Raw genomic sequence first — 56,930 nt, 5'->3', positions numbered from 1 at the left:
CGAGTGCGAACGCGCGATAGACCGGCGCCGCGTCGCGTCGACCGACGCCGTCAGCTCGGTGTCGAGGGCCAGTTCGCCCCCCGTGATCTCCCCGCGATGCACGAACAGGCCGGGCACGAGCTTCTGGACGTCGGTGATCGCGACCTCCACGCCGTGGCCCACCAGCACGCCGGTGTCGGCGATCTGACCACCGCTCTCACCGTAGAACGGGGTGCGGTCGAGGACGATCTCGACCTTGCTCCCCTCGCCGACGACGGACACGGGCTGGCCCTCCGAGAGCAGGCCGAGGACCGTGGCCGTGGCCTGCATGTCCGTGTACCCGAGGAACTGCGTCTCGCCGTGCTGTTCGAGCAGCCGCCGGTAGACCGACAGGTCACCGTGGCCGGTCTTGCGCGAGGCCGCGTCCGCCTTCGCCCGCTGGCGCTGCTCCTCCATGAGCGTGCGGAAGCCGTCCTCGTCGACCGACAGGCCCTGTTCGGCCGCCATCTCGAGGGTCAGGTCGATCGGGAAGCCGTAGGTGTCGTGCAGCTGGAACGCCTTGTCGCCGGCCAGGATCGACCCGCCGGAGCGCTTCGTCTCCTCGGCCGCCACATCGAAGATCCGCGAGCCGCTGGTCAGCGTCGCCAGGAACGTCTCCTCCTCCTGGCGCATGACGTCGCTGATGCGGTCGAAGTCGCGGGCGATCTCCGGGTACGAGGGCGACATCGCGTCCCGCACGACCGCCGCGAACTCCGGCAGCACCGGTTCGTGCACGCCGAGCAGCCGCACGGCACGGATGATGCGGCGCAGCAGCCGGCGCAGCACGTAGCCGCGGGCCTCGTTACCGGGTGTGACGCCGTCGCCGATGAGCATCACGCCGGAACGGGCGTGATCGGCGATGACCCGGAACCGCACGTCGTCGGTGTGGTCGGCACCGTAACGGCGGCCGGAGAACTCCTCGGCCCGCGCGATCACCGGCCGCACCAGGTCGGTCTCGTAGACGTTGTCGACACCCTGCAGCAGGAACGCGACCCGCTCGATGCCCAGGCCGGTGTCGATGTTCTTCTGCGGGAGCTCCCCGACCGGCGCGTGCCCCAGCTTCGGGCTCTGCTCACCGCGGATGTCCTGCATGAACACGAGGTTCCAGATCTCGAGGTACCGGTCCTCGTCGACCACGGGGCCACCGTCACGGCCGTACTCCGGACCGCGGTCGTAGTAGATCTCGGAGCAGGGCCCGCCGGGACCGGGCACGCCCATGTCCCAGTAGTTGTCCTTGCCGTCCCGCACCTGGATCCGCTCGGACGGGATGCCGGTGACCTCCCGCCACAGGCCCGCGGCCTCGGCGTCGTGCTCGTAGACGGTCACCCACAGCCGTTGCGGGTCGAACCCGAGGCCGCCTGCGTCCTGCGACGACGTCAGCAGCTCCCAGGCCCGCGCGATGGCGCCTTCCTTGAAGTAGTCACCGAACGAGAAGTTGCCCGCCATCTGGAAGAACGTGTTGTGGCGGGTGGTCTTGCCGACCTCGTCGATGTCGCCGGTGCGCACGCACTTCTGCACGCTGGTCGCACGGGGGTAGGGCGGAGGGACCTCGCCCAGGAAGTACGGCTTGAACTGGACCATGCCGGCGTTGACGAACAGCAACGTCGGATCGTCCAGGATCAGTGACGCGCTGGGAACGCGCGTGTGGCCGTAGTTCTCGAAGTGGTCGAGGAACCGTTTGCTGATTTCGTGTGTTTCCACTGGAGCTTCCTCGCAGAGTGTGGCGGCGGGTTCCGGGGCGGCGCAGACACCAGGGAGGGCTCGCCGGTTCCGGCTTGTCCAACCGTGGCGTCCGCATCGGGAACTGTCGCCGTCGGGGAACCGCACCGCCGGTGTCGGCGATCCGGTTCGGTGGACCGCCTACGACGTCGGACCGGGGGCGGCGGAAGGCGTGCACATACGGGCGGGATGCCCGACGGCTTCAGCCCTCCGCCCGCGGAGCTCGCGTCCGGCGCTGGGCCGTGGACCCGCCGCCCTGGCCCCGCCTCTGCTGGGCAGGACGGCCTTCGGGCCGCGGCGGCCGTCCGGATGCGCCCGGCTGCGGCTCCGGCTCCGGGTACGGGGCCGGATACGGCACCCGCGCCTGCTGTACCGGCCTACCGGGCTCCGGCGGCCGGACCCGCGTCACCGGACGGTCCACGACCTGATTCAGCTCCTGCTCCCGCTCACTCATGCCGGAGCGGACGTCGGCTCCGAATGCGCCGATGGCGCCGGCGAGTTCCCGCACGGCGTCACCCATATTCGAGGCTACTCCCACCGGAGTGGCTTGACGAGCGGTTTCACTGGCCTTGCGGGACAGCGTGACCCCCGCGGCCACGCCGACTCCGAGCCAGAACAGGCGTTTCATCGCTTGCTCTTCCTCCCACGCCGGAGCGAGTGTTTGCCGTTCTCGGCCTTCGCCGCGCGGCGTGCCTTGATCGCCTTGCTCATGCCGTACGACAACGCCGCGGTCTTCACCAGCGGACCGCCGAGCGTCGCGGTGAACACCGACGACAGCGCGGACGCGTTGCCCGACACGGTCTGCACATTGGATGTGATGCCGTCGACCCGTTCCAGCTGGGTATTGACGTGCGTGATCGTGTCGCTGGCTCCGTGCAACAGCGGGTCGGTGTTCTCGTGCGCCTTGCGGATCGCGACTGTGGCCTCGTCGAGCGTACGGCCGAGTTTGACCAGTGCGATCACCAAGAACAACACCAACAGCACGAAGGCGCCCGCGGCGACCAGTGCGGCGATCTGCCCTGCCGACACGTGCCCTCCCTATTCATGGATCGGTGAGACGGTCCCTTGGGTCGATGGGACTGTGAGGCTACCGTGCGCCCACCCGCCGGGACCGGCAGCCCTGCCTGTCGGTGACCCAGCGTGTCGCACCCGTGCGCCGGGCGGGGTCACGACGGTGCTGTCGTTCGCCGTCACGGCAGTGCTTTCGCCCGCCGTCACGGCAGTGCGCTTGTCCGCCGTCACGGCAGTGCGCTCGTCCGCCGTGACGGTGGGCGGGCCCCGGTCGTCACCGGCCGTCGCCGGGGTTCCCCCGTTCGCCGCGGACGGTACGCCGCAGGCGCGGTACGCGATCGGCCAGCGTGCGCTCGGTACCGTGCTGGGTGGGCGCGTAGTAGTCACGGCCCACGAGCTCGTCCGGTGGGTACTGCTGGGACAGCACGCCCTCGGGCACGTCGTGCGGGTAGCGGTACCCCTGCGCATGCCCGAGCGTCGCCGCACCGGCGTAGTGACCGTCCCGCAGGTGCGGCGGCACCGTGCCCGCGCCACCGGCGCGGACGTCGGCGAGCGCACCGTCGATGGCCGCGATGACGGCGTTGGACTTCGGCGCGGTCGCCAGGTGCACGGTCGCCTGCGCCAGCGCGAGCCTGCCCTCGGGCATCCCGATGAACTGCACCGCGTGGGCGGCCGAGACCGCGGACTGCAGCGCCGTCGGGTCGGCCATCCCGATGTCCTCGCTGGCGTGCACGACGAGGCGGCGGGCGATGAATCGCGGGTCCTCCCCCGCCTCGATCATGCGCGCCAGGTAGTGCACGGCGGCGTCGACGTCCGAACCTCGGATCGATTTGATGAACGCGCTGATGACATCGTAGTGCTGGTCGCCGTCACGGTCGTAGCGCACCGCGGCCTTGTCGACCGTGGCCTCGACCGTCTCGAGCTCGATGACGGCACTCTCGCCGGGGGCCGCCGCGACGCTCACCGCGTCGGCGGCGGCCTCGAGGGCGGTCAGCGCGCGCCGGGCATCACCCGAGGCGAGCCGCACGAGGTGGCCGTGGGCCTCGTCGGTGAGCTCGAACCGACCCGCCAGACCGCGTTCGTCGCTGAGCGCGCGGCCGAGGAGATCGCCGACGTCGTCGTCGGTCAACGGCCGCAACTGCAGGACCAGCGATCGCGACAGCAACGGCGAGACGACCGAGAACGACGGGTTCTCCGTGGTGGCCGCCACGAGCAGCACGGTGCGGTCCTCGACGGCGCCGAGCAGCGCATCCTGCTGGGTCTTGGAGAACCGGTGGACCTCGTCGATGAACAGCACGGTGTCCTCGGCGTTGTACTTGCGACGCCTGCGGGCCTCCTCGATGACCCCGCGGACCTCCTTCACACCCGCCGAGAGCGCCGACAGCGCCACGAACCGCCGCCCCGTCGCCGTGGACACGAGGTTGGCGAGTGTCGTCTTACCCGTCCCCGGCGGCCCGTAGAGCAGCGCCGACGCCGGCGCCGCACCTTCGACGAGCCTGCGCAGCGGAGCGCCTTCGCCGAGCAGGTGCTGTTGGCCGACGACTTCGTCCAGCGAGGCGGGCCGCATCCGGACGGCGAGCGGCGAACCGGGTGGCGGCGGAGCCGCCTGCGATGCGTCGGACACCGGTGGGGGCGCCACGTCCTCGTTCACCGTGAAGAGTTCGTCTTGCTGCACTCCCCGACCGTAATCGGCGGTACCGACAGCCCGGACGGGCAGGCGTCGTCGCCACCGGCCGGGTACGGCCCGATCAGCGGAATGCCGGGTACAGCGGCAGTTCGAGGTCCGGCCCGAAGCGCAGGTCGAGCGCGCGGGCGACGGCGTGCGCGTGCGCGGCGACCTCCGTCCCGTCGGCAGGGTCGCCTGCCCGGTCCGCATGCGCAGCGAGGTCACGCCACCAGGTGACCAGCGCCGCCGCGCGGGCAGCGGCACCGGCACCGAGGTCGCGCCGGTGGATCCGGTCCCGATCGGCGTTGTCGTCGGGGACCTCGCCGTCGCCGGACGCACCGGCGGGCGCGAGCAGCCACCGGCACGTCGCCTGCCACACGAGCAGCTGCGCGGCGTCGATCAGGTACCGATCGAGCGTCTCCTCCTCGGCCAGTGACGGCCACAGGTCGGTCACCTCGGCCCGCCACGACGTGATCATCGCCTCGCTGACGCCTGCCGGCAGGGCCAGCGGCTCCGGGCCCGACACGAACGGCACCAGCATGTGCGCCGCGTCGACCAGCGCGCTGCGCACGCGTCCCCGCTCGAAGTCGAGGAATCGGATCCCGTCGCTGGTCACGAGGTTGTTGTCCGGCCACAGATCCACCGGACTGAACGCGCGGAACGCCGCCGAACGGGCCTGCTCCGCGGCGCGCTCCGCGGCCGCGACGACCGCGGGTGGCGTCTCGATGCCGAGCTCCTCCTTCAGGAGCGCCGGCGCCTCGGCCGCCACCTCGGCCGGGTCGAACGCGGACGGCGCGGACTGCTCGGGCTGCCCCGCACCCGGTCCGGACTGGCCGAGCCTGCGCAGCAGGGCATTGAAGTCGGCCTCGCGATTGGCCGTGTTGAAGTGCATCCGCCCCAGCGACCGTGCCCACGACAGCAGGGCCGTTTCCGCCGCACGGGCGTCGGATCCGCCCAGCTTGTCCTGCAGGGTCGGCGCACGGCCGAGATCGTCGATCACGAGCAGCCGGTGGTCGGCACTGTGCGCGAGGATCTCCGGACACGTGCGGTCGTCGGCCGACAACGCGGTGAACAGCTGATAGCTGGCGGCCTCACGGGCGAACGCGTCGTCCTCGCCGTCGACGGGCTCGTCCGGATAGTGCTTGATGACGAGCGTGCGAGGCAGCGAGAACGGCGACGACGCCACTCTGGCACGCACCACGGTGGCGGGGCCGCTGCCGGCGAGGTCCTCGGCATCGACCAGCGAGATCGTGCTGCCGAAACGCTGCGCGAGAACCGCCTCGGCAGCGTCCACCGCGGCCACGGCGGCATCGCTGGAGGGAGAGTCCGCTCCCGCACCGACGGTCGAGTCGTCGGCAGGAGGGGTATCCACAGTCATTGGCTCCGACCCTACTAGTGCGACGGGAACAGTGACCACAATCCGGGAACCGCAATCCGCACCACACGGCGACATTCGGCCATGCGTGGTACGCGGCGCGGCGTCGCGAACGGCCGCGGAGTTCGCCCGCGTCGCCGCTGCCGGAGCACCCGGCTCCGGCAGCCGCTCGCGGTCCCGGGCTCTGCTACCGGGCGGACCGCTGGTCCCCGCCCTGTGCGGGTGAAGCGGGCTTCGCGTCGACGCCCGCCTCCTTCCGCTGCTGGGCCGTGATCGGCGCGGGCGCGCTGGTCAGCGGGTCGAACCCGCCGCCGGTCTTCGGGAACGCGATGACGTCGCGCAGCGAGTCGGCACCGGCCAGCAACATCACGATGCGGTCCCAGCCGAACGCGATACCGCCGTGCGGCGGCGGTCCGTACTGGAACGCGTCCAGCAGGAAGCCGAACTTCTCCTGCGCATCCTCCGCCGAGATGCCCATGACCTCGAACACGCGCTTCTGCACGTCCCCGCGGTGGATACGGATGGAGCCCCCGCCGATCTCGTTGCCGTTGCAGACGAGGTCGTAGGCGTAGGCCAGCGCATTGCCGGGGTCGCTGTCGAACGTGTCGACCCATTCGGGCTTCGGCGAGGTGAAGGCGTGGTGCAGGGCCGCCCACTGTCCGGTGCCGACCGTGACGTCGTCGGTCTCGTCGGCGGCCTCGAACATCGGGGCGTCGACGATCCACACGAACGACCAGGCGTTCTCGTCGATCAGGCCGAGGCTCTCGGCGACCTCGCCGCGCGCGGCGCCGAGCAGGGCCCGTGCGCTGTTCGGCGGGCCCGCGGCGAAGAAGATGCAGTCGCCGGGGTTCGCCCCGACGGCGTCGGCCAGACCGGCCTTCTCGTCCTCGGAGATGTTCTTCGCGACCGGACCGGACAGCGTTCCGTCGTCGCCGACCAGCACGTACGCGAGGCCCTTGTGCCCGCGCTGCTTGGCCCAGTCCTGCCAGGCGTCGAGCGTGCGCCGCGGCTGGTCGGCCCCACCGGGCATGACGACCGCGCCGACATAGGGCGCCTGGAACACCCGGAACGGGGTGTTCGCGAAGAACTCGGTCAGCTCGGTCAGCTCGAGGCCGAACCGCAGGTCGGGCTTGTCCGAGCCGTACTTGGCCATCGCTTCGGCATAGCTCATCCGGCGGAACGTCGCCGGCAGCTCGACGTCGATCAGCGTCCACAGCTGCCCGATGATCTTCTCGCCGAGCGCGATCACGTCGTCCTGCTCGACGAAGCTCATCTCGATGTCGAGCTGGGTGAACTCGGGCTGCCGGTCGGCGCGGAAGTCCTCGTCGCGGTAGCACCGTGCGATCTGGTAGTAGCGCTCGAGCCCGCCGACCATCAGGAGCTGCTTGAACAGCTGGGGCGACTGCGGCAGCGCGTACCAGGATCCCGGCCGCAACCGTGCGGGCACGAGGAAGTCGCGGGCGCCCTCGGGCGTGGACCGCGTCATCGTGGGCGTCTCGACCTCGACGAAGTCCTCGTCGTGCAGCACGTTCCGCGCGACGCGGTTGACGTCGCTGCGCAGGCGCATGTTGCGGGCCTGACCGTCACGGCGCAGGTCGAGGTACCGGTGCTTGAGCCGCACCTCCTCGCCGACCTCGAGCCGCTCGTCCACCGGGAACGGCAGCGGCGCGGCCTCCGACAGCACCTCGAGGTCGTTGACATAGACCTCGATGCCGCCCGTGGCGATCTCCGGGTTCTCGTTGCCCTCGGGGCGCGTCGACACCTCGCCGGTGACCTCGACGCAGTACTCGGACCGCAGGTTGTGCGCGCGGTCGGCCATCTCGCCCTCACGGAACACGACCTGGGCGACGCCGCTCGCGTCCCGCAGATCGACGAAGATCACCCCACCGTGATCGCGCCGCCTGGCCACCCAGCCGGTCAGGGTGACGGTCTGGCCAACGTGCTCGGCACGCAGGGTGCCGGCGTCGTGAGTGCGAAGCACTGCGCAGGGTCCTCTCGGAAGCGAAAACGCGGGTCGGGTCGATCGGCGGTACCGCCGACGGCCCAGGTTAACGAACCGCCCGCACCGGATCGGCACCAGGTTTCCGCCCGCACCCGGTTTTCCGCCCGCGTCCGGCCGGCCCCGCGCACCTCATCGACATCCGGGGCCGGACCGACCCGTACACCCGATCGGCATCGGCGCCCGATCGACACCGGCACCCGATCGGCACCGCGCCTTCCGGTGCGGACGTCGGCACTCACCGCGCGGCCGTCGACTGCCGCCGCACCACGCTTCCCGTCCGGTACACCGGGACATTCGTACGGAATTTCGGCACGGAGCCCTGGCGTCCGCCCGGCCACGCCCGCCCGCCAGGATGTCCCCGTGCCCCGCGACTTCTCGGACGACGACACCGGGCCGGTCCTGCCCGAACCGGTCCCGCCCCACGAAGAACCCGCGACCGGCCACCGTGCCCGGAGACCGCACCCCCGGGACGTGACCGCGGGTCCCGGCGAGCCACCACCGCAGCGGCATCGTCGCCGCGGGCAGACACCCGCACCCGCACCGGCGCACGGACACGGACACGGACACGGACACGGACACGGACACGGACACGAGCCTGCGGCACCGGCGTCGCGCCGGGTGCGGCTCCTGCTGGCGTCGCTGCTCGCCCCGTTCGCACTCGCCGCACTGGCCGCCGTCGTACTGCTGTATCCGTGGGGACAGCCGGAGGTCACCGGGCACTCGGTGGGCGATCCCGTCCGCGGCGACGTGGCCTCCTCGGAGCTCGGGCCGTGCCTGTCGGCGGGCCAGGTGCAGGTCGGTGACCCCGGTGACCCCGGTGACCCCGGCGACGGCGCGCGGTGCCAGACGGTCGAGATCGTGCTCACCGACGGGCCCGCCGAGGGCCGCACGATCACGCAGAACCTGCCCGCGGGCGAGGGCAACCCGCGGTTCGCCGCGGGCGATGCCGTCGTGCTGTCCTACACCGGCGCCGACCCGCAGGCCGGGTCCTCCTACCAGGTGCGGGACTTCCAACGTGGTCTGCCGCTCGTGCTGCTGGCAGGCCTGTTCGCACTCGCCGTCGTGGTGCTGGGCCGGTGGCGCGGCGCTGCGGCGCTCGGCGCGCTGGCCGCCACCGCCGCGATCATCGGGCTGTTCGTGCTGCCGTCGATCCTGCACGGGGCCGACCCACTGCTCGTCGCGATCGCCGGTGCCGGACTGATCATGTTCGTCGCGCTGTACACGACGCACGGCTTCTCGGCGCGCACGTCGGCGGCGGTGCTCGGGACGATGGTGAGCCTGGCGCTCATCGGCCTGCTCGCCACGGTGTTCGCGGGCGCGGCGCGCCTGACCGGCCTGGACGAGGGCACCTCGACGCTGATCGGGTCACTCGGGCACGGCATCGACGCACGGGGGCTGTTGCTGGCGGGGATCGTCATCGGTGCACTCGGCGTGCTCGACGACGTCACGGTCACGCAGGCGAGCGCCGTGTGGGAGTTGCACCGGGCGAACCCGCGCCAGTCGTGGCGGCAACTGTACGGCGCGGCGCTGCGGATCGGACGTGCCCACGTCGGCTCGGCCGTCAACACGCTGGTGATGGCCTACGCCGGCGCCGCGCTGCCTGCCCTGCTGCTGGCGTCGCTGTCCGACGTCGGGCTGGGCCCGGTCCTGACCTCACAGGAACTGGCCGCCGAGATCGTGCGCACCCTCGCCGGCAGTATCGGGATCATCGCGGCCGTGCCCGTGACGACGCTCCTCGCAGCACTCATCGTAGTCCGGGAGCACAACGCCACCGGGGGCGAGAACACCGTCCGGGAGCAGAACGCCGCCGGGAAGGAGAACACCGCACGGGAGGGGAACCGTGCCGCCCCTGCGGGACGTCCGGCCGCCGCAGGCGACGAGTCCGCGGCGGCGGAGCGGGTCAATCCAGCGACGCCACGAACCGGCTCACGGCCTCCATCGTGAACCGCTGGGCGAGTTTGCCCTGCGGTGCGAGCGAGCCGATGCGATACAGCGGCCGTTCCGCCGCCGCGTCACCGCGCGCCTCGGCCCGCAGCTGCGCGACGAGCAGCTCGGAGAAGACGAGGCCGTTGGCTTCGATGTTGTCGGCGAGTGCGTCGGCGAGCCTGCGCAACGCCAGGATGCCGAGCTCACGGCCACCGGTTCCGGCATAGATCGCGAGATCGATCTTCACGGCCTTGTTCGACTCGGACGTCACGAGCAGGCTGACGGTGCGCGAGCCGCGTACGTCGCTGAGCAGGAGCTCGATCCGCGGAGCGGTGACCAGGTCGACGCGGCGGCTGCCCCAGCTGCGCATGATCACGGTCCGGCCCTCGAGCCAGACCTGCCGCCGCGCGTTGGAGACCACGACGAATCCCAGTGCCGCGGCGACGATCCCGGCGACGACCAGGCCGGGGCCGGGTCCGCCGATCAGGCCCGCCACGCCGCCGAACGCCGCGGCGAACAGCACCACGCCCGCGAGACCGGCGGCGGCTCGCTTACGCCGGAGCTTCGCGTCCTGGCCGTAGAGGACGATCCGCTCCGGTTCCGGCGCGCGCCCGGCCGTACCGCCCTCGGCGGACTGCCCGGGGCCCGGTGCTGCGCCGTCGTCGCCGGTTCCCGCGTCACGCCGGCCGTCCGCCGCGCCCGGCGGTTCCGGGTCCGGAAGTTCCGGGTCCGTCGGCTCCGGTTCACTCATGATCGCCTCTCTCCGGCCTCTGCTGGTCCGCGTCCCGCTCCGGGCGTCACGCCGGCCCGGTCGTCGGCACCGCCGGCCTCGGCGGTGCCACCGTCGCCCGGCGCCGTCAGCCACGGGTTCCCCGACTTCTCCTGTCCCATGGTCGTACTCGGGCCGTGCCCCGGCAGCAGAACCGTGTCGTCGTCGAGGACCGCCGACAGCATCGCCAGCGACCGCCGCAACGCCACGGGATCTCCACCGGGCAGATCGCTGCGGCCCGCCGACCCCGCCATCACCGTGTCCCCGGTGAGTGCGATCTGCCCGCCTTCGCCGGTCGCGAGCCGGAACACGACCGAACCCGCGGTGTGGCCGGGCGTGTGCAGGACCTCGATCCGCAACCCGGCCAGCTCCAGCACCGGGTGCGAGTCACCGGTGCGGTCCGGCAGTTCCCGCACCGTGTGGGGTTCGGGCCACGGCCGGGCACCGAGTCCGGCCGCGAGGTCGTGGTTCAGACCGCGCCACGGCCTCCGCAGCAGCGGATGATCCTCCGGCCGGATCCACACGGGAATGTCATAGGTGCGAGCGGCCTCGGCGGCCGCGTGGACATGATCCGGATGGCCGTGCGTGGCCAGGATCGCCACGGGCGTCAGTCCGTGCTCGGCGACCGTCCCGTCGAGTGATGCGATCGCGTCCTCGCCGGGGTCGACGATCACCCCCGGGCCGCCCGGGGCGGGCGCGAGCAGATAGCAGTTCGCCTGGAACGTCCCGGCCGGGAAACCTGCGACCAGCACGTTCTCACCTCCACAGCCGCGACTCCTCCAGCCTAGCGGCCCCTGTACTGGGGTCTTACAGACCGTGCCCATAGACTGCCGCCAGCCAACACGTGGGTGAACGAGGAGGCCAGGTGGGGACCAACCAGCAGCGCCGGGAGGCAGCGAAGCGCAAGCTGGAACGGCAGCTCGCTCGCAGGGCCGAACGCGCGAAGCGACGCAAGATCATCGGCATCGGGGCGGCCGTCGGCGTCGTCGTCCTGGCCGCCGGCCTCATCGTGGTTCTGACCGGTCAGGACGACGAGGGCGCCGCGAACGCTCAGGGCGAACCGAGTTCGAGCGCGGCACCATCGGAAGAGGGGCCGTCGGAGGAGATCTCCATTCCCGACCAGCGTGTCGAGCCTGCCGAACGCAGCGAACCACTGCCGAACCCGACGGACTGCGAGTACCCCGAGGGCGGCGAGGCCGCCAAGCAGGTGGACCCGCCGAACGGGCAGGGCATCTCGTCCCAGGGCACGGTCGAGATGACGCTGTCCTCCACCGCGGGCGACATCCCGGTCACGCTCGACCGGTCCCTCGCCCCGTGTGCGGTCAACAGTTTCGAACACCTCGCCGAGCAGGACTACTTCACCGACACCACGTGCCACCGCCTCGGCACGCAGGGCCTGCAGATGCTGCAGTGCGGCGACCCGACCGGGCAGGGCGCGGGCGGTCCGGGCTACACGTTCGCCGACGAGACGTTCGACGAGCTGACCTACGGCCGCGGCATCCTCGCCATGGCCAACGCCGGTCCCGACACCAACGGCAGCCAGTTCTTCATGGTCTACGGCGAGGCATCGGCGCTGCCGCCGGATTACACCGTGTTCGGCACCATCTCCGACGAGGGCCTGAAGGTCCTGGACGAGGTCGCGAAGGCCGGTCACGACGGATCGCTGGACCCCTCCCCCGGTGGTGGCAAGCCGAACACCGAGGTCCGCTTCACCGACGTGACCGTCTCGCAGTGACGGTGCCGACCGCGTCGCAGTGTCACCGCGTCGCAGTGTCGTCGCAGTGTCACCGCGTCGCAGTGGCCGTCTCCCCGGGGACACATCGTTCCCGGGGAGACACGTCGCCTCCTGACACCGGCTCCGGGTCCACACGCGCAGGATCCACAGGGCACCGGGTTACGGGGAACCGGGTTACAGAGCGCCGGGAGCGCGATCGCGGCCGGCTCTCACCGGTACGTGAACCGGGGCCTGCGGCGTTCGAGGAAGGCGGCCACGCCCTCGGCGTAGTCCTCACCGCGGGCTGCCTCGTCCCGTAGCGCATCGATCTCGGCATCCGGCTCGGTCGTGCCCGCGGCGATCTTGCCGATGATGCGGTTCATGCCGCGCACGGACGTCTGCGACCGCGAGCACAGCGTCGCCGCGAACTCCCCGGTCTGCGCCTCCAGGTCGTCGAACACGTCGGTGACGAGGCCGATCTCGCGGGCGCGCGACGCGCCGACGAGGTTGCCCGACAACAACAGATAGCGCGCCTGCGCAGGTCCCACGAGCTCGGTCAGCAGCCGGGTGGATTCGAAGTGGTAGACGATGCCGAGCTTGGCGGGGGTGATGCCGAATCGGGCCTCCGGCTCCGCGAACCGCATATCGCAGGCCACCGACAGCTGACAGCCGCCACCGATGCAGTTGCCCCGGATCATCGCGATGCTCGGCTTGGACATCCCCGCCAGTGCGTCGACGGCCGCGTCCACGGCCTTGTCGTACGTCGCGACCCCCTCCGGGGTCGACCGCAGGTCCCGGAACTCCCCGATGTCGGCACCCGCCGAGAAGTGCTCGCCCTCCCCCGCCAGCACCAGCACCTTCACCGCCGCGTCGGCCTCGACGTCGGCGACGAGGCCGGGAATCGCCGACCACATCTCGTAGCTGATCGCGTTCATCTTGGCCGGCCTGGCCAGCGTCAGGCGAGCGACGTCCCCGTCGCGGGTGAGCTCGATTCCGTCGGTCATGGACGGTAAGGCTAGAAGCCGGGGCCCGGTTCAGGCGGCCGACGTGACCCGGTACACGTCGTAGACGCCCTCGACGTTGCGCACGACCTTGAGCACGTGCCCGAGGTGCTTCGGGTCGCCCATCTCGAACGTGAACTTGCTGACGGCCACCCGGTCGTTCGACGTGGTGACCGACGCGGACAGGATGTTCACCTTCTCGTCGGCGAGCACCTTCGTCACGTCCGACAGCAGGCGGTGCCGGTCGAGTGCCTCGACCTGGATCGCCACGAGGAACACCGACGACTCCGACGGAGCCCAGTCGACGTCGACCAGCCGCTCGGGCTGGCTGCGCAGATCGTCGGCGTTGGTGCAGTCGGTGCGGTGCACGCTCACCCCACCGCCGCGGGTGACGAAGCCGAGGATCTCGTCGCCCGGCACCGGGGTGCAGCAGCGGGCGAGTTTGGTCCACACGTCGCTCGCGCCCGGCACGACCACGCCGACGTCGCCGGAACCACGGCGCCGCGTGACCGTGGACGGTGTCGCCCGTTCGGCGAGTTCCTCCTCCGCCTCCTCGACGCCGCCGATGAGGGCCGTGAGCCGCTGCACCACGTGCTGGGCACTGGTGTGCCTCTCCCCCACCGCGGCGTACAGCGCGCTGATGTCGTTGTAGCGCAGTTCCTTCGCAACCGCACTCATCGAATCGGCCGACACCAGGCGCTGGATCGGAAGCCCGACCTTGCGGACCTCCTTGGTGATCGCCTCCTTGCCCGTTTCGACGGCCTCGTCGCGGCGCTCCTTGGCGAACCACTGGCGGATCTTCGCGCGCGCCTTCGGCGCCCCGGCGAACTGCAGCCAGTCCCGGCTCGGCCCGGCACCTTCCGCCTTCGACGTGAAGATTTCGACGACCTCACCGTTCTCGAGCTTGCGCTCCAGTGCGACGAGCCGGCCGTTGACCCGCGCGCCGATACAGCGGTGGCCGACCTCGGTGTGGACGGCGTAGGCGAAGTCGACGGGCGTCGAGCCGACGGGCAGCGTGATCACGTCGCCCTTCGGCGTGAACACGAAGATCTCCCGGGTGGCGAGGTCGTACCGCAGCGATTCGAGGAACTCGCCCGGATCGGCGGCCTCGCGCTGCCAGTCGAGCAGCTGGCGCATCCACGCCATCTCGTCGACGTCGACGGTGTTGCCCGAACCGCCGCCGTGCGTGCCCTTGGTCTCCTTGTACCGCCAGTGCGCCGCGATGCCGTATTCGGCGGTGCGGTGCATCTCGTGGGTGCGGATCTGCACCTCGAGGGGCTTGCCGTCCGGGCCGATCACCGTGGTGTGCAGCGACTGGTACACGCCGAAGCGCGGCTGGGCGATGTAGTCCTTGAACCGGCCCGGCATGGGCTGCCACAGCGCGTGCACCACACCCATGGCCGCGTAGCAGTCCCGGACGTCGTCGACCATGATCCGCACGCCCACCAGGTCGTGGATGTCGTCGAGCTCGCGGCCGCGGACGATCATCTTCTGGTGGATCGAGTAGTAGTGCTTCGGCCTGCCCTCGACCTTCGCCGCCACTCGGGAGGCGTCGAGGTGTGAGTTCAGCTCGCCGATGACCCCCCGCAGGTACGTGTCGCGGGACGGGGCCCGGTCGGCGACCAGTCGCACGATCTCGTCGTACTTCTTCGGCTGCAGGATCGCGAACGCCAGGTCCTCGAGTTCCCACTTCACCGTCGACATGCCCAGCCGGTGGGCCAGCGGGGCGAGGACCTCGAGCGTCTCCTTCGCCTTGCGGGACTGCTTCTCCGGCGGCAGGAACCGCATCGTGCGCATGTTGTGCAGCCGGTCGGCCAGCTTGACCACCAGCACCCGCGGATCGCGAGCCATCGCGATGACCATCTTGCGGATCGTCTCGGCCTCTGCTGCCGTGCCGAGTTTGACCTTGTCGAGCTTGGTGACGCCGTCGACGAGCTGGGCGACCTTGTCGCCGAAGTCGGTGCCGAGCTGCTCGAGGGAATACCCGGTGTCCTCGACGGTGTCGTGCAGCAGCGCCGCGACGAGCGTCGTGGTGTCCATGCCGAGCTCGGCCAGGATCGTGGCCACGGCCAGCGGATGCGTGATGTACGGGTCGCCGGATTTGCGGCGCTGGTCGCGGTGCAGGTGCTCGGCGACGTCGTAGGCACGCTGCAGCAGCCCCAGGTCGGCGCTCGGGTGCAGTTCCCGGTGGATCGCGGCCAGCGGCTCGAGTACCTGTTTGACCGGCGCGGCCCGCTGCGCGGTGATCCGCCGCGCGAGCCGCGCACGGACCCGCCGCGTCGGTGAGGGAGCTCGCGTGGCGGCAGGGTGCGCGGACGTACGGGAGGCGGCGCCGGACTCGGACTGCTCACCGCCGGTCTCCGACGGCGTGTGCCCGGCGTTCGGCTGCGGTGTGTCCCGTTCGGCCTGCGTACTCTGCTGCGCGTCCGCACCGGACGTGCCCTCGCCTGTGGACGTTGCGGATGCGCCCTGCGTACGCGCGGGGTCGTCGCCGTCGTCCGACCGGGCTGCCACGGAATCGAGCTCTTGGCTCACCCGTACCTCCAGCTCATCGCGCGTCGGGTGCCTGTCCCCTCAGGGTAGACCCCCGGGCGACACCCTCCACGCGGCGCCGTTCACAGCCGCTTCACCGGCAGGCTGCGTGCCGGATCCCACCCCGCCACCACCGGAGGGCCGGGTGGGATCCGGCGCGCCTCATACGGACTTCAGTACGTGCAACGGCACATCACCGAGCAGGTCGCGACCGCCGAGGGAGGCGAGTTCGAGCACCACCGCCACCGAACGCACCTCCGCGCCGGCTTCGGCGAGCAGCGAGCAGGTGGCGGCGACCGTGCCGCCGGTGGCGAGGATGTCGTCGACGATCGCGACCCGCTCGCCCGGCCGGATCGCGTCGGCGGGCAGTTCGAGCGTCGCGGTGCCGTATTCGAGCTCGTAGTCGACGCTGCCTCCGACGGACGGCAACTTGCCCGCCTTGCGCACGAGCGTCACGCCGACGCCCTTGGCGTAGGCGACCGCCGCGGCGAGCACGAATCCGCGAGCCTCCACCGCCGCCAGCTGGTCCACATCGCCGACCGCCTCGGCCAGCGCGTCGATCACGGTGGCGAACGCCTTCGGATCGCCGAACACCGGTGTCAGATCGCGGAACACCACGCCCGGTTCCGGAAAGTCCGGCAGCTCGGAGATCAGGCCGAGCGCTTCGTCGAGGTTCATGACCGTTTCCTCTTTCCGGTAGGAGTCCCCTTGCCCGACGGCGTGCTCTTTCCTGATGGGGTCCCCTTACCGGTCGGGGTGCTCTTGCCGGTCGGCGTGCCCGACCGGCGCGGCCGCTGGTCCCCGCCACGGCTCCGATCACGGGCCTTCGGGGTGCGAGCGGGCACGGACGCCGCAGCGGCGACCGCCTTCTCCTTACGCAGCTCGGTCTCGAGCTGCGTGTCGTCGCCCGGGTCGAAGTCGTCGTCCGGATTCACGCCCTCGCCCGCGCCCTCGGCCCGGGCGGCACGTGTCCGTTCGGCACGGCGCTCGGCCACCCGCTCGGCCTGTTCGCGGTACTTCGGCTCACGCATCTTGAACGTCACGAGCAGCGGCGTGGCCAGCAGCACCGACGAGACGACGCCGGCGAGCATGCCGGTCAGCTGTACCAGCGCCAAGTCCTGCAGCGTGCCGGTGCCCAGCAGGAGGTAGCCGATCACCATCAGGCCGAGCACGGGCAGCAGCGCGATGACCGACGTGTTGATCGACCGCATCAGGGTCTGGTTCAGCGCCAGGTTCGCGGCCTCGGCATAGGTGCGCCTGGTCAGGTTGAGCAGCCCGCGGGTGTTCTCCTTGACCTTGTCGAACACCACGACCGTGTCGTACAGCGAGAATCCGAGGATCGTCAGCAGACCGATCACGGTCGCCGGCGTCACCTCGAAGCCGACCACCGAATACACGCCCGCCGTCACGACGATGTCGTGCGCCAACGTGATGATCGCCGCGACGGCCATCCACTTCTCGAAGTAGATGATCAAAAAGACCGTCACCAGCACCAGGAACACGGCCAGGGCGATGAGGGCCTGCTTGGAGATCTCCCCGCCCCACGACGCGCTCACCGCACTGTCGCTGATCACCGACCCGCTGGGCTGGCCGTTCGCCGCCAGCGGCCGGAACTCGTCGAACAGCGCCCGCTTGGCGTCGACGACCTGACCCGAGTCCAGCGAGCTCAGCCGCACCTGGATGGCGGCCGCGTCTCCGACACCGACGACCTGCGCCTCCGAGGCCGAGACACCGGTCGCGTCGCTGACCACGTCCTTGGCCGCGTCCTCGTCGATCGGCCCGGCCTCGCCCTGGGCGGGCATCTGGATCTGCGTGCCGCCCTCGAACTCGATCCCCAGGTTGAAGCCCTTGATCCCGAGCGAGCCCACGCACACCAGGATCAGCAGCGCGAAGGCCACGAACCAGCGGCGGCGGTGGCCGACGATGTCGAACGCACCGGTGCCGGTGTAGAGACGCTGGAACACCGACGACTTCGCGCTCGGCGAGCCCTCCGTCTCGGCGGCCGTGGTGCCGACGGCGTCGGCGGTGTTGCCGGTGTTGGCACTGTCGTTGCCGGACACGTCAGGCCCCCTTCGTGTTCGTCGCGGCCTTCGCCTGGCTGATGTGGACGCCGCCGCGCCGCTGACCACCGAGCCGCTGCACGGTGCCGAGACCGGACAGCTTCGGGCTGGACAGCTTCTTCGACCGCGACACCATCGCGACCAGCGGGTGCGTCACGAGGAACACCACGATCAGGTCGAGCACGGTGGACATACCGAGCGTGAACGCGAACCCGCGGACCTCGCCGACGGCCAAGGCGTACAGCACCCCCGCGCACAGGAACATGATCGCGTCGGAGGCGAGGATCGTGCGCCGCGCCCGGACCCACGCTCGTGGAGTCGCCGACCGGAACGTCTTGCCGTCACGCATCTCGTCCTTGAGCCGTTCGAAGTAGACGACGAACGAGTCCGCGGTGACACCGATGGCGATGATGAAACCGGCGACGCCTGCGAGGTCGAGCGTGAACCCGATCCAGCGGCCGAGCAGCACCAATACGCCGTAGACGATCGTCGCCGACAACGCGAGTGACAGCACGGTCAGTACGCCGAGCATGCGGTAGTAGAGCAGGCAGTAGACGAACACGAGCGCGATACCGATCGCGCCGGCGATCAGCCCCGCTTCGAGCGAGGCGAGGCCGAGCGTCGGCGACACCGTCGTGGCGTCGGACGACTCGAACGACAGTGGCAGCGAACCGTACTTGAGGATGTCGGCGAGGTTCTGCGCCTCCGCGTCGGTGAAGTCGCCGCTGATCTGGGTGCGGCCGTTGGGGATCGGCTCGTTGATCGTCGGGGCCGACACCACCCGGGTGTCGAGCACGAACGCAGCGTTGGCGCCGGTGTTCTGCGCGGTGTAGTCCGCCCAGGTGTCCCGCCCTTCGCTCTTGAACTGCAGGTTGACCAGCCAGCCCTGCTGCGGGTCGAACTGGGCCGAGGCGTCGTCCACCTGGGTGCCCTCGAGGAACACCGGGCTCAGCACGTACTTCTCGGTGCCCTCCTCGTTGCACGTGACGAGCGGCCGCTCCGGGTCGTCGTTACCGACCAGCGGGTCGTTGGCCGAACACGTCAGGCCCGCCATCGCCTGCTGCTGCAGCTGCATGGCCTGCTGGGACGCGCCCTGCTGCGGATTCCGGCCGGGGTCGAGCGCCGGATTCTGCCGGACCTGCTGGGCCTCGCGAATCTCGCGGGCGATCTCCTCGTCGGACTGCGGCTGACTGCCGCCGCCGCCCTGCGGGCTGCCTTCGGCATCCGGGGAATCGCCCTGGCCGTCCTGCTGGTCCTGGCCGTCCTGGCCGTTCTGCTGGCCCTGGTCCTGGCCGTCCTGGCCCTGCTCCCCCTGTTGGCCCTGCTGCCCTTGCTGGCCCTGCTGTACCGGCTGGGCGTTGATCACCGTGCGGAAGCCGAGCTTGGCGGTGCGGCCGAGGTTCTTGGCCTGCTCACCCTCCTCGCCGGGAACCGTGATGACGACGTTGGTGCCGTCGAGCACCACCTCGGCGCCGCTGACACCGATCCCGTTGACACGGGTCTCGATGATCTGACGAGCCTGGTCGAGCTGTTCCTGCGACGGCTCCTGACCGTCGGGAGTGCGTGCGGTCAAGGTGACCCGGGTACCGCCCTGAAGATCGATCCCCAGCTTCGGTGTCGGCTCCCCGTCACCGGTGAGGAACACCAGTGAATAGAGCGCAACGATGATGAGGACGAAAAAGCTCAGATAGCGTCCCGGGCGGATCGTCCCGGCCGGTGGTGCCACGTCGGTGGTTCTCCTCGAAGGTATTCAGCGGCTTGCGATGAGTCCGGAAAGTACGCAGCGCTCCGCGTCGGTCCACCGATGGGGGGCGATTCAACGCGAACGCACGCAGCACCGAGACACTACTCGGCGCTGCGTGAACGCTGCGTGCAAAGCCGCGAATTCATCCCGCCGATCCGGTGAAGAACCGACGGACGTCGCAGGCTCGCTGCCTTACTTCTTGTGCTCGAGCGGCTCCGCGACCTGGGGCGTGGAGGCCGAATCGGATTCGGACGCCGACTCCGCGGTGGCCGTGACCGGCTCCTCGACGGACTCGGCGGACTCGTCGGCGGTCTCCTCGTCGGAGTCCTCGTCCTCGTCGGCGGCCATCGGGTCGATCCGCTCGCGAATGGCCTGACGCAGCCAGGTCGTCACGACGCCGTCGGCGATCTCGAGGTCGATCGTGCTCTCGTCGGCCGTGTCCGCGACCGTCGCGTAGAGACCGGACGTGGTCATCACACGGTCCCCGGGAGCAAGGCTGTTCTGCAGCTCCTGCTGCTGCGCCGCAGCCTTCTTCTGCTTACGCGTGCCCATGATCAGCGGGACCGCGAGCACGAGCATGAGCAGGAGCGGCAGCAAAAGGCCTTCCATGGTTCTCCATTCGCCGGACGTCTCTCCGCCACAGGCGGTACGTCCACGTTTGTCTGGATGTGCTCTCTCGAGTGTGCCAGGTCATGCCGCCCGAAAGGGCGGCCCCCTGCCACCGCACCCCGGCAACGTTTCAGTCGAACAGGGTCGGCGCGCCGGCGTCAACCCCAGCCGCATCCGGCGGCGGCGCCAGGCCGAGGTGCTCCCAGGCGGCCGCCGTAGCGACGCGGCCACGTGGGGTACGGGCGAGCATACCCGCACGTACGAGATAGGGCTCACAGACCTCTTCGACGGTCGTGGGCTCCTCCCCGACCGCCACAGCGAGCGTCGAGACCCCGACCGGGCCACCGCCGAAGGAACGCACGAGCGCGCCGAGCACTTCGCGGTCGAGCCGGTCGAGACCGAGCTCGTCGACGTCGTACACCTCGAGCGCGGCCCGCACCACCGGCAGCGTCGCCCGGCCGTCGGCGCGGACCTCCGCGTAGTCGCGGACCCGGCGCAGCAGCCGGTTGGCGATCCGCGGCGTGCCCCGGGACCGGTGCGCGATCTCGGCGCGGCCCGCGTCGTCGATCGTGATGTTCAGCAGCGCGGCCGACCGCTCGACCACGTGGCCGAGTTCGCCGGGGCTGTAGAACTCCATCTGCCCGGTGAACCCGAACCGGTCCCGCAACGGGCCGGTGAGCGCACCCGATCGGGTGGTCGCGCCGACCAGGGTGAACGGCGCGACATCGAGCGGGATGCTCGTCGCGCCCGGCCCCTTGCCGACGACGACGTCGACCCGGAAGTCCTCCATCGCCAGATACAGCATCTCCTCGGCGGGCCGGGCGATGCGATGGATCTCGTCGATGAACAGCACGTCGCCCTCGGCGAGGTTCGACAGCATCGCGGCCAGGTCGCCCGCCCGCTCCAGTGCCGGACCGGAGGTGACGCGGATCGCCGCGCCCAGTTCGGCGGCGACGATCATCGCCAGGCTCGTCTTGCCCAGGCCCGGAGGGCCGGACAGCAGCACATGGTCCGGCGGTACGCCACGCTTCCGGGCGCTCTCGAGCACGAGCTCGAGCTGTTCACGCACCCGCGGCTGGCCGACGAAGTCGCCGAGCTGTTTCGGCCGCAGTGCCGTCTCGACCTCACGATCGCCCACCTGCGGGAACGCCGAGAGCGCCGCCTCGGCCGCGGCGTCGGCGGATCCCTCCGCCGGACCGGCCTCGAGGCCCGCGTCGCCGAAATCGGTCATGTCCTCATCGTGCATGGCAGCCGGTCAGCGTTTCGTGCCGAGGGTGGTGAGCGCGGCGCGCAACAGGCCGGAGGTGTCCGTGGTGGCGTTGTCGGCCGCGACCTTCTCCACCGCCTGTTCGGCCTGCTTCTGCGCGAACCCGAGCCCGGTGAGCGCCTCGACGACCTCGGCGCGCGCCGCTCCGGCATCGGGCCGGGCACCGGCTCCCCCGTCGTCCGCCTCGGCCGCGAGGACCTTGTCGCGCAGTTCGAGTGTGAGCCGTTCGGCACCCTTGCGGCCGATCCCCGGCACCTGCGTCAGCGTCGTGATGTTGCCGTCTGCCAGCGCGGTGCGGAGCTGATCCGGGTCCAGCACCGCCAGCGCGGCCAGCGCCAGCCGTGGGCCGATGCCCGACACGGTCTGCAGTAGACCGAAGAGGTCGCGTGCTTCCGTGTCGGCGAACCCGAACAGGGTCAGCGAATCCTCACGCACCACCAGCGACGTCGCGAGCCGGGCCTGCTCGCCGCGGCGGACCGTGGCCAGCGTCGCGGGCGTGGCCTGTACCGCGAGGCCGACCCCGCCCACCTCGACGACGACGTGGTCGAGGCCGATCGACAGGACCTCACCTTTCACCGAGGAGATCACCGGCGCGTGTCCCTTCCGCTGTTCGTGCCGTTCCCGGTCCGCCGGGCCTCCTTGTCCTTCGCCGCGGCGTCCCTGTCCTTCGCCGCGGCGGCGAGCTTCGCCTTGTGGGCGCGCGCCACCTGCGCGGCCTTCGCCTCCGCCTCGGCCAGGCGTTCACGCATCGGCTCCCGCCACAGGTGGCAGATCGCCAGGGCCAGCGCGTCCGCGGCGTCGGCGGGCTTGGGCTGCGACTCGAGCTTGAGCACGCGCGTCACCATGCCCGTGACCTGAGCCTTGTCGGCCCTGCCCGATCCGGTGACGGCAGCCTTCACCTCGCTCGGGGTGTGGAACACGACGGGCAGCCCGCGGCGGGCTGCGTTCAGCGCGACCACACCGCCCGCCTGTGCCGTGCCCATCACCGTGCGGACGTTGTGCTGACTGAACACGCGCTCGACGGCGACCGCCTCGGGCCGGTGGACGTCCAGCCAGTGCTCGACCGCGTCGGAAATGCGCAGCAGGCGCGCCGCCAGCTCCGTGTCCGCGGACGTGCGCACCACGTCGACGGCCACGCACGTCACCGACCGACCGAGCCCACCGTCGACCACGCCGAGACCGCACCGGGTCAGCCCGGGATCCACACCGAGCACGCGCACCTGTCCTCCCCCAACTTCGGGAACATCCGTTCGATGCCGTCAGATTACCGGGCACGGCGCGACCGGAGCGGCAGGCGCGCCGGATCCGCGCGCCGCGGGCGTTCAGGGACCGTCGAGGCCGGGAGTCCAGCTCTCCGGCTTTCCACTCGCGGTCAGGACGGGCTGCCACGACGCGAACCCCTCGGGTGCCGCGTCCGCCCACGGCCAGTGCCCGTCCGGAGTCGGCACGACGAGCTGGACCGCAGGGAAATCACCCTCGGGGTAGACCACGAACGCGCTGCCGAAGAACTCCGGATAGTGCCCGGGGTCGACCCGTTCGAACGTGACCGGCAGGCCGTCGAAGAAGTCGTGGTACAGCTCGCCGCAGCGGAACTCCTCGCCCGTGGCCGCCCGGTCGACGTAGGCATCGAGCAGCACCGGCGCCAGTTCCGGCGGCAGACCGACCACGACCGCCTCGGGTACGCCGTGCATCGCCCATGCGCACACGGTGAACGCGTAGCCCGCGCCGTGCTCGTCGGCCGCCACACTGATCACCGCGTTACCCCGCCGCTCGGCCTCGGCGACGATCCACTCCCGCAGTTCGTCGTCGGGGTCTGCGGCGTTCGCGGAATCCGGCGTCTCGACACTCACGGCGTGCATTCTGCCGCATGATCCCGACCGGATCCCAGCACCCGCGCCGCACGATCGCGCGCCGACGAAGACGGCCACGCATCCCCGCACAACGACAGCGCCCGGTGGCACAGGCATCACCTGCACCACCGGGCGCTGTCACGACCGGCGACCGCCACCGGCCACGCGCACTCCGCGAACGGAGTGCCGGTCAGGCGGTCGCCTCGGCCATCACCTCGTCGGAGACGTCGAAGTTGGTGTAGACGTTCTGCACGTCGTCGCAGTCCTCGAGCGCGTCGATCAGCTTGAACACCTTCTTGGCGCCCTCGACGTCGAGCGGCACGTTCACCGACGGCTGGAAGCTCAGCTCGGCCGACTCGTAGTCGTAGCCTGCGTCCTGCACCGCCGTGCGCACCGCCACGAGGTCGCCCGGCTCGGACACGATCTCGAAGCTCTCACCGAGGTCGTTGACCTCCTCGGCACCCGCGTCCAGCACCGCCATGAGCACGTCGTCCTCGGACCTGTCGCCCTTGTTCATGAGCACGATGCCCTTGCGGGTGAACAGGTAGGCCACCGAGCCGGGGTCGGCCAGGGATCCGCCGTTGCGGCTGAGCGCGGTGCGCACCTCGCCCGCGGCGCGGTTCTTGTTGTCGGTGAGGCACTCGATGAGCACGGCGACACCGCTGGAGCCGTAACCCTCGTAGGTGATCTCCTGCCAGTCCGCGCCGCCGGCCTCCTCACCGGCGCCGCGCTTGCGTGCGCGCTCGACGTTGTCGGCGGGGACCGAGTTCTTCTTCGCCTTCTGGATGGCGTCGAACAGCGTCGGGTTCGCGTCCGGGTCGCCCCCGCCCGTACGCGCAGCGACCTCGATGTTCTTGATCAGCTTCGCGAACAGCTTGCCACGCTTGGCGTCGAGGGCGGCCTTCTTGTGCTTGGTGGTGGCCCACTTGGAGTGGCCGCTCATCTCTCCTCCAGATCTACATCTTCTTCCGCGAGGCCCACGAACAGCCGGTGCAACCGGTCGTCCCCGGTGAGTTCGGGATGGAACGCCGTCGCCAGCACCCTGCCCTGACGGACCGCGACGATCCTATCCGCCGCGTCCGGCTCCTCGGCGGTGTGCGGCACTCTGGCCAGCACCTCCACGTCCTCGCCCGCCTTCTCGACCCACGGCGCGCGAATGAACACGGCATGCACCGGTTCGCCCCCGGTGCCGGCGACCGCGAGGTCGGCCTCGAACGAATCGACCTGCCTGCCGAACGCGTTGCGCCGCACGACGACGTCGAGTGCGCCGAGCTGCTCCTGGTCGGGCCTGCCGTCGAGGACGGTACGGGCCAGCAGGATCATGCCGGCACACGAACCGTACGCGGGCATCCCCGCGGCCAGTCGCTCGCGGATCGGCTCGAGCAACCCGAAGGTGACCAGCAGCCGCGACATCGTGGTCGACTCGCCGCCCGGCAGGACGAGCCCGTCGACGCGCGCCAGTTCCTCCGGCCTGCGCACCGGCACCGCCGTGGCACTGGCGCGCTCGAGCGCGGCGGCGTGTTCACGTACATCGCCCTGCAGGGCGAGCACACCGATCGTCGGGCGGGTGGTCACGTGGGTCCATCCTCCGAACACTCCGGGCCCGAAACCCTCCGGGCCGGGCACTGTGGGCCGGAAACGCCACCGGCCGGAAACACCGTGGGCCGGCAGCCGCAGGCCGCACACGTGCCGGTCGAGACACGGCAGCTCACGCGCTGCGGGCCGGTTCGTCCAGGATACCCACCCCGGTCGTCAAGCAGGCAGGACCATCGCTGCGGGCGGGCCGCGCTCCCGCGCACGGCTTCACGGCACACCCAGCAGGCGAAGCCCGGCGGCGGTGGCCGCGGCGGCGAGGACGACGACCACGAACGGCGCCTTCCGCCACGCGAGGACGCCGCCGACGGCGACCCCGGCGGGCCGCGCCACGCCCGCGAAACCGCCGTCCTCCAGCAGCGCGGACGTCGCGACGAGAGCCGCCAGCAGTACGACCGCGGCCGTGGCCATGAGGTGTTCGGCGCGATCGGACAGCGTGACCCGGCTGCGCAGCGCGGGGCCCGCGGCGCGGAACGCGAACGTGCCGGCTCCCAGCACGACCGTGGCGACGACGAGCACGAGCGGGCTGGTCATGTGGCCTCCTCCGACCGGGACCGCGACGTGGACGCCGGATCACGTGGGCCGTCCGGCGCGGCGCCGAGGGCCACGAGCACACCGGCGAGCGCCAGCAGCACGGGCACGCCCGCGGGCAGCCACGGCGACGTGACCAGTGCGACGACCACCCCCACGGCGGCGGCGAGCCGCGTGGACCGGTCCTTCAGCGACGGCAGCACCAGTGCCAGCAGCACCGCGGGGAAGGCGGCGTCGAGCCCGAAGGCATCCGTGTCGGAGATGACCGTGCCACCGAAGGCACCCGCCACGACCCCGACGTTCCAGCAGACGAACAGAGCGATGCCGCACGCCCAGAAGGCGGCCCGGCGCCGATCGGCATCCCGCTGCGCCAGCGCGAAGGCGACCGTCTCGTCGATCATCAGATGGGCGCCGGCCGCGCGCCGCACGAGCCCACGGCCGAAGACGTCGCCGACGGCGAATCCGAACGGCAGGTGCCGGGCGTTGACCAGCAGTCCGGCGAGGACCGCGGCGATCGGGTTGCCGCCCGCGGCGATCAGGCCGACGAACATGAACTGCGCCGCGCCCGCGAACACGACCAGGGACATGAGCATCGGCAACCACAGTGGAAAGCCCGAGCCGACCGCGATCGCACCGAACGAGGCGCCGACGAGGCCGTCGGCGGCGCAGACGAGCGCGATGTCGCGCAGCAGGCCGGATTCGAGCCGGCTTGTTAGTGTTCGCCATATCGAACGCATTACCTGACACAGTGAACAACCACCCATCGTTCGTCAATACGAACATTCGGACCGATGGAGCGAACACATGACGGAGACCGGCCCCGTGCAGCACAACCGCCGCGCCGACACAGCGTCACAGGCCACCCCGGCGTCGGATGTCCCGGCGTCGGGTACTACAGCGTCGGGCGCCGCCGCTTCCGAGGGCACAGGGGTGGCCGGAACGGCTGCCGAGACCACGGGGCCGTTGGCGCACATCGCCTCCGCGCTCCGGCGGGAACGACAGCGGGCCGGCATGTCGCTGACCGAGCTCGCGCGCCGCGCCGGCGTCGCGAAGTCGACGCTGTCGCAGCTCGAATCCGCTGCCGGCAACCCGAGTGTCGAAACGCTGTGGGCACTGAGCGTGGCGCTCGACGTGCCGTTCGCACTGCTCGTCCAGCCCGCGCGGCCGCAGGTGCAGCTCGTGCGGGCGGGTGAGGGGCCGCGGTTCGCGGCCGACCGCGCCGACTACCTGGCGACCGTGCTCTCGACCTGCCCGCCGAACGCGCGCCGCGACCTGTACCTGATCACGGCGGAGCCGGGCTCGGCCCGCGAATCGGATCCGCACATGCCCGGCGTCGTCGAGCACGTCGTACTGAGCGCCGGACGCGTCATGGTGGGGCCGAGCGACGATCCGACCGAACTCGCACCCGGCGACTACATCGCCTACCCCGGCGACCTGCCGCACGTGTTCGAGGCGCTCGAGCACGGCACGACCGCGGTCCTCGTCTCCGAACACACCTGAGCGCGCGACGCGGCACCTGCCACCAGGTCAGGACACGGGATACAACTCGATCTCGGCGCTGTGCCCGTTGGATCCGGCGAGCCTGGCATCGGTGGTGAGCAACGGAATATCGAGCTGCTCAGCAAGCGCAACATACGCGGCGTCGTACGGCGTGATCGAGTGCCGGAGTTCCCACACACGCGGTATCAGCCCGCGATGCGGCGAGCGCCACGGGGAATGCCGCCAGATCGGCGACAACCTCGTCGGCATCCTCGCTGGAGAGCCTCGTTCAGCGCCCTCCGGAAATCAGCACCCTCCGGAAAGAAGCTCCTGCGCGATCGCCTCCGGAATCCGTTCGGTCGTATCGGTCATTCGGTGCCCCCACTACTCCGGCGTGACGGCCGCTTCGACGATCGACGTCACGGTCACCCCGGCCAGTTCCTCGCCACTCGTTCCGAGACGGTGATTGCTCCGAATCGGCGGATCGTCGTTTCAGAGCACTGGCCGTGATCCTCACGCGGCACGCCACCGGCGCGAACCCCGTCGAACTCGGCCAGCACCTCGGCAACAGCCTGCGCAGAACCTCCCGCGTTTCCCGATCGAGCGACCCAACGCGTAGGGATACCCCCTATGCGTCGGGTTGAGCGTGAGGAGCCGGGATTCCGGACGAACAGGGCACACGAAAGAAACCGCAGATGCACTCTCACCACGAGGAAGCCGCGTTCCTGGCCGACATCAAGGAGGCCGCGCCGGACGTGGTCTCGGCCTTCTTCGGGTTCGACAAAGCCGTGTTCGACAAGAACCCGGGAAACCTCGACCTGGCCATCCGGGAGATGATCGCGGTCGGGGTCGCGGTGACCACCCAGTGCGCGTACTGCATCGAGGACCACGCCAAGCGCGGTCAAGGCCGGAGCACCCAAAGCCGCGGTCGCCGAAGCGGTCATGGTCGCCGCCGCCCTGCGCGCCGGCGGCGGCGTCACTCACGGCTGGAAGGCGATGAAGGCCGTCGCCGACGAAGAGTAGCCCGCGCCGCGCGGCACGCACGACGCAGCCCGGCGACGGATGAGCCGAACACTCGGCCTTCTGCCGCCGGGCGTTGCCGTCACCAGCCGCGTTCGGCGAGGCGGTGCGGTTCGGGGACCCGGAATTTCGGCAACGAGTACGCACCTCAGAACTCGCATCCCCGGAACTTCTAGCCTCCGAAGTACCGTCGGTGGTGCGCCGGAAAGCACCTGGCCGCCCGACCACGCGCAGGCCGCGCGCGAATCGCGAGAATCGTCGGTGGTCGACGCTAACCTTGCGACATGACCGACAACGCATGGCGCGACCACACACCAGAAGGTCCGTCAGCGCCCAGGACCGACACCTTCGACCTGCAGACGTATTTCGATCGCCAGCACGCCGAGTTCGCGCGATCCGGGCCGTCCGTATCGGAGCTCTTGGACCGCGCCGCCGCGAGCACGGCGGCATTCCTCGCGAAACCCTCGTCGCGGTCATCCGTGAAGACCGCGAAGAACTGCGCTGACGGGCAGACAACTCGCACTCGACCCATTCGCGTTGCCCGAGTTCCTCAGTGGTCGTACGACGAACACCGACCTGTCACAGCAGCGCGCCGAGGTGCGGGGGGCCCACGCTCCGGCGCATGTCGCCACCCGAGAGGAAATCACGGGACTTGTTCTCGCGAGAGACCTGAAGGAGAGACGACGCGAAAATGGGACTCACATTCGGTCCGATTCTGCACAGTGCAGGTATCGATCCTGCCGACGCCCATGTAATCCGCCATGCCTACGTGCGCGAGCACGAGGACAGCGGCTTGCCCGGCCTCCACGCGGACTCCACCGATGATGAGATCCTGCGCTACACCAGCCAGCAGTCCGCGAAGCCACGCGTTTTCCCGGCCGCCCCTCCCCGCCTGTGGCTCATCTTCATCCGGGAAGGCGGTGACAGGGCCAGGCTCTGGTCGGTGCTGGAGAACCGCGGCGAGACATCGAACGACGGGACGCTCCGCACCTTTGACCTGACTCGATCCGAGCAACTGGCGGACCTGCGAAACCGGCTGGTGATCGGCTGGAGATCGCCGCGCGCTTGGCGCATCAACGCCACGACAGCCGCCGACTACCCAGTCATGGAGATCGCCGACGCGGAGCCGATCCCATTCCCAGGCTTCGACCAGCTCGTGCTCGACTACGTCCAGCTCCAGGCCGTGATGCGTGACCACCGCTACGCCTCCTGGCGCACCGCGCTGGCATCGGTTACCGGCGTCTACCTAATCACGGACACCCGTGACGGCCGCCAATACGTTGGCAAGGCCGAGGGCGCGGAGAGCATCCGCCAACGCTGGAACGCCTACGTGACCAACGGCCACGGCGGCAACGTCGAGCTGCGCAACGTCAGGCCAACCAGCTTCCGCTTCTCCCTGCTGCGCGTGTTCGATCCCGCGACTCCCACCCGCGAGATCGACGCAACCGAGAGCCACTTCAAGCTCGCCCTCGACACACGCAGGCACGGATTGAACCGCAACTGACAGTGCCACCCGTCGAGGTGACCGCGCTCAGCTACATGCTCGCAACGCGATCCGGCCATCGCTCCGTCTGCACCTAACTGCCGACGTCCCCTCACCCTGGACCGTCAGCTCGAACCACTCTCGTCGCCGGCAGACGCGAACGCGAAGTTCCCGGCGAGAGCGACAATGCGCCCCCACCAGGACACCTCACCAGCCGCGTTCGGCGAGGCGGTGCGGTTCGGGGACGTCGTCGACGTTGATGCCGACCATCGCATCGCCCAGTCCGCGGGAGACCTTCGCCAGCATGTCGGGGTCGTCGTGGAAGGTCGTCGCCTTGACGATCGCCTCGGCACGCTCGGCCGGATTCCCCGACTTGAAGATGCCCGAGCCGACGAACACGCCCTCGGCGCCGAGCTGCATCATCATCGCCGCGTCGGCGGGCGTCGCGACGCCGCCCGCGGTGAACAGCACGACCGGAAGCTTCCTGGTCGCCGCGACCTCCCGCACCAGCTCGTACGGCGCCTGCCATTCCTTCGCCGCGACGTACAGCTCGTCCTCCGGCAGCGCCGCCAGCTTCCGCAGCTCGGCACGGATCTGCCGCATGTGCGTGGTCGCGTTCGACACGTCGCCCGTGCCCGCCTCGCCCTTGGACCGGATCATCGCCGCCCCCTCGGTGATCCGCCGCAGCGCCTCGCCGAGGTTCGTCGCACCGCACACGAACGGCACCGTGAACGCCCACTTGTCGATGTGGTTGGCGTAGTCGGCGGGGGTGAGCACTTCGGACTCGTCGACGTAGTCGACGCCGAGCGACTGCAGCACCTGCGCCTCGACGAGGTGCCCGATCCGCGCCTTCGCCATCACGGGGATCGACACCGCGTCGACGATGCCGTCGATCAGGTCCGGATCGCTCATCCGCGCAACACCGCCCTGGGCACGGATATCGGCGGGCACGCGCTCGAGTGCCATCACGGCGACGGCACCGGCGTCCTCGGCGATCTTCGCCTGCTCCGGCGTGACGACATCCATGATCACGCCGCCTTTCAGCATCTCCGCCATACCGCGCTTGACGCGGGCGGTGCCGATCTCGGGACCGGACGGCTGGGCAGCGGACTTCGACGTCGACACGGGAGGACCTTTCGTCTGATCGGGTGGTACGTCCTCAGAATAGGCCGCATGTGGCCTTCCGCGAGTGGCCATTTCCCGCTGTTCTCGGAAGGCCACTCGCTCCGGCCCGCACCCTCGCCTTGCCGATGACGTCCGTCGGGTGTGTGATCGAACGCACAGGTGCCGGCGAGCTGCGAGGAGACCGCGATGACCGACAAGCAGAGCAAAGGGGGCGACGCGGGCGCCGGGGCGGTGGACGACCCGGCGCGGCTGCGCAACGTCGCGCTGGTCGGTCCGTCCGGCGCAGGCAAGACGACGCTGGCCGAGGCACTGTTCGCCGTAGCGGGGTCGGGCGGTCGCGCGGCATCCGGCGACGCCGGGACCGTGTTCGATCACGACCCGGTGGCACTCCGCCAGCAGCGGTCCGTCGGCCTGGCGGTCGCGCCCCTGCTCCACCGCACCGCCGCACACGGCGACGTCAAGATCAACCTGATCGACACCCCCGGATACGTCGACTTCGTCGGCGAGCTGCGCGCCGGGTTGCGGGCCGCCGACGCCGCGCTGTTCGTCGTCTCCGCCGGTCACGGCGTGGACGCCGCGACGGTCGCGCTGTGGCAGGAGTGCGCCCGGGTCGGGATGCCACGCGCCGTCCTGGTCTCCCGGCTCGACCACGCCCGGGCCGACGTCGACGGCGAGATCGCCGCCTGCGCGGACGCGTTCGGCGAGGGCGTACTGCCGCTCTATCTGCCGGCCAGGGACGGCACGGCGCTCATCGGCCTCATCACCGGACGGCGCTACGACTACGCAGCGGGACACCCGCCGGTCATCGGTGACCCCGACCCCGCGGACCTCGACCATCTCGCCACGGCACGAGGCGAACTCATCGAAGGGATCATCGCCGAGAGCGAGGACGAATCGCTCATGGACCGCTACCTGGCCGGTGACGACATCGCGGAGGACACGCTCATCGCCGACCTCGAAACCGCCGTGTCGCGCGCCGCGTTCCACCCCGTGATCCCGGTGTGCGCCGACACGGGGCTCGGACTCGCCGAAGTGCTCGACGGCATCGCGGCCGCCTGCCCGTCGCCGCTGGAACGTGCCGTCCCGCTCGCCGCCTCACCCGAGGGCATCCCGCACCCCCGCCTGGCGCCCGACCCGGAGGGCCCGCTGGCCGCCGAGATCATCCGCACCACCGTGGACTCGTTCGTCGGCCGGGTCTCGCTCGCGCGGGTGTTCTCCGGCAAGCTCCAGCCCGACCGCACCGTGCATGTCTCCGGGCACGGCATGGCCGACCGCGGGCACGCCGACCACGACGAGGACGAACGGGTCACCCACCTCTACAGCCCGTACGGTGCCACGCTCCGGCAGCTCCCGTACGCGGTCGCGGGTGATCTCTGCGCGCTGACCAAGATCTCCTCGGCCGAAACGGGCGACACACTGTCCACGCCGGACGATCCACTGCTCATCGCGCCGTGGGAGATGCCCGAACCGCAGCTACCGATGGCCGTCGTCGCCGCGAACCGCAGCGACGAGGATGCACTGGCACGCAACCTCGGCAGGCTCGTCGCCGCCGATCCGACCCTCCGCCTCGAACGCAACGCCGAGACGGGCCAGCTCGTCGTCTGGTGCACCGGCGAAGCGCACGCCGACGTGGTGCTGGCACGGCTCTGCGACGGCGGCGCCGACGTGACCACCGAACCGGTGCGGATCCCGCTGCGAGCCACGTTCACCCGCGCGGCGACCGGCCACGGCAAGCACGTCAAACAGTCCGGCGGGCACGGCCAGTACGCGGTGTGCGACATCGAGGTCGAGCCGCTCCCCCGCGGCACAGGCGTCGAATTCGCCGATCGCGTCGTCGGCGGCGTCGTACCGCACCAGTTCATTCCCAGCGTCGAGAAGGGGGCGCGGGCGCAGCTCGCGACCGGCATCGCCGACGGGCCCCCGATCGTCGATGTGCGCGTCACGCTCGTCGACGGCAAGGCCCACAGCGTCGACTCCTCCGACGCCGCATTCCAGACCGCGGGCGCGCTCGCGGTGAAGGACGCCGCCACCGCAGGATTGACGGCCCTCGAACCGCTCGACGAGGTCGAGGTCCGGCTACCGGACACCTACCTCGGCGCAGTCCTGGGCGATCTCTCGTCCCGCCGGGGCCGCGTCCTGGGCACCGAGGCGCCTGCGGTCGGCACGACGGTGGTCCGCGCCGAAGTGCCGGCCACGGGTCTGCTCCGCTACGCCGTCGACCTGCGCTCCATCACGTCCGGCACCGCGAGTTTCACCCGCCACCACGCGCGCTACGACCCGGCGCCCGACCACGCGGTGGCGGCGCACTGACGAGGGTCACGAGAAGGAGAAGCCGCCGGGACGGTCGTTGCGGTCGGCGAGCAAGCCGGCCAGGGTCGCGATCGCGATCTCCGGCGGGGTCCGGGAACCGATGTTCAGCCCGATCGGACGGTGCACCCGGGCGATGTCGTCGTCGCCGACGCCGAGTTGCCGCAACGCGGCGATGTGCGGGCCCTCATGACGGGGATTGCCCATGATCCCGACCCACCGGGCCTGCTGCGCGAGCGCATCCCGCAGCATCGCGCCGAGCTCCTCGCGGTGATGATCGGTGACGACGATGTCGGCCGTGTCCGGAACATCCGACAGGTCCGGTATCGCCGTGGGCGCGTCGGCGACCCGCTTGGCGTCCGGTTCCACGAGCAGTGCTCGGAAACCGGCGTCCGCGGCGTAGCGCAGCAGGTAGTCGGCGACCGGAGTGGCGAACACCGCGATCAGGGTGCGGGTGTCGCGGCCCGCGTCGCGCTCACCGTGGGCGACGTCGCACGCAGCCGCCTCGGTGGTCGAGTCGGTTCCGGTCCCCGCTCCCGCGTCGGGATCCGGCTTCTCGGAGGTGTCCGGAGTTCCCGGTGTCGTTGCCATGCCGTCAGTGTGACAGCCGCCGCGGGATCAGGAGTCCTGCGGCGGCGGCGCGGCCACCGGTTCGGGTTCGGCGATGTCGAAGTATTCGGGCTGCGGCGCGGTGCCGGCCAGCTTGAAGTAGCGCACCTTGCGCCGCCTGCGCAGTGCGAGCGTGTCACGCACCGCGTCGTTGTGGACCCGGCGCGCGATCACCATGCGGTGCTCGGCATCGGCGAGTTCCTCGGCGAGCGGAGCCGGCAGCACGGACCGGTCGAGTTCGCCGAGCAGGCGGGTGAGCTCGTTCTCGGCGTGCTCTCGCTCGGCCCACGGCGCACGCTCGGCGGTACGCGCCCCGGCGACGAGTTCCTCGGCAGCGAGCCGCCCGAGTGCACCGGCCGGAGCCGAGACCGCCACGGTCCTCGCGACGACCGCGCGGCGGGCCAGCGCCGCGTCGAGTGCCACCCAGCCCGCGTCCATGCGCACATGCAGGCGGTCGAGGCGGTTCGCCGTCGCCAGCAGATAGAGCCCGACTGCGACCACGAGCACGGCGAGCGCCGCCACCACGAACAGGGTCATGCGCCCGCATCCCGATCCGGACCGACCTTGCGCGGGTCGGCGGCGATGGCGGTCTCGTAGACACGCTGCACCTGGGTGACGACCGTGCGCCAGTCGTACAGCGCGACCCGCTCGGTCCCCGCGGCGGCCAGCCGTGCCCGCCTGCCGGTGTCGGTCAGCAGCTCCCGCAACGCGCTGCCCAGCGCCTCCGAGTCTCCGGTCGGCATCAGCACCCCGGCGCGGCCGTCGTCGAGGACCCGCCGGAACGAGTCGAGGTCACTGGCCAGTACCGGAGTACCCGCGGCCATCGCCTCGGTGAGGATCATGCCGAAGCTCTCCCCGCCCGTGTTGGGCGCGCAGTAGACGTCGACACTGCGCAGTGCCCGTGCCTTGGTTTCCTCGTCGACCTGCCCGAGCAACTCCAGGTGCTCCGTCAGCTCCGGACCGGCCTGCCGGCGCAGCGTGTCGGCCTCGCCCCGGCCCGCCACGAGCAGTCGCACGTCGGGCAGCTCGGCGACGACGTCGCGCAGCGCCTCCAGCAGCACGCCCATTCCCTTGCGCGGTTCGGTGTAGCGGCCGACGAATCCGACGGTGCCGCCCGCGCGGGGGTAGCCCTCCAGCGGACTCGCCTCGGCGAACCACGGCACATCGACGCCGTTCGGGATCTCCACGGCGTCACCGCCCAGGTGCTCGACCTGCACCCGCCGCGCGAGTGCCGACACGGCGATGCGCGCGGTGATCTTCTCCAGCAGCGGCCGCAGCACCGGCTGGAACGCCGACAGGGTGCGCGAACGCGGCGTCGAGGTGTGGAACGTCGCCACGATCGGCCCGTCGGCGACCTTCAACGCCAGCAACGACAGGCTCGGCGCGGCGGGCTCGTGCAGGTGCAGCACATCGAACCGGTTGTCCCGTAGCCACCGCCGCACCCGGGCGTAGGACACGGGCCCGAACTGCAGCCGCGCGATCGAGCCGTTGTACGGGATGGCCAGCGAACGGCCTGCCGGATGGACGAACTCCGGCAGGTCCGCGTCCTCGTCCGCGGGTGCCAGCACGGACACCTCGTGCCCGCGGCTGCGGAGCGCCTTCGCGAGGTCGACGACGTGCCCCTGCACACCGCCGGGCACGTCGAACGAATAGGGGCAGACGATCCCGATCCGCATGCCGGTCACCCCTCGTCCGCTGCGGATTCCTCGCCTGCGGTCCCGTCGGCGGCCGCGTCACGGTCCGCGGGCCAGAACGGCTGCAGCATGTGCCAGTCGGTGGGGTGTGCGGCGATGTCGCCCGCGAACACGTCGGCGAGCGCCTGGGTCGCGGCAGGCGCCTCTCCCCGGTTGGCCACCCGGATGCGGGGGTGGATACGCAGGCCCCAGCCGTCGTCGGTGTACCAGGAACCGACGGGCAGCAGTGCCGCACCGGTGCTGGCGGCCAGCCGGGCCGGGCCTGCCGGAAACCGCGCCGGTTCGCCGAAGAAGGTCACCGGGGTTCCCGTGTTCGTCAGGTCCCGGTCGCCGACGAGGCAGACGACCCGGTTCTCGCGCAGCCGCTGCAACAACAGCCGGAACGACACGCTGCCGTCGGCCGGAATGACCTCGAAGCCCAGCGATTCGCGGTACTCGACGAACCGGCGGTACAACGACTCCGGTTCGAGGCGTTCCGCGACCGTCGTGAGCTCGCCGATCTGCTGCACCGCCCACAGCCCGGCGACGTCCCAGTTGCCGGTGTGCGGCAGGGCGACGACGGCGCCGTTTCCCGCGGCCAGGGCGGCCTCGAGGTACTCGGTGCCGCTGATGTCGACCTCGCCCAGCACCGTCGCAGGGTCGGCCGACGGGAGCCGGAACGCTTCGTGCCAGTAACGCGCGTACGAGTGCATCGCGCGGCGCGTCAGCTCGTCCAGCTCGGTCTCTCCCGCCTGCGGGACGACGCGGCGCAGATTCGCGCGCAGCTGTCGGGCACTGTCGCCGCCGCGACGCGCGGCGAGGTCGGCGGCGCCCCAGAACGCCAGGCCCGCCACCGCCTTCGGCAGTTTCGGAACCAGTCGCCAGCCCGTGGCGAAGCCCGCGTCGGCGAGGCGTCCTGCGAGGCCCGTCACGAGCATCCCGCCGCGGCCGAACGGGCCACCCTGACGAGCCGCTGGACCAGCGTGATCGCCGACAACGCCACGAGCAGCCATTGCGACAGTTCGACGGCGAACGGCACCCCGAATCCCTGCAGGCCGGTGCCGGCGAGCGCGATGATCAACCGCTCGGCGCGCTCGATGAGTCCACCGTCGGCCGAGGTGAACCCGGACGCCTCGGCGCGTGCCTTGACGTACGAGATCACCTGCGCGAGCACCAGCGAGATCAGTGCAGCCACGGCGATGCGCTCGTGCCCGGCGGCCATCGCCCACCACGCGATGGCCGCGAACAGCGCACCGTCGACCAGCCGGTCGCACGTGGCATCGAGCACGGCACCGAACGGCGTGCTGCCGCGGGCCCGCGCCATTGCGCCGTCGAGCAGGTCCAGCATGACGAACCCGCAGACCGTGAACGTACCCCACAGCAGCATTCCGGACGGGAGGAACACCAGCGCGCAGCCGAGCGCACCGGCGGTGCCGATGAGCGTCATGGCATTGGGCGTGAGCCCGGCGCGCACCAGCGCCGCACCGATCGGATCGGTGACGCGTGATACCGAGGCGCGCGCGAAGATATTGAGCATCTGGTCCTACGAGGCGTGCAGGTCGGTCCGGGGACGTCGGTCGGTCTGGCGGTCGGGGACGGTGGCCGTCTGCCGGACGTCACATCATCGAGTGACCGCCGACGGCCCGGCGTACCGCCGGCAACCCTATCGACTTCGCGCTCCGGCCGCGGGAACGGATACCCGGTGGGACTGCGGCAGCGCCGTCGAGGACGCTGGTCCGGACCTATGCGGCCCTGCCGGTGTCGTCACCGTCACCGGCCGTCGCGTCCGCGTCCTCGACGGCGAGGCGACGTTCGACCTCGGTGCACCGCGGTGCGAGCCCGTCCCGGATCGTCTCGCTGATCTCGCCGAGCATCCGGACCTGCTCGGCGGTCAACTGGTCGAACACCGCGGCACGGACGGCCTCGACGTGCCCCGGCGCAGCGGCCGCGATGGCCTCGAATCCCGTCGGCGTCAGGTGGGCGAACGCGCCCCGCTTGTCGGTCGGGCAGGCCTCGCGCCGCACCCAGCCCTTCTCCTCCATCTTCGTGACGGCATGTGAGAGCCTGCTGCGCGAGGACCGCGTGGCGATGGCGAGATCACTCATCCGCATCACACGGTCCGGTGATTCCGAGAGCTGGACCAGCACTTCGTAGTATGCCTGCGGCATCCCGGCTTCATGCTGAAGCTGGGTCTCCGTGTGCGCGTTGAGCATGCCGACGGCCTCCCGGAAGGCGCGCCACACGCGCTGCTCGTCGTCGCTCAGCCATCGCGGTTCGTCCATAGGAGCCATCCTACTCTGGTTGAACACTCAACCACCATGCAGTACAGTTATAGTTGAGCGCTCAACAAGGAGTTCCCGGGCGCGGGTCGCGACACCGGGGAACCCGAGGGGCTCGAGCGATCTGCTCCGGATGCACACCCGCAACACGGGTATCCGCATCGAGCACCGCAGACAAACGACAGGCAACACGCGTGTGGAGGACACCACCCATGAGCGCAGCGACGCAGATCCCCGGCTACATCGCGGGCACCTGGACCATCGACCCCGTGCACTCCGAGGTCACGTTCATCACCCGGCACCTCGGAGTCTCCAAGGTCCGCGGCCAGTTCACGGACTTCGACGGCACGATCGTGACCGGTGACGACATCACCGGCTCCTCGGTCGAGGCGACCATCCGGGCCGCCAGCATCAACACGAAGAACGACCAGCGCGACACGCACGTCAAGAGCGACGAGTTCCTGGACGTGGAACAGTTCCCGACGCTGTCGTTCCGCTCCACCGGAATCCGCGCCGCCGGTGAGGGCTACGTCATCGACGGCGAACTGACCCTGCACGGCGTGACCAAGCCGGTGTCGCTCGAAGCCGAGCTCGGCGGGTTCGGCGACGGCATGGCCGAAGGCAGCAAGGTCGTCGGCATCGAAGCGAAGACCGAGATCAGCCGCAGCGACTTCGGTGTGGCTGCCTCGTTGCCGACCGCCGTCGTCGCCGACAAGGTGAAGATCGAGCTCGACATCGAGGCCGTCCTCGACAACTGAGTCCCGAACCCCGGCAACGCCGGGTCCGGTGAGCGACGGGCTCGCCTGCTCGACCGAGCAGGCGAGCCCGTCGCATGTCCACCGCGCGTGTCCTGCGCCCGTCACTGCCCGACGACGCGCGACCGCGGTCTCACGCGAGCCCTCCGCCCCGGAACGTCGTCGCGTGCGGTCCGATCACCAGGCGTCGGCGAGCAACTGCCGGGTCTGGCCGAGCAGTTGCGGCAGCACCTTCGTCTGGCCGACGACCGGCATGAAGTTGGAGTCGCCACCCCACCGCGGCACCACGTGCTGGTGCAGATGTGCGGCGATGCCGGCTCCCGCGATCACGCCCTGGTTCATGCCGATGTTGAACCCGTGGGCGGCCGAGACGGTCCGGATGACCCTCATGGCGTGCTGGGTGAACTCCGCGAGCTCGCGGGTCTCGTCGGCGGTGAGTTCGGTGTAGTCGGCGACGTGCCGGTACGGCACGACCATGAGGTGCCCCGGGTTGTACGGGTAGAGGTTCAGCACGGCGTACACCACGGAGCCGCGAGCGAGGATCAGCGCCTCCTCGTCGTCGACGCCGGTGATCCGGCAGAACGGGCAGCCGTGGGCATGGTCGTCCGACGGCTTGTTCTCGCCTTGGATGTAGGCCATCCGGTGCGGGGTCCAGAGCCGTTGCAGCTCGTCCCGGACCCCGACACCGTCCTGACCTTCGAGTGCGGGTTCGCGGGCAGCACCGCAACCCGCGTCGTGTCCGCCGGATCCGTCACCGGCCAACAAGGGCCTCCAGCGCCTCGGCCGTCGGTGAGGTGTTCTCGCGCCGGGCCACCCAGTCGCTGATCGCCTGCACCGCACGGTCGATCGGAACCCCGTTGACCTGAGTGCCGTCGCGGAACCGGAACGACACCGCACCCGCCTCCACGTCCTTGCCGCCGGCCAACAGCAGGAACGGCACCTTCTGCGTGGTGTGGTTGCGGATCTTCTTCTGCATCCGGTCGTCGCTGGTGTCGATGTCGACCCGGATTCCCTCGGCACGCAAGGCTTCCTCGACGCCGCGCAAGTGCTCGACGTGCTCGTCGGCGATCGGGATGCCCATGACCTGCACCGGCGACAGCCACGCCGGGAACGCACCGGCGTAGTGCTCGGTGAGCACGCCGAAGAACCGCTCGATCGAACCGAACAGCGCGCGGTGGATCACCACCGGCATCTGCTTGCTGCCGTCGGGAGCGGTGTACTCGAGCTCGAACCGCCGGGGGTGGTTGAAGTCCATCTGGATCGTGGACATCTGCCAGCTACGCCCGATGGCGTCCTTGGCCTGCACGGAGATCTTCGGGCCGTAGTAGGCGGCACCACCGGGGTCGGGAACCAGCTCCAGGCCGGAGTCCAGCGCCGCCTGACGCAGCGTCTCGGTGGCTTCCTCCCACTGCCACTCCTCGCCGATGAACTTGTCGCCGTCGCCGCGCGTGGACAGTTCGAGGTAGAAGTCGGAGAGGCCGTAGTCGGCGAGCAGGTCGAGCACGAACGTCAGCAGCGACCGCAGCTCGCCGGGCACCTGTTCCTTGGTGCAGTAGATGTGCGAGTCGTCCATCGTCAGCCCGCGCACGCGCGTCAGGCCGTGCACCACACCCGACTTCTCGTAGCGATACACCGTACCGAACTCGAAGAACCGCAGCGGCAGCTCGCGGTAGGAGCGGCCGCGCGAGCGGAACACCAGGTGGTGCATCGGGCAGTTCATCGCCTTGAGGTAGTAGTCCTCACCCTCGAACGGGATCGGCGGGAACATCGTGTCGGCGTAGTACGGCAGGTGCCCCGAGGTGAAGAACAGCTCGCTCTTGGTGATGTGCGGGCTGTTGACGAACTCGTAGCCCGCGTCCTCGTGGCGGCGGCGCGAGTAGTTCTCCAGCTCGCGCCGGATGATCCCGCCCTTCGGGTGAAACACCGGCAGGCCCGAGCCGATCTCCTCGGGGAACGAGAACAGGTCGAGCTCGGCACCGAGTTTGCGGTGGTCCCGACGTTCGGCCTCGGCGATCCGCTCGAGGTACTCGTCCTGTGCCTCGGCCGACTCCCAGGCGGTGCCGTAGATGCGCTGCAGCTGCGGATTGTTGTCGTCACCACGCCAGTACACCGCGGCGCTGCGGGTGAGCTTGAAGGCCGGGATGAACTTCGTGGTCGGCACGTGCGGCCCGCGGCAGAGATCGCCCCACACGCGCTCCTTGCTGCGCGGGTCGAGGTTGTCGTAGATCGTCAGCTCGCCGTCGCCGACCTCCATGATCTCGGAGGTGTCCACTGTGTCCTTGCCGGACTTGACGTCGACGAGTTCGAGTTTGAACGGTTCGTCGGCGAGTTCGGCCTTCGCATCGTCGATCGACTCGACGACGCGGCGGGAGAACTGCTGCGATCCCTTGATGATCTGCTTCATGCGCTTCTCGAGCGCCTGCAGGTCCTCGGGCGTGAACGGGGTGTCGACGGCGAAGTCGTAGTAGAAGCCGTCCTTGACCGGCGGGCCGATGCCGAGCTTGGCATCGGGGAACTGCTGCTGGACCGCCTGGGCGAGCACGTGGGCGGCCGAGTGACGGATGACACTGCGGCCGTCCTCGGTGTCGGCGGCGACGGGCTCGACCTCGGCGTCGGCCTCCGGCGCCCAGGCGAGATCGCGCAGCCCGCCGTCGGCGTCGCGGACGACGACGACAGCGTCGGCGCCCTTGCTCGGCAGGCCCGCCTCGCGCACCGCGGAACCCGCCGTAGTGCCCGCCGGCACCACCACGCGCTCGGTGGCTTCGGAGGCGGCGAACGACGGCTGGGACACGGTGAACTCCTTGAAACGCATTAACACAGGTACTTGGTGTGTCAATGCTAGCCACCGGCCTTCGGCCGCCGGTTCGCCGCCCGCCGCCTCGGCGGTGGGCCTCAGGCCTCGGCGACGACCTCGTCGTAGGCGAGGCGCGGCAGCCGCTCCTGCCACGCGTCCTCACCGGGCTTGCCGATGTTCACCACGACGAGTGACTTCCACGGCTTGTCGGCGAAGAACTCGGCGTCGACACCCGCCCCGTCGAAGCCGGTCATCGGGCCCGCGGCCAGGCCGGCGGCGCGGACACCGAGGATGAAGTAGCCGACCTGCAGCGAGGCGTTCAGCTTCGCCACCGGCTCGCGGCCCTCGGGGTCGGCGAACAGGTTCTTCACGCCCGGCGCGTGCGGGAAGACCGTCGGCAGGTTCTCGTGGAAGTCCGCGTCGGCGGCGAGCACGACGGTGACGGGAGCCGTCCCGGTCTTGGCACGGTTACCTTCCGCCAGGTGCTTGACCAGGCGCTGCCTGGCGTCGTCACTGCGGACGACGAGTGCGCGCAGCGGCTGGTTGTTCATCGACGTCGGCGCCCACTTGACGAGCTCGTAGATCGCGCGCAGCTGCTCGTCGGTGACGGGCTCGGAGCTGAACGTGTTGGCCGTGCGGGCGTCGCGGAACAGCAGGTCCTGCGCGTCGGCAGACAGCTCGAGCGCCGGTGTGGTCGCACTGGTCGTCATGATGGGTGTCCCCAATCGTCGTCGGGTCATCGTGCGACGTCGTTCGGCGTCGCCGCTACTCACCACAACATAGTTGAGCCCTTGACTACTTCCCGATGTGCCGTATGCCGCACGTCACGTTCGGTCGACGACCCGAACTCGACAGGCGCACCGTTGACGGCGCAACAATCAGCGAAGGGCAACGACGAACGGGCGAGCAACAGCCGTCCGACGTGCCACCCCTCCGCCGACCCCCGAAACACAGTGCCGACACCGAAACACAGCGCCGACACTGGAAACGCAGGGTCCACTCACGAAGCAGGGTCCACTCCGGAAACACAGCGAAGGCGCACCCCGCCGAGCAGGATGCGCCTTCGATCGGGTGCGCGATACTGGGATCGAACCAGTGACCTCTTCGGTGTGAACGAAGCGCTCTCCCGCTGAGCTAATCGCGCCCTGTGTTGTTGTGCGGACAACTGTAGCGGACGCCGCTCGGGGGCCGACAAACGGGTGGTCCTTGAATCCACACGGTGCGCATGCACGCGGAAACACTCCGTAGGAGCGCCTGGACAGGACGGCCGCAACCGGCGCCTGTCCGGCGACGACCCGGTATGTCGTGGACAACACGGCCGAGTCGAGTCCTACCGCCGACGCAGTAAACCCGCCAGTATGGGCGGCGCGTGTGCCGCACACGCGCCGTACGGCCGCCGGAGCGCGGCCGGGGTACGACCGGAAGTGACGGGCACAACACGGCTTAACTCGTCCGAGTGGTCTCGGCGATTACGGCGAGCGAGTTGGGCTTCGGCTGCGTCTCACCGTCAAGCCTCGGCCGAACCGGCCGGGAAGGGAGTAGAAGGGTACGACCATGCGAAACGATCACGTGACGCTCCGGTCCAACGCGGTCTTCGACCTGCTGGCACCGAAAACGCCTCCCGTTCCGGTGAAGGTGGAGCTGCGCTACGACACGACCGATCCGTACGCCGTCGTCGCCGCCTTCCGCACCGGGCGCGCGGGCTGGGTCGAGTGGGTCTTCGCGCGCGACCTCATCGCCGACGGGCTGCTCGCCGACGCCGGCGACGGTGACGTCCACATCCGCCCGTCGACCGAGGACCCCGAGTCGGTACTCATCGAACTGACGTCCCCGTCCGGGCACGCGATGTTCGAAGCGTCGGCCGAAGAGCTCGCCGACTTCCTCGACCGGACCTACGACGTCGTGCTGCCGGGCAACGAGAACCTCTGGGTCGACGTCGACGAGGCACTCACGCGGCTGATCCCCAACGATCTGGGCTGATCACGCCGCCTGCGGAGCCCGGCGACGACACAAAGTGACCCCCGTGCAAACGGCCGTGTGGACGTCCAGTACAGTTCTTCACACACCACGGCGACGGGGGAAACCCCGGGGAATCGACCCTCCACGGAGAGTCACTTCCAGCCGGGAAAATGCGGACGTAGCGCAGCTGGTAGCGCATCACCTTGCCAAGGTGAGGGTCGCGGGTTCGAGTCCCGTCGTCCGCTCGACTGCGGCTACCCGCAGTTGAATCGGGTGCGAGCCTGATTCACAACCGCGGCGGCGTGGCCGAGTGGTTCAGGCAAGGGCCTGCAAAGCCCTGTACGCGGGTTCGATTCCCGCCGCCGCCTCGCGCGATTAGCTCAGCGGGAGAGCGCTACCTTGACACGGTAGAGGTCACTGGTTCGATCCCAGTATCGCGCACCACCTGAAGTAGCAGGTCAAACCCCTGGCAGGGATCATCCCCGCCAGGGGTTTTCCTGTTGCTGGGAGGCGCATTGGGAGGCGATGGTCTTGCTCTGCCTGTAGTCGCCCAAATGTGTTCACCCGAGAACCAACGACTCTGGGCTGCTGACTTCGAAGGACTCACGCCCATACCGCCGCGACGTCGCCGCCGGCCGTCGACGCCAACGTGCCCCGGCTGTGGTCACCGGATGGTGCGTGCTCGTCGACGAGCGCGGTGACCCGCCGGTGTCGGGTTGCGGGTTCCTCTCAGAGTGTGTTGGTGATGCTCGCCCGGCGGCGCGCCTGCTCGGCGGCGACGGCCGGGGTTCCGCGCCATGGCACCCCGTGCCCGGGAATGAGCACCTCGGCGTCGACGCCTGCCAAGGTCTGCAGGGCGGCCTCGGCATCGGCTGGAGCGTGGGCGAAGAACGGCGGCAGAAGCTGAGGACCGCTGACTGGTGACAGGGGGTGGCCGGTGATCAGCGCATCACCGGTGATCACGACACCTTTGTCGGGCAGGTGGAAGGCGCTGTGACCGGAGGTGTGTCCCGCACAGGCGACCGGCACCGGGGTGCCGGGCAGGTCGAGTGCACCTGCGCGCGGGTAGGGCTGGGCGTGCGGGATCCTTACCGGTTTCAGGGCGCCGGCAGCCATGATCCGTGCGGTCCAGCGCAACGCGGACGGCCGGTAGCAGCGTTTGACGATGTCTGCGGGTCGGGCTTGTTCGAGGTGCCCGCCACGGGCGTGGGTGACTTCGGCACTGCTCATGAACACCGGTGTGGCGTAGCGCTCGTGAAAGTGGTTGATCGCCCCCATGTGATCCGGATGGGCATGAGTCAGCAGCACCGCCTGGACGTCCCTGGGGTGCCGCCCCAAGGCTCGGACCGAGTCCTCCACCGCCGAGGTGTCGCCCGACCAGCCCGCGTCGATCAGCGTCAGCTCCGTTCCGTCGCGCAGCAACACCCAATTGACGGCCGTGCCCTCGGCACAGAACACGTCGGCGGCGACCTCCTGCATGTGAAACTCCTGCCTGGCCGGAACAACTGTTCCGACAGTAGCATCGACCTGCGTTAAAGTGGAACGACTGTTCCGCCTTGAGAGGACCGAGCCGCTGTTCTACGCCCAGCCGACGATCTGCACGGAATCGTCACCATCAACGGGGTCACGGTCGCCACCGTGTCCAGCGCCGGCATGCCACACTCTGGGCGAGGTCGTCGCTCACGCCTCCCGAAGCGAACATCTACGTCCCGGCGAACTGCTCGGCACCGGTACGCTGCCCGGTGGTAGCGGCATGGAGACCGGGCGCCGGCTGCGACCGGGAGACACCCTGCTGTTGTCCCTCGACGGAATCGGAAGCATCGAGCACCCCATCATCGACTCATGACCAGCCCCACTCCCGATCGCCGACGGGCACCGACCTCGCGTGAGGCCAACCGCGCCGCCCTGCGAGACCGGCTGCTGGACAGTTCCGAGGAGCTGTTCGCCGCCCGCGGCTACTTCGGTGTCAGCGTCCGCGACATCACCGAGCATGCCGGCACCCGGCTGGCCGCAGTCAGCGAGCAGTTCGGCGGCAAAGAAGGCTTGTTTCGCGCGGTACTTGCTCGCCGTATTCAACCTCTCAACGAGGACCGCCGCACCCGCCTCGCCGCACTGCCCGCCCGAGGGACACGAGCCCGGCGCTTGCGTGCATTCATCGAAGCCTTCACCGAACCCATGCGCCAGCGAGCGGGCCACCCCGGCTGGGACAACTACTTCCGCTTCATCGCCCAACTCGCCAATTCCGGGCATCCCATCGGCCGATTCATCGTCGAGGACTTCAACGCCATCGCCGCCGACTTCGTCGCCCACCTACACACCCTCTTCCCCGCCGCCAGCGAAGCCGCCATCCACGACGCCTACCTGCACCTGGTCGCCGCCAGCCTGCACACCTACTCCAACAACCTGCAACTCGACAGCCTCACCGACGGCCGCATGCACGCCCACGACATCGACGAACGCCACCACGCGCTGATCCACTTCGTCGAAGGCGGCATTCACACCCTGGCCACGACGCCGTCATGACCCCCGGGCAGATGCAGCCGGTACTCGACCGCGCCGCGTGGCTGGACAAATCTCAGCGTGCACCGTCCGGTGGTCAAGCACGAACGCGGTGGCCCCGCCCTCTTGGCGACGTGGGCAGCGAGCTTGCGATGGCTCCGGGCAGGAGCGCCTGTCTCGCGAAGCTCCCGCGAGGCACGGAATCGAGCCCCTCCGCACCCGAAAATCCGCGCCGTCCCATGTTCGATTTTGGGACATGGAATCTGTCTGAGCAGCGCTCAGGATTGTGTGCCGGTGGCAGGTAACACAGAGGCACAGAAAGGCGTTCCGCGATGACGACTACGACGGATACCGCGCCCCAAGCTGGTGACAGCCGGACAGATCTCGAGCTCGACGCGGTGGTCATGGGTGCCGGCGTGGCCGGGTTGTATCAGCTGTACCAGCTGCGAGAACAAGGCCTGCGGGTACGCGCGTACGAGGAGGGCACCGGCGTCGGCGGCACCTGGTACTGGAACCGCTACCCCGGCGCCCGGTTCGACAGCGAGGGCTACATCTACCAGTACCTCTTCTCCGAGGAGCTGTACAAGGAATGGAGCTGGAGCGAGAAGTTCCCCGGCCAGGCGGAAGTCGAGAGCTGGCTGCAGTACGTCACCGACAAGCTCGATCTGGCCAAGGACATCCAGTTCTCCACCCGCGTCACCAGCGCCCACTTCGACGAGGATCGCGGCCGCTGGACCATTCGGACCAGCCGGGGCGACGTCATCGACACCCAGTTCTTCATCACCTGCGGTGGCATGCTCTCCGCGCCCCAACAGAACGTCTTCGAAGGCCAGGACACCTTCCACGGCACGATCTTCCACACGTCCCGCTGGCCGAAGGAGCCCGTGGGCCTCGAAGGCAAGCGGGTCGGCGTGATCGGCATCGGCGCCACCGGAATCCAGGTGATCCAGACGATCGCCGACAAGGTCGGGCACCTCACGGTTTTCGCGCGCACGCCGCAATACACGCTGCCGATGAAGAACCCGAAGTACACCCCCGAGGACCAGGCCGCCTACAAGGAGCGTTTCCAGGAGATCAAGGAGACCGTTCCGCACACGTTCGCCGGGTTCGCCTACGACTGGGAGTACACCTGGGAGGAATGCACCCCTGAGCAGCGCAACGAGATCCTCGAGGAGATCTACGCCGACGGCTCGCTCAAGCTTTGGCTGGCCAGCTTCGCCGAGATCTTCTTCTCCGAGGACATCAGCCGTGCGGTCTCCGAGTTCGTCCGGCAGAAGATGTGCGACCGGCTGAAGGACCAGCGGCTGATCGACATCCTGGTGCCGGCCCCCGATGACTACGGGTTCGGCACCCACCGGGTGCCGCTGGAGCGCAACTACTTCGAGGTCTACCACCGCGACAACGTCGAGGCGGTGTCGGTCCGGAACAACAAGATCACCGAGGTCGTTCCGGAAGGCCTCGAGCTCGCCGACGGCACCGTCCACGAACTGGATGTGATCATCATGGCCACCGGGTTCGACGCAGGCACCGGCGCGCTCAAGCGCATCGACGTGCGCGGCCGTGGCGGGCGCAGCCTGGCCGAGGACTGGAACACCGACATCCGCACGACGATGGGCCTGATGGTCGAGGGCTACCCGAACATGCTCACCACCGCGGTGCCGCTCGCCCCGTCCGCGGCGCTGTGCAACATGACCACTTGTCTGCAGCAGCAGACCGAGTGGATCAGCGAAGCGATCAAGATGCTGCACGAGCAGGGCAAGTCGGTCATCGAGCCGACGAAGGAGGGCCAGGACGCGTGGGTCGAGCACCATGACGAGCTGGCCAACGCGACGCTCGTGCCCAAGACGGACTCCTGGTACATGGGCTCCAACGTCCCCGGCAAGCCACGCCGACTGCTGTCCTATATCGGCGGCGTCGGCACGTACCGGGGAAAGTGCCGCGAGGAAGCCGAGGCGGGCTACCCGTCCTTCCGGACGACCTGAAGCTGCCGGTCGCCGGCAACGCCGGCGTCGTTGCCGGCGACCGGATTCCAGCGGGAGGTGCGGGCGTCAGGCCGTGATGCCGTACTGACGAATCTTCCGGTAGAGCGTTGAGCGGGCGATGCCCAGGGCGGTCGCGGTCGCCACCCGGTTACCGCCCGACTCCCGCAACGCCGCGATGATCATGTCCCGCTCGGTTTCGTCGACCGGACGCAGTGCACTGCGCGGTGTGCTCTGACAGAAAGCCGGCAGATCGTGCGCCTCGACCACACCGACAGGACGGCGGGCCAACGCTTCGGACAGGGCCTGTTTCAGCTGCCGGACGTTGCCCGGCCAGCTGTATCCGCCGAGCAAACGCAGCGCCTCGTCGGAGAGGCGAACATCGCGGCGTGCGGCCAGGTCGGACAGCAACGACCGCGCCAGCATCGGCAGATCGACCCTCCGGTGGCGCAGCGCCGGTACCGTCGCCGACGCGTTGAACATGCTCAGCAGCCGCTCGTGAGCGGCATGCTCAGCGATGGTTCCCGACGCCGTCGCAGCGAGCGTCCGAAGTCCGTCGCCAGACTCCGGCACCGCGGCCGCCAGTGCCTCGACGGTCCGCGCGGACAGCTGGTCGACGTCGCGGAGAACGCACAGCGTCGGTTCGGTCACCGGCTCCGTCAGCCGAGCGATCGCCTCAGCCGGTGCCGCGTCGACCGCGCTGGCCTCCAGCACGACGACCTGTCCGCCGGCGTGTACGAGGCGGTGCACGTCGGTCAGCACGGTGAGTCTTCCAGAACCCTGTTCGCCGAGGACGAGCACCGGGTCGGCCGCACGCACCGCAATGTCTACTGTGGATGCTGCTTCGCGCCAGGCCGGACAACGACTCTCCTCGTCGCGAGACCGCGGTGCCCCGACGACTCGCTGACTCGAGAGCGCACGTCCCGTAGTTGGAGAGCTGGCGGCCTCCCGGAAGACGGAGACCACGCTGACCATCCCCGCGAGCTCCGTGCCGACCTGCACCGTCGAACCACGCAGCCGTACCCGTCGGCCCGAGGGCAGTTCGATCCCGTTGTCCACGGTGGCGCGCCGAAACATCATGAACCGCACATGGTCCTGCACCGCGTCCAGATCGGCCGGGTCGAGCAGCGCTTGGATCGCCGAGTTGGCCATGACGGTCCGCCGGCCGACCGCCAGCACCGCCTGCCGCCCGTGTGCGTCCGTGCGGGAATAGGCCTCGAACAGCGCCTGCTGGGTCTGATTGCGGTCGAGCAGCAGGTTGTTCTCGATCCGTTGCGCAGCCGAGCGGACCAGCGAGTGCATCACCGGCGTCGAGTGCCGGCTGAGGCAGCTGACGTCCAGCACGCCTTCGACCCGCCCCGTGAACGGGTTGCGAACGGGCGCGCCGGCGCACGCGAAGCTTTGCAGGCTGTCCACGAAATGCTCCGCGCCGACGATGTGCACGGAGTCGCCGAACTCCAGCACCGTGCCCACGCCGTTGGTGCCGACGGTGCCCTCGGCGTAGCCGAAGCCCTGCGCGAAGTACACCCGGTCCAACCGCCGGCCGATCCACGAATCGCTGTCGCGGCGGCTGAGCAGCCGCGCCCTGTCGTCGGTCAGCGCGACCCCCAGGGGGATATCGGAGAGCTGGTCCACGAGCTGTTCGATCACCGGCTGCGCGCAGCGCACCAGGCGGGACCCGAAATCCAGATCGGTCCAGTAGTCCGGGCACACCTCATCCGGCGAGACCCCGTACGAGGCGCTGCGCCGCCACGACGCGGCGACGTGATTCGGCAGGTCGCACGGCGCCGAGTTGCCGTTCGCCACGAACTCCACACGGGCAGTGGCGAGCTGGGCGCTCCGGTCCGGGACCTCACCCATCGCTTAGCACACCTCCTTGTGTCCTGCGACACACGGTGCATCCAAAACCAGGGGCCCGTCTGTCCCATTTTCGGACACTCCGCAGCGTGGTACCCCCCACAGGCTGGTAGTCGTCGGTGTCAGGCCCATTTGCGCACCACCGCCCCGGAGAGCCAGCTGCACGAGGAGGACCAGACGATGATCGAGAACCCGTATTACACCCAGGAGTTCCACGGCGACTACGACCTGATCAGCATCGGTCGGCTCGATCTGGAGGAGGGTGGGTCGATCCCGGACTGTCAGCTGGCGGTGGCGACCTTCGGAGAGCTGAACGAGGCCAAGGACAACGCCATCCTCATCACCACCTGGTACTCCGGCACCCATCAGATCTGGCGCGACATCTACGTCGGATCCGAACACGCGTTGAACCCCGACCGGTATTTCATCGTCTGCGTCGACCAGATCGGCAACGGACTGTCCACCAGCCCACACAACGCCGAGCTCGCCAACGCCGAGCTCGCCATGTCGAAGTTCCCGCACGTACGTATCGGAGACGACGTCGTCGCCCAGGAACGCCTGCTGCGTGAGCACTTCGGGATCGAAACGTTGCAGCTCGTGGTCGGCGGCTCGATGGGTGCCCAGCAGACCTACGAGTGGGCCGTCCGCTTCCCCCACAAGGTCAAGCGCGCCGCACCGATCGCCGGGACCGCGCAGACCACGCCGCACGATTTCCTGTTCGGCAAGGCGCTCAGCGAGGCAATCACCTCCGACCCGGGCTTCAACGGTGGTGAGTACTCCTCGAACGCCGACGTCGTGGACGGACTCAAGCGGCACGCCGGCATCTGGGCGGTCGTCGGCCTCTCGACCGAGTTCTGGAAGCAGGAGGTCTGGCGGGCGCTGGAGTTCGATTCCAAGGAAGCGTTCATGGCGGGCTTCCTCGAGCCCTACTTCACGACCATGGACCCGAATGACCTGTTGTGCATGGCGTGGAAGTGGCAACGCGGCGACGTTGCCCGGCACACCAACGGCGACCTGGCGGCCGCGCTCGGCAACATCAACGCACGAACTTTCGTGATGCCGATCAACGAGGACATGTTCTTCCCGGTCCGCGACTGCCGCGCCGAACAGGAACACATCAAGGGCAGCGAGCTGCGCGTGCTAGACGACGTACTCGGTCACCTCGGGCTCTTCGGCGTCGCCCCCACGTACATGCCGCAGATCGACGAACACCTCGGCGCCCTGCTCAACACGTCTGTGTGAAGGAGCAACCGGGACGGGGGCGTTGCCGTGGCCCGGTAGTCGTTGCCGGGGGTTTCACCGGCCATCTACGGGCCGAGACGGCGTTGGCCGTGGTGTCAGGCGGCGCTGGAATGCAGCGCCCGCAACGGCGGAAGATTCCCCCACAACACGCGCCCTGCACCGACGTCCGAGAAATGACGCCCGACCCACGTCGCCGCTTCGCCGCGTTCCCGGGCCCGGTGCGCCACCAGCAACGTACTGAACGTCCCACCGTCGGTCAGCGTCGCACGCGCGGTGCTCAGGAAGCGGTCCCGCTGCTCCCCCATCAGCGTCCAGGGAACCGAACAGACGATGAGATCCACCGGCGGCAGGTCACGTGCACGTACCAGATCCGGCAGGTCGAACGCCGACGCACAGGCCACATCCACGTCCGGGCAGCGGTCCCGGAGCCGAGCCGTCAACGCCGGGCTGACCTCCACCGCCAGCAGCCGCGACGACTCCGGCAATCGCGCCGCGAGCTCCGCGGTGATCGCGCCGGACCCCGCACCGAGCTCGACCACCGTGCGGGCACCGGCCACGCACACCTCGTCGAGGAAACCGGCCGCACAGTCCGTCGCCGTCTCCATGACGGCACCGGCACGGACCGGGTGGCGAACGAACTCACCCGCGAACTGGCCGTGCTCTCGCCGTCGGTGCGCGGTCGCGCCGGCGTGATCCATCCTCGACATCCGGTCTCCCCACCATCTCGACATGGTCGCCATTGTCCATGCCGCTCGCTACGTCCTTCGTAGTTCCCGATCACGGGGTCTGCGACTTCCCGGCCGACCCGGCAGCAGCCGTCTCGTCACGTCGCTTCCGTCACCCCGGCCAACTCCAGCACCAGATCCCGGACGTCCGCGGCGGCGATGCGGTCGCGGCGCGTGCCCGAGTCGCTGCACAGCAACACCGGACCATCGGCAGGGTCGTCGGGCAGCCGTCCATGCGTGCCCTTCACCCAGTGCCCGTCCATCGGCACGACGTTCATCGTGTACCGCAGTCCCAGTTTCTTCTTCACCAGCCCGAGCAGCGCCCGTGCCTTCGCCATCCGGTCGGCCGGGTCGAGCAGCAGCTCGGCCGGGTCGTAGCCCGGCTTGCGGTGGATGTCGACACCGCGCGCGAAGTCCGGCGCACGCGCGTCGTCCAGCCAGTAGTAGTACGTGAACCACGCGCCCTGCTCCGCCACCAGCACCAACTCGCCCGCGCGCTCGTGGTCGATGCCGTAGTCCGCCTGCGCCCCGCGGTCGAGCACCAGGTCCACGCCGGGCAGGTCCTGGCACAGCTTCGCGACCGACGCGACGTCGGCAGGGTCGGCGACGTAGACGTGCGCGACCTGGTGGTCGGCCACCGCGAACGCCCGCGACGTCCACGGGTCCAGGTATTCCATTCCCTCCTGGGTGTAGACCTCCAGCAGCCCGGACGTCCGCAACATCCGGTTGACGCCGACAGGCCGCGACGCGGGCGTGATGCCGTACTCACTCACCACGACGACCGTGGCGCCGCACGCCTGAGCGTCGTCCAGCAGCGGTGCGACGGTGCGGTCGACGTCGCGCACGGCGGCGAGGGCCTCCGGGCTGTCGGGACCGTGGCGTTGCAGGTCGTAGTCCAGGTGCGGGACGTAGGCCAGCGTCAGGTCCGCATCCGGCAGCAGGCGTCGCGACGCCGCGACCACCCACTCGCTGGATTTCAGTGACGCCGTCGGACCCCAGTAGTTGAACAGCGGGAACGCGCCCAGCTCCTCGGTGAGCTCGTCGTGCAGCTCCGGCGGGCGCGCATAGCAGTCCGGCGACTTGCGGCCGTCGGCGTGATAGACCGGGCGCGGCGTGATGGTCCAGTCGGTGCTCGCGCCCATCGCGTACCACCAGCACACGTTCGCCACGCGGTAATCGGGGTGAGCGCGCCGCGCGGTCTCCCACACCTTCTCCCCCCGCACCAGTCCGTTGTGCTGCCGCCACAGGTACACCTCGCCGAGGTCGCGGAAGAACCAGCCGTTGCCGACGATGCCGTGCTCGCGCGGCGGGCGTCCGGTGAGCATGGTGGACTGCGCCGAGCAGGTGACGGCGGGCAGCACGGTGTCGAGCTGCGCCTGCCAGCCGTCCGCGGCGAGCGCGCGCAGGCGTGGCGCGTGGGCCAGCAGCCGTGGTGTCAGTCCGACGATGTTGAGCAGCAGGACCTTGTTCGTACTCATGTGGGCTCCAATCCGGCTCGCCGCATCCGGTCGGCGACCCAGCGCAGTTCCGCGGCAAGGCCGGAGACCAGCTCGGCATCGCTGCCCGGTCGTTGCTGCTGCGGCAGCACCGACCAGGTGTAGGTCTCCATCTCGACGTGGTCGGTCAGCGCGGCCGGGCCGCGGAGGAGGGCGTCCAGCGTCTCGCCGAGTTCGTCCCGTGTGGACTCCAGCGGTGGTTCGGGACGTCGATGGATCGGCACGTGGAAGTGCACGCGCCACGGCCCGGTGCCCCGCAACGCGCGGCGACCGTCAACGGCCTCGGGGAGGTCGTCAACGCCTATGGTTCGGACCTGCAAGCAGTCCTCACGCTCCGCGATGCGCGACGGGCCGCGCTCTCGGACCTGGTGCAGGAACCGGTCCTCGGCGTAGGACGACAACGCCTGCCGGGTGGCTACGTCACCCGGCGTAGCGGCGTGCAGCGCCGCCGAGGCCTGGGTCTTCACGATCGGCAGTCCGGCGTCGGTGAGCCGCCGCACCGCCGACGCCGGGTCCTCGAACGCCACAGCAAGGTGGCAGGCGTCCAGGCACAGTCCGATGTGGTCGGTGTCGATACCGGAGAGCTGTTCGATCGCGTCGTCGACCGTCTCCACCACGCAGCCGGGCTCGGGTTCCAGTCCGACCCGGATCGGCCTGCCGGTCTCTGCGGTCTGCTTGGCGAGCCCTTCCGCCAGCCGGTCCAGCAGCTCGTGTGCCCGCAGGCGACGGTCGGAGTACCACGGCGCCCGCCACGCCAGCGGCACGGTCGAGATGCTGCCGCGCGCGGCGTCGTCCGGGAGCAGCCGCGCCAGCAGGCGGGCGCACGTCAGGGTGTACTCCAGCCGCCGCGTCTCCACCCAATCGGGGCTGTACACCGCCTTCTTCACCACCGGGTCGTGGAACCCCCGGTACGGAAAGGCGTTCAGCGTGACGACTTCGAGGCCGTGGTCGTCCAGGGTGGCCCGGAGCCGGTCCAGGTCCGGGTGGTCGGCGAGGTGCGCGGCCAGCGGGGCGGGCAACCACAGCCCGACGCCGAGCCGGTCGACGTCGAGCTCCGCGCGGATGCCGCCACCGAACACCTGGAGCTGTCGCAACAGGCCGTCGATGTCCTCGGCGGGGTGGACGTTGGTGCAGTACGCCAGGTGGACGCGGCTGCCGTCAGGGTGGGTGAAGCGCATGGCGGGCTCCCCGTTTCCGAACAGATCCTAGGCCGGGCGCTGTCCGCGCAGCACCGAGTTACCCTCGAACGTCTCTGTCTGGTCGACATCGATCGGGTCGAGCAACAATCGTCCACTCTGGCCGTAGAACGCCACCGGGTTCCGCCACAGCACACGGTCGACGTCGTCCTCGCCGAACCCGGCGTCACGCATCGCCTGCCCGGTCTTGGCCGTCTTGAGCGGATCGCTGCGACCCCAGTCGGCGGCCGAGTTGACGATCATCCGATCCAGGCCGTGGTCGGCGAGGAGCCGAACCATGCGCTGTTCGTCCATTTTGGTGTCCGGGTAGATGGAGAACCCCAGCCAGCACCCGGATTCGGCCACCAGGTCGACGGTGACCTCGTTCAGGTGGTCGACCAGCACCCGTTCCGGTGGCAGCCCGGACGCCGCGACCAGTTCCAGGGTGCGGCGGGTGCCTTCGACCTTGTCGCGGTGCGGGGTGTGCACGAGCACCGGCAGGTCGTGCTCGCCGGCGAGTTCCAGCTGCCGGACGAACGCCTTCTCCTCGGCGTCGGTCATCGAGTCGAACCCGACCTCACCCACCGCGACCACGCCGTCCTTGGCGAGGTAGCGCGGCAGCACGTCCAGTACCTCGGTGCACCGGGGGTCGTTGGCCTCCTTCGGGTTGAGCGCGATCGTGCAGTGATGCCGGATGCCGAACTGGGCGGCGCGGAACCGTTCCCAGCCGAGCAGTCCGTCGAAGTAGTCGTAGAACGAGGCGGCACTGCTGCGCGGCTGGCCGAGCCAGAACGCCGGTTCGGTGACCGCGCGGACCCCGGCGGCGTACATGGCTTCGTAGTCGTCGGTGGTGCGGGAGGTCATGTGGATGTGGGGGTCGAAGATGCGCATCAGTCCTCCTGGTCGTACCGAACGCGTTGCTGGTCAGGGACCGTTGCCCCATCGACGTCTGGCCGCTGCGCGGTCAACCGGTCGAGCAGCCACGTCGCGTCGGCGGGGACGTCGCGGCCCGCCGCGCGGCGCTCGGCGGCGAAGCCGTCGACCATCCGGGCCAACTCGGCGTCACCACGTTCCGCGATCCCCGAGCGCTCCGCGATGCCGGCCACCGCTGCCAGCGGAACACCGGTGAACAGGCACTTCAGCACACCGTGCCGCCAGCTGTGCGGGTCGAGGTGCTCGGCCGCGTACGGGCCGAGGGCCGCCGCGATGAGCCGGGTGTCGTTGCCGCGCAGTGCGTCCCCCACCAGGTCGAGCGCTGCGTCTCCCACGTCGAGGTGGTCCAGGGCTCGCAGTACGGCGCGTTTCTCGTCGGCGTCGCCGTGCCGGTACAGCGCGCCGATTTCCGCCACGAGGGCATCGGTGTTCCAGCCCTGCGCGGCGGCGCGCAGCAACGCGACCCTGGCCTGGTCCTCGATCCGGGGCGTGACCATGCCGTCGGGGTCGTCCGGGTCGGCCGGTCCCCTGCCGACGGCGCGCGCCACGGCGGGCAGCAGCACCCCGATCCGCGCCGGGGTGGACGTCACCTCGCCGGTCAGCTCGGCCAGCCTCGCTCTGCCCTCGCTGTCGAGCAGGTCGTCCAGTGATGTCACCCGGTCACCTCCGCCGCGAGTGCCGTTGCCTGCGCGGTACGCAACGCGTCCAGCGAACGTGCGGCGACGGCGGGTGCGGCATGGGAATGCCGGGGCAGCTCCACGCTGACCAGGCCCCGATAGTCGACGTCGAGCAGCGCGCGGAGCGTGGCGGGCAGGTCGACGTCGCCGTCGCCGAATTCGAGATGCTCGTGCACGCCGGGGCGCATGTCGTCGATCTGCACGTTGCCCAGCGACGACCCGACGTCGCGGATGCGGTCCTGCGGCGGGGCGGGTTCGTTGCAGACGCAGTGTCCGACGTCGACGGTCACCGTGAGGTGTTCGGGATCGCCGAGTCTGCGGTGTAGTTCCGTCACGCCCGCGAGCGTGTCGACGAACATGCCCGGTTCCGGTTCGAACGCGCACCGCACGTCGTGGCGCTGCGCCTCGGCCAACACCTGCTCGACGCCGCTGGTGAGGCGCTGCCAGCCCTCCGGGGTTCCGGTGCCCTCGGGCAACGTCCCCGACCAGAACGACACCGCCTCCGCACCGAGGTCGGCTGCGACGCGGATCGCGCGGCGCAGGTAGTCGAGGCGGCGCTCGCGGCCGACGTCGGACACCAGGGTCGGTTCGTGTTTGTGCCACGGGTCCATGACGTAGCGCGCGCCGGTCTCGACGACCACCGCGAGTCCGTACGCGGCGAGACGGCGGCGCACGTCGTCGGTGCGGGCGGCGAGGTCGGGGGCGAACGGGTCGAGGTGCGGATGGTCGAGGGTCAGCGCGACACCGTCGTAGCCGAGATCGGCGACGACGCCGAGGGCGTCGTCCAGGCGGTGTCCGGCGAATCCGTTGGTGCCGTAGCCGAAGCGCAGGGTCATGTCGGCGACACCACCTTCGAGGCCAGCCGCGCGATCGGGCCCGCGGCCAGGAGTCCCCCGGCGAGGCCGATCGCTCCGGTGCCCGCCACGAGAGCGGCGTGCAATCCGATGACGCCTCGCACGCCTGCGCCGGTCGCGGTGCGTACCGTGGCGGCATCCGGGGTGCGCGCGGCGCCGGCCTGCGCGCGGCCGACCGTGCCCGCGTACGTGGCGGCGAACGCGGTGCCGGCGACGGCGCGTCGCCTGTCGTCGGTGGGGAGCGTGTCGTCGCCGCGCCGCCCGCGACGTCGAGGTAACGCGGCCACCGCAGCCGCAGTGGCCGCCGACGCCGTCGTGGCGAGTGCCGCCAGCCCGGTGCGCCGCGATCCGCCGTGCACCTCACCCCTGCTCAGGCTGGTGACACCGAGCGTGTGCCCGGCGACCGCGGAGGCCGGCAGTGCCGCCCTCCGCGGTCGACCCCCAGCTCCGAGCAGCACGTCCAACCCCCGCGCGGCTGCCATGACGGCAGGCCCGGCCGGGGTGTCTTTCGCGGCGAGGTCGTACGTCCACGCCGCGGCGGCGACCGGCACCGCGATCCGCACGGCGGCGCGACCGCCCACGGCGGTGGCGATGCCCAGGCCCGCGCCGGTCAACCCGGCTGC

53 protein-coding genes, 4 tRNA genes and 1 pseudogene (2 of these 58 cut by a window edge) are annotated in these 56,930 nt (G+C 70.0%); 15 read left to right on the top strand and 43 right to left on the bottom strand.

Annotated features, from left to right (window positions below; translation table 11 throughout):
* From alaS to aspS, 6 genes and pseudogenes are all read right to left on the bottom strand, one after another.
* On the bottom strand, positions 1–1,719 hold the 5' portion of the coding sequence (gene alaS, locus LY41_RS23300) for an alanine--tRNA ligase (protein WP_253866643.1). Its footprint begins 945 nt before the window's first position; 1,719 of the gene's 2,664 nt are visible here — the first part of the coding sequence; the start codon lies at positions 1,717–1,719; the stop codon falls past the left edge of the window.
* A gap of 376 nt (positions 1,720–2,095) precedes the next feature.
* A pseudogene (locus LY41_RS23295) lies at positions 2,096–2,365 on the bottom strand (hypothetical protein); the annotation flags it as partial.
* Entirely contained in the window at positions 2,362–2,766 is a 405-nt protein-coding gene (locus LY41_RS23290; protein ID WP_253866642.1) for a DUF948 domain-containing protein, read from the bottom strand. The pseudogene LY41_RS23295 and the gene LY41_RS23290, both read right to left, overlap by 4 nt.
* A 256-nt stretch (positions 2,767–3,022) precedes the next feature.
* On the bottom strand, positions 3,023–4,423 hold the full coding sequence (locus LY41_RS23285; RefSeq protein ID WP_253866640.1) for a replication-associated recombination protein A: 1,401 nt from the start codon (positions 4,421–4,423) through the stop codon (positions 3,023–3,025).
* Between the two features lie 73 nt (positions 4,424–4,496).
* A complete protein-coding gene (locus tag LY41_RS23280; RefSeq protein WP_253866638.1) occupies positions 4,497–5,792 on the bottom strand; it encodes a phosphotransferase in 1,296 nt (431 codons plus the stop codon).
* 184 nt (positions 5,793–5,976) lie between these two features.
* Positions 5,977–7,770 (bottom strand): aspartate--tRNA ligase, encoded by a 1,794-nt coding sequence (gene aspS, locus LY41_RS23275; RefSeq protein WP_253866636.1) that lies wholly within the window; start codon positions 7,768–7,770, stop codon positions 5,977–5,979.
* 639 nt (positions 7,771–8,409) lie between these two features.
* On the opposite strand from aspS, the gene LY41_RS23270 reads away from it, so the two are divergent.
* On the top strand, positions 8,410–9,735 hold the full coding sequence (locus LY41_RS23270; RefSeq protein WP_253866634.1) for a YibE/F family protein: 1,326 nt from the start codon (positions 8,410–8,412) through the stop codon (positions 9,733–9,735).
* Here the strand turns inward: LY41_RS23270 and LY41_RS23265 are convergent.
* Both LY41_RS23265 and LY41_RS23260 read right to left on the bottom strand, forming a co-directional pair.
* The gene (locus tag LY41_RS23265) at positions 9,692–10,468 is read right to left on the bottom strand and encodes a hypothetical protein (protein ID WP_253866633.1); all 777 of its coding nucleotides are present in this window, start codon (positions 10,466–10,468) and stop codon (positions 9,692–9,694) included. The two genes, LY41_RS23270 and LY41_RS23265, sit on opposite strands and share 44 nt — an antisense overlap.
* The gene (locus LY41_RS23260) at positions 10,465–11,238 is read right to left on the bottom strand and encodes an MBL fold metallo-hydrolase (protein ID WP_253866631.1); all 774 of its coding nucleotides are present in this window, start codon (positions 11,236–11,238) and stop codon (positions 10,465–10,467) included. Before LY41_RS23260 ends, LY41_RS23265 begins: the two co-directional genes overlap by 4 nt.
* A gap of 113 nt (positions 11,239–11,351) precedes the next feature.
* Here LY41_RS23260 and LY41_RS23255 point away from each other — a divergent pair, with 113 nt between their 5' ends.
* Positions 11,352–12,221: a peptidylprolyl isomerase gene (locus LY41_RS23255; RefSeq protein ID WP_253866629.1), complete on the top strand. Its 870-nt coding sequence runs from the start codon at positions 11,352–11,354 to the stop codon at positions 12,219–12,221.
* Between the two features lie 209 nt (positions 12,222–12,430).
* Here the strand turns inward: LY41_RS23255 and LY41_RS23250 are convergent, their stop codons facing one another.
* From LY41_RS23250 to LY41_RS23185, 14 genes are all read right to left on the bottom strand, one after another.
* On the bottom strand, positions 12,431–13,204 hold the full coding sequence (locus tag LY41_RS23250; protein WP_253866627.1) for an enoyl-CoA hydratase-related protein: 774 nt from the start codon (positions 13,202–13,204) through the stop codon (positions 12,431–12,433).
* Between the two features lie 30 nt (positions 13,205–13,234).
* Positions 13,235–15,736 (bottom strand): RelA/SpoT family protein, encoded by a 2,502-nt coding sequence (locus LY41_RS23245; protein ID WP_253866626.1) that lies wholly within the window; start codon positions 15,734–15,736, stop codon positions 13,235–13,237.
* A gap of 159 nt (positions 15,737–15,895) precedes the next feature.
* Positions 15,896–16,411, bottom strand: coding sequence for an adenine phosphoribosyltransferase (locus LY41_RS23240; RefSeq protein ID WP_253866624.1), 516 nt, complete (start codon positions 16,409–16,411; stop codon positions 15,896–15,898).
* Positions 16,408–17,793, bottom strand: a complete 1,386-nt coding sequence (gene secF, locus LY41_RS23235) for a protein translocase subunit SecF (protein WP_372493350.1) — start codon at positions 17,791–17,793, stop codon at positions 16,408–16,410. The genes LY41_RS23240 and secF overlap by 4 nt, the downstream gene beginning before the upstream one ends.
* Position 17,794: 1 nt before the next feature.
* A complete protein-coding gene (secD, locus tag LY41_RS23230; protein ID WP_253866623.1) occupies positions 17,795–19,519 on the bottom strand; it encodes a protein translocase subunit SecD in 1,725 nt (574 codons plus the stop codon).
* Between the two features lie 210 nt (positions 19,520–19,729).
* On the bottom strand, positions 19,730–20,146 hold the full coding sequence (yajC, locus tag LY41_RS23225) for a preprotein translocase subunit YajC (protein ID WP_253866621.1): 417 nt from the start codon (positions 20,144–20,146) through the stop codon (positions 19,730–19,732).
* Positions 20,147–20,276: 130 nt separating this feature from the next.
* The gene (gene ruvB, locus LY41_RS23220; protein ID WP_372493349.1) at positions 20,277–21,392 is read right to left on the bottom strand and encodes a Holliday junction branch migration DNA helicase RuvB; all 1,116 of its coding nucleotides are present in this window, start codon (positions 21,390–21,392) and stop codon (positions 20,277–20,279) included.
* Between the two features lie 9 nt (positions 21,393–21,401).
* Positions 21,402–22,001, bottom strand: coding sequence for a Holliday junction branch migration protein RuvA (gene ruvA / locus LY41_RS23215; RefSeq protein WP_253866617.1), 600 nt, complete (start codon positions 21,999–22,001; stop codon positions 21,402–21,404).
* Complete coding sequence (gene ruvC / locus LY41_RS23210; protein ID WP_253866615.1) at positions 21,998–22,633, bottom strand: crossover junction endodeoxyribonuclease RuvC; 636 nt, start codon at positions 22,631–22,633, stop codon at positions 21,998–22,000. The genes ruvA and ruvC overlap by 4 nt, the downstream gene beginning before the upstream one ends.
* A gap of 102 nt (positions 22,634–22,735) precedes the next feature.
* Positions 22,736–23,272, bottom strand: coding sequence for a DUF4262 domain-containing protein (locus LY41_RS23205; RefSeq protein ID WP_253866613.1), 537 nt, complete (start codon positions 23,270–23,272; stop codon positions 22,736–22,738).
* A 181-nt stretch (positions 23,273–23,453) separates the two neighbouring features.
* A complete protein-coding gene (locus tag LY41_RS23200; protein ID WP_253866611.1) occupies positions 23,454–24,206 on the bottom strand; it encodes a YebC/PmpR family DNA-binding transcriptional regulator in 753 nt (250 codons plus the stop codon).
* Positions 24,203–24,838: a pyridoxal 5'-phosphate synthase glutaminase subunit PdxT gene (gene pdxT / locus LY41_RS23195; protein WP_253866609.1), complete on the bottom strand. Its 636-nt coding sequence runs from the start codon at positions 24,836–24,838 to the stop codon at positions 24,203–24,205. Before pdxT ends, LY41_RS23200 begins: the two co-directional genes overlap by 4 nt.
* 228 nt (positions 24,839–25,066) lie before the next feature.
* Positions 25,067–25,390, bottom strand: coding sequence for an AzlD domain-containing protein (locus tag LY41_RS23190; protein WP_253866608.1), 324 nt, complete (start codon positions 25,388–25,390; stop codon positions 25,067–25,069).
* Positions 25,387–26,124: an AzlC family ABC transporter permease gene (locus LY41_RS23185; RefSeq protein WP_253866606.1), complete on the bottom strand. Its 738-nt coding sequence runs from the start codon at positions 26,122–26,124 to the stop codon at positions 25,387–25,389. The genes LY41_RS23190 and LY41_RS23185 overlap by 4 nt, the downstream gene beginning before the upstream one ends.
* 193 nt (positions 26,125–26,317) lie before the next feature.
* On the opposite strand from LY41_RS23185, the gene LY41_RS23180 reads away from it, so the two are divergent.
* A complete protein-coding gene (locus LY41_RS23180; protein ID WP_253866728.1) occupies positions 26,318–26,887 on the top strand; it encodes a helix-turn-helix domain-containing protein in 570 nt (189 codons plus the stop codon).
* A 27-nt stretch (positions 26,888–26,914) separates the two neighbouring features.
* Here LY41_RS23180 and LY41_RS23175 read toward each other — a convergent pair whose 3' ends face one another.
* Entirely contained in the window at positions 26,915–27,136 is a 222-nt protein-coding gene (locus tag LY41_RS23175) for a type II toxin-antitoxin system VapC family toxin (protein ID WP_301297532.1), read from the bottom strand.
* 425 nt (positions 27,137–27,561) lie between these two features.
* On the opposite strand from LY41_RS23175, the gene LY41_RS23170 reads away from it, so the two are divergent.
* Both LY41_RS23170 and LY41_RS23165 read left to right on the top strand, forming a co-directional pair.
* Positions 27,562–28,062, top strand: a complete 501-nt coding sequence (locus LY41_RS23170; protein ID WP_253866604.1) for a carboxymuconolactone decarboxylase family protein — start codon at positions 27,562–27,564, stop codon at positions 28,060–28,062.
* 515 nt (positions 28,063–28,577) lie between these two features.
* Positions 28,578–29,390: a GIY-YIG nuclease family protein gene (locus tag LY41_RS23165; protein ID WP_253866602.1), complete on the top strand. Its 813-nt coding sequence runs from the start codon at positions 28,578–28,580 to the stop codon at positions 29,388–29,390.
* A gap of 186 nt (positions 29,391–29,576) precedes the next feature.
* On the opposite strand, the gene pdxS is transcribed toward LY41_RS23165, so the two are convergent.
* Complete coding sequence (gene pdxS / locus LY41_RS23160) at positions 29,577–30,494, bottom strand: pyridoxal 5'-phosphate synthase lyase subunit PdxS (protein WP_308292300.1); 918 nt, start codon at positions 30,492–30,494, stop codon at positions 29,577–29,579.
* Positions 30,495–30,680: 186 nt separating this feature from the next.
* Between pdxS and LY41_RS23155 the strand changes: the two genes are divergently transcribed.
* Positions 30,681–32,804 (top strand): elongation factor G-like protein EF-G2, encoded by a 2,124-nt coding sequence (locus LY41_RS23155; RefSeq protein ID WP_253866600.1) that lies wholly within the window; start codon positions 30,681–30,683, stop codon positions 32,802–32,804.
* Between the two features lie 6 nt (positions 32,805–32,810).
* Here the strand turns inward: LY41_RS23155 and LY41_RS23150 are convergent, their stop codons facing one another.
* The 6 genes from LY41_RS23150 to LY41_RS23125 form a co-directional block, all read right to left on the bottom strand.
* Positions 32,811–33,392 (bottom strand): XdhC family protein, encoded by a 582-nt coding sequence (locus tag LY41_RS23150; protein WP_253866598.1) that lies wholly within the window; start codon positions 33,390–33,392, stop codon positions 32,811–32,813.
* A gap of 27 nt (positions 33,393–33,419) precedes the next feature.
* Positions 33,420–33,947, bottom strand: coding sequence for an NUDIX hydrolase (locus tag LY41_RS23145; RefSeq protein ID WP_253866596.1), 528 nt, complete (start codon positions 33,945–33,947; stop codon positions 33,420–33,422).
* Positions 33,944–35,086 (bottom strand): glycosyltransferase family 4 protein, encoded by a 1,143-nt coding sequence (locus LY41_RS23140; protein ID WP_253866594.1) that lies wholly within the window; start codon positions 35,084–35,086, stop codon positions 33,944–33,946. Before LY41_RS23140 ends, LY41_RS23145 begins: the two co-directional genes overlap by 4 nt.
* 5 nt (positions 35,087–35,091) lie before the next feature.
* Positions 35,092–36,015: a phosphatidylinositol mannoside acyltransferase gene (locus tag LY41_RS23135; protein ID WP_253866592.1), complete on the bottom strand. Its 924-nt coding sequence runs from the start codon at positions 36,013–36,015 to the stop codon at positions 35,092–35,094.
* Positions 36,012–36,620, bottom strand: a complete 609-nt coding sequence (gene pgsA, locus LY41_RS23130; protein WP_253866590.1) for a phosphatidylinositol phosphate synthase — start codon at positions 36,618–36,620, stop codon at positions 36,012–36,014. The genes LY41_RS23135 and pgsA overlap by 4 nt, the downstream gene beginning before the upstream one ends.
* A 205-nt stretch (positions 36,621–36,825) precedes the next feature.
* Positions 36,826–37,365: a MarR family winged helix-turn-helix transcriptional regulator gene (locus tag LY41_RS23125; RefSeq protein ID WP_253866588.1), complete on the bottom strand. Its 540-nt coding sequence runs from the start codon at positions 37,363–37,365 to the stop codon at positions 36,826–36,828.
* A 209-nt stretch (positions 37,366–37,574) separates the two neighbouring features.
* Between LY41_RS23125 and LY41_RS23120 the strand changes: the two genes are divergently transcribed.
* Entirely contained in the window at positions 37,575–38,120 is a 546-nt protein-coding gene (locus tag LY41_RS23120) for a YceI family protein (RefSeq protein ID WP_253866586.1), read from the top strand.
* Positions 38,121–38,294: 174 nt separating this feature from the next.
* On the opposite strand, the gene LY41_RS23115 is transcribed toward LY41_RS23120, so the two are convergent.
* The 4 genes from LY41_RS23115 to LY41_RS23100 form a co-directional block, all read right to left on the bottom strand.
* A complete protein-coding gene (locus tag LY41_RS23115) occupies positions 38,295–38,879 on the bottom strand; it encodes an HIT family protein (protein ID WP_301297531.1) in 585 nt (194 codons plus the stop codon).
* Positions 38,869–40,908: a threonine--tRNA ligase gene (thrS, locus tag LY41_RS23110; RefSeq protein WP_253866584.1), complete on the bottom strand. Its 2,040-nt coding sequence runs from the start codon at positions 40,906–40,908 to the stop codon at positions 38,869–38,871. The genes LY41_RS23115 and thrS overlap by 11 nt, the downstream gene beginning before the upstream one ends.
* A gap of 101 nt (positions 40,909–41,009) precedes the next feature.
* A complete protein-coding gene (locus LY41_RS23105; protein ID WP_253866582.1) occupies positions 41,010–41,621 on the bottom strand; it encodes a malonic semialdehyde reductase in 612 nt (203 codons plus the stop codon).
* A 362-nt stretch (positions 41,622–41,983) separates the two neighbouring features.
* Positions 41,984–42,055, bottom strand: a tRNA-Val gene (locus LY41_RS23100).
* A gap of 410 nt (positions 42,056–42,465) precedes the next feature.
* Between LY41_RS23100 and LY41_RS23095 the strand changes: the two genes are divergently transcribed.
* From LY41_RS23095 to LY41_RS23080, 4 genes are all read left to right on the top strand, one after another.
* On the top strand, positions 42,466–42,891 hold the full coding sequence (locus LY41_RS23095) for an SsgA family sporulation/cell division regulator (protein ID WP_253866581.1): 426 nt from the start codon (positions 42,466–42,468) through the stop codon (positions 42,889–42,891).
* 151 nt (positions 42,892–43,042) lie between these two features.
* Positions 43,043–43,115 (top strand) — tRNA-Gly (locus tag LY41_RS23090).
* Between the two features lie 51 nt (positions 43,116–43,166).
* Positions 43,167–43,238: transfer RNA gene (locus LY41_RS23085), tRNA-Cys, on the top strand.
* A 1-nt stretch (position 43,239) separates the two neighbouring features.
* Positions 43,240–43,314, top strand: a tRNA-Val gene (locus LY41_RS23080).
* Positions 43,315–43,599: 285 nt separating this feature from the next.
* On the opposite strand, the gene LY41_RS23075 is transcribed toward LY41_RS23080, so the two are convergent.
* A complete protein-coding gene (locus LY41_RS23075) occupies positions 43,600–44,349 on the bottom strand; it encodes an MBL fold metallo-hydrolase (protein WP_253866579.1) in 750 nt (249 codons plus the stop codon).
* A gap of 58 nt (positions 44,350–44,407) precedes the next feature.
* Here LY41_RS23075 and LY41_RS24150 point away from each other — a divergent pair, with 58 nt between their 5' ends.
* From LY41_RS24150 to LY41_RS23065, 3 genes are all read left to right on the top strand, one after another.
* A complete protein-coding gene (locus LY41_RS24150) occupies positions 44,408–44,716 on the top strand; it encodes a fumarylacetoacetate hydrolase family protein (protein ID WP_372493348.1) in 309 nt (102 codons plus the stop codon).
* Positions 44,713–45,393, top strand: a complete 681-nt coding sequence (locus tag LY41_RS23070) for a TetR/AcrR family transcriptional regulator (RefSeq protein WP_253866577.1) — start codon at positions 44,713–44,715, stop codon at positions 45,391–45,393. Before LY41_RS24150 ends, LY41_RS23070 begins: the two co-directional genes overlap by 4 nt.
* A 308-nt stretch (positions 45,394–45,701) precedes the next feature.
* A complete protein-coding gene (locus tag LY41_RS23065; RefSeq protein ID WP_253866575.1) occupies positions 45,702–47,351 on the top strand; it encodes a flavin-containing monooxygenase in 1,650 nt (549 codons plus the stop codon).
* Positions 47,352–47,417: 66 nt separating this feature from the next.
* On the opposite strand, the gene LY41_RS23060 is transcribed toward LY41_RS23065, so the two are convergent.
* Positions 47,418–49,208: a sigma-54-dependent Fis family transcriptional regulator gene (locus tag LY41_RS23060; protein ID WP_253866573.1), complete on the bottom strand. Its 1,791-nt coding sequence runs from the start codon at positions 49,206–49,208 to the stop codon at positions 47,418–47,420.
* Between the two features lie 177 nt (positions 49,209–49,385).
* Here LY41_RS23060 and LY41_RS23055 point away from each other — a divergent pair, with 177 nt between their 5' ends.
* Positions 49,386–50,447, top strand: coding sequence for an alpha/beta fold hydrolase (locus LY41_RS23055; protein WP_253866571.1), 1,062 nt, complete (start codon positions 49,386–49,388; stop codon positions 50,445–50,447).
* 95 nt (positions 50,448–50,542) lie between these two features.
* Here LY41_RS23055 and LY41_RS23050 read toward each other — a convergent pair whose 3' ends face one another.
* The 7 genes from LY41_RS23050 to LY41_RS23020 form a co-directional block, all read right to left on the bottom strand.
* Positions 50,543–51,154, bottom strand: a complete 612-nt coding sequence (locus tag LY41_RS23050; protein ID WP_253866569.1) for a class I SAM-dependent methyltransferase — start codon at positions 51,152–51,154, stop codon at positions 50,543–50,545.
* Between the two features lie 116 nt (positions 51,155–51,270).
* Entirely contained in the window at positions 51,271–52,650 is a 1,380-nt protein-coding gene (locus LY41_RS23045) for an alkaline phosphatase family protein (protein ID WP_253866567.1), read from the bottom strand.
* A complete protein-coding gene (gene eboE / locus LY41_RS23040; RefSeq protein WP_253866565.1) occupies positions 52,647–53,846 on the bottom strand; it encodes a metabolite traffic protein EboE in 1,200 nt (399 codons plus the stop codon). Before eboE ends, LY41_RS23045 begins: the two co-directional genes overlap by 4 nt.
* A gap of 27 nt (positions 53,847–53,873) precedes the next feature.
* Complete coding sequence (locus LY41_RS23035) at positions 53,874–54,734, bottom strand: TatD family hydrolase (RefSeq protein WP_253866563.1); 861 nt, start codon at positions 54,732–54,734, stop codon at positions 53,874–53,876.
* Positions 54,734–55,432 (bottom strand): EboA domain-containing protein, encoded by a 699-nt coding sequence (locus LY41_RS23030; RefSeq protein ID WP_253866561.1) that lies wholly within the window; start codon positions 55,430–55,432, stop codon positions 54,734–54,736. Before LY41_RS23030 ends, LY41_RS23035 begins: the two co-directional genes overlap by 1 nt.
* Positions 55,429–56,289, bottom strand: coding sequence for a sugar phosphate isomerase/epimerase family protein (locus tag LY41_RS23025; RefSeq protein ID WP_253866559.1), 861 nt, complete (start codon positions 56,287–56,289; stop codon positions 55,429–55,431). The genes LY41_RS23030 and LY41_RS23025 overlap by 4 nt, the downstream gene beginning before the upstream one ends.
* On the bottom strand, positions 56,286–56,930 hold the 3' portion of the coding sequence (locus tag LY41_RS23020) for an SCO3242 family prenyltransferase (RefSeq protein ID WP_253866557.1). The gene runs 255 nt beyond the window's last position; 645 of the gene's 900 nt are visible here — the last part of the coding sequence; the start codon falls outside the window, past its right edge — the gene reads right to left on this strand; its stop codon occupies positions 56,286–56,288. The genes LY41_RS23025 and LY41_RS23020 overlap by 4 nt, the downstream gene beginning before the upstream one ends.

This window comes from Prauserella halophila (genome assembly GCF_024171895.1).
GTDB lineage: Bacteria > Actinomycetota > Actinomycetes > Mycobacteriales > Pseudonocardiaceae > Prauserella > Prauserella halophila.
The sequence above is the reverse complement of the archived record's forward strand: the minus strand, read 5'-3'. Positions and strand labels throughout refer to the sequence as shown.

Excerpts from the sequence above, each read along its gene's own strand:
- LY41_RS23025 (WP_253866559.1), bottom strand. The coding sequence starts at position 56,289 with ATGACCCTGCGCTTCGGCTACGGCACCAACGGATTCGCCGGACACCGC.
- LY41_RS23155 (WP_253866600.1), top strand. The coding sequence starts at position 30,681 with ATGACCGACAAGCAGAGCAAAGGGGGCGACGCGGGCGCCGGGGCGGTG.
- LY41_RS23120 (WP_253866586.1), top strand. The coding sequence starts at position 37,575 with ATGAGCGCAGCGACGCAGATCCCCGGCTACATCGCGGGCACCTGGACC.
- LY41_RS23280 (WP_253866638.1), bottom strand. The coding sequence starts at position 5,792 with ATGACTGTGGATACCCCTCCTGCCGACGACTCGACCGTCGGTGCGGGA.
- LY41_RS23060 (WP_253866573.1), bottom strand. The coding sequence starts at position 49,208 with ATGGGTGAGGTCCCGGACCGGAGCGCCCAGCTCGCCACTGCCCGTGTG.
- LY41_RS23250 (WP_253866627.1), bottom strand. The coding sequence starts at position 13,204 with ATGACCGACGGAATCGAGCTCACCCGCGACGGGGACGTCGCTCGCCTG.
- LY41_RS23045 (WP_253866567.1), bottom strand. The coding sequence starts at position 52,650 with ATGAGTACGAACAAGGTCCTGCTGCTCAACATCGTCGGACTGACACCA.
- LY41_RS23050 (WP_253866569.1), bottom strand. The coding sequence starts at position 51,154 with ATGTCGAGGATGGATCACGCCGGCGCGACCGCGCACCGACGGCGAGAG.
- LY41_RS23165 (WP_253866602.1), top strand. The coding sequence starts at position 28,578 with ATGGGACTCACATTCGGTCCGATTCTGCACAGTGCAGGTATCGATCCT.
- LY41_RS23185 (WP_253866606.1), bottom strand. The coding sequence starts at position 26,124 with ATGCGTTCGATATGGCGAACACTAACAAGCCGGCTCGAATCCGGCCTG.
- LY41_RS23170 (WP_253866604.1), top strand. The coding sequence starts at position 27,562 with ATGCACTCTCACCACGAGGAAGCCGCGTTCCTGGCCGACATCAAGGAG.
- LY41_RS23055 (WP_253866571.1), top strand. The coding sequence starts at position 49,386 with ATGATCGAGAACCCGTATTACACCCAGGAGTTCCACGGCGACTACGAC.
- LY41_RS23070 (WP_253866577.1), top strand. The coding sequence starts at position 44,713 with ATGACCAGCCCCACTCCCGATCGCCGACGGGCACCGACCTCGCGTGAG.
- LY41_RS23065 (WP_253866575.1), top strand. The coding sequence starts at position 45,702 with ATGACGACTACGACGGATACCGCGCCCCAAGCTGGTGACAGCCGGACA.
- LY41_RS23105 (WP_253866582.1), bottom strand. The coding sequence starts at position 41,621 with ATGACGACCAGTGCGACCACACCGGCGCTCGAGCTGTCTGCCGACGCG.
- LY41_RS23125 (WP_253866588.1), bottom strand. The coding sequence starts at position 37,365 with ATGGACGAACCGCGATGGCTGAGCGACGACGAGCAGCGCGTGTGGCGC.
- LY41_RS23190 (WP_253866608.1), bottom strand. The coding sequence starts at position 25,390 with ATGACCAGCCCGCTCGTGCTCGTCGTCGCCACGGTCGTGCTGGGAGCC.
- LY41_RS23075 (WP_253866579.1), bottom strand. The coding sequence starts at position 44,349 with ATGCAGGAGGTCGCCGCCGACGTGTTCTGTGCCGAGGGCACGGCCGTC.
- pgsA (WP_253866590.1), bottom strand. The coding sequence starts at position 36,620 with ATGCTCAATATCTTCGCGCGCGCCTCGGTATCACGCGTCACCGATCCG.
- LY41_RS23205 (WP_253866613.1), bottom strand. The coding sequence starts at position 23,272 with ATGCACGCCGTGAGTGTCGAGACGCCGGATTCCGCGAACGCCGCAGAC.
- LY41_RS23240 (WP_253866624.1), bottom strand. The coding sequence starts at position 16,411 with ATGAACCTCGACGAAGCGCTCGGCCTGATCTCCGAGCTGCCGGACTTT.
- yajC (WP_253866621.1), bottom strand. The coding sequence starts at position 20,146 with ATGGAAGGCCTTTTGCTGCCGCTCCTGCTCATGCTCGTGCTCGCGGTC.
- LY41_RS23035 (WP_253866563.1), bottom strand. The coding sequence starts at position 54,734 with ATGCGCATCTTCGACCCCCACATCCACATGACCTCCCGCACCACCGAC.
- LY41_RS23145 (WP_253866596.1), bottom strand. The coding sequence starts at position 33,947 with ATGACCCTGTTCGTGGTGGCGGCGCTCGCCGTGCTCGTGGTCGCAGTC.
- LY41_RS23095 (WP_253866581.1), top strand. The coding sequence starts at position 42,466 with ATGCGAAACGATCACGTGACGCTCCGGTCCAACGCGGTCTTCGACCTG.
- LY41_RS23175 (WP_301297532.1), bottom strand. The coding sequence starts at position 27,136 with ATGCCGACGAGGTTGTCGCCGATCTGGCGGCATTCCCCGTGGCGCTCG.
- LY41_RS23140 (WP_253866594.1), bottom strand. The coding sequence starts at position 35,086 with ATGCGGATCGGGATCGTCTGCCCCTATTCGTTCGACGTGCCCGGCGGT.
- eboE (WP_253866565.1), bottom strand. The coding sequence starts at position 53,846 with ATGCGCTTCACCCACCCTGACGGCAGCCGCGTCCACCTGGCGTACTGC.
- LY41_RS23265 (WP_253866633.1), bottom strand. The coding sequence starts at position 10,468 with ATGAGTGAACCGGAGCCGACGGACCCGGAACTTCCGGACCCGGAACCG.
- ruvB (WP_372493349.1), bottom strand. The coding sequence starts at position 21,392 with ATGCACGATGAGGACATGACCGATTTCGGCGACGCGGGCCTCGAGGCC.
- LY41_RS23150 (WP_253866598.1), bottom strand. The coding sequence starts at position 33,392 with ATGGCAACGACACCGGGAACTCCGGACACCTCCGAGAAGCCGGATCCC.
- LY41_RS23200 (WP_253866611.1), bottom strand. The coding sequence starts at position 24,206 with ATGAGCGGCCACTCCAAGTGGGCCACCACCAAGCACAAGAAGGCCGCC.